Source organism: Bradyrhizobium sp., assembly GCF_049519115.1.
In the GTDB taxonomy this organism is placed as follows: domain Bacteria; phylum Pseudomonadota; class Alphaproteobacteria; order Rhizobiales; family Xanthobacteraceae; genus Bradyrhizobium.
Genome location: NZ_JBEKRB010000038.1, coordinates 56,096 through 106,011, shown reverse-complemented (window position 1 = coordinate 106,011; position 49,916 = coordinate 56,096). Strand labels below are relative to the sequence as shown.

The following is a 49,916-nucleotide window of genomic DNA, read 5'->3' as shown; positions in this document are numbered from 1 at the left end:
TGAACCCCTCAATCCTCAAGACGGAGCGACCGCCCGTCACCTGTGATCGTTCAAATAGTTACCGCAGAAGACTTGATCCCACGACCGCGCCGCCAGCCCATCCCGCGTGAGCGGGTTCGTTCCTTGAGGGCAGAACCGACATACCATTCAGGCTGAGCCACTTCTGTTTTTGACCCATTCCCGGACATGGGGGCACGGAGCCGAGAATCGCGCTGGAGCCTCTTGGTCCGGCCCTTTGGTTGACCCTCGATGTCCTAAATCCTCTGCGTGTATAAAATTGCACAGACAACCTCTGCAGGAGATGATAGGCCCGCTGCTATCACCGCCTGTACAAGGCAATAATACGGTGAGAGATAGTGTTGTTCTTCCGCCTTTGATCGGAGGGGTACACGATCCCCAGTCAAAGAAGCTGGTCACATCTATCCGGTAACTCGTCCCCGATGTCGTGGATTGGTGGAATCGGCACCAGCTTCCTGCTTTGGTCGCTTTTGGTCTGGCGGCAAATGCACGGAGCAAGTCGGTGCCGGACTCAGGCCGAGGAATGTCATCGTCCGCTCAGAAAAGGTAAGGGATGATTGGGATGACGCCAGAGAAAGACGCAGCCGCCAAAGCTGATCGAGCGTTGAAGCTGCACGAGCAAGGACTCACGCGCGCTCAATTAGCCGAACGCCTATGCGTGAAGCCGCAGAACATCACTGGCATGCTGCAGCGGGCCAAGCACCGGCGGGATAAGGCTGGCGAGGCGATGGAATGAACAAGGGCGACCTCGCGACCAGATCCAGCCATATTCCAAGGATCGAGTTTGGACCAACAACGTGGCCACTGCATCGGCCTGACGAGGTTCGGCGTCGTCGCACGGTCATCCGGCCCCTTCGCTTCGTCTGCGACGGGCCGGACACGCTTTCACTGAACACTGTAAACTTGCAAATAGCGGTCAAGTTCTTCCCGCAATTCAGCAGCGGCACGGCCTCTTCGAAATATATTCGATTGCGTGTATAAAAACGAACAGACAATCGCGTTGCCGAATGCTGTCGTTATTTCATCACCGCCGAATCACAGGCATTAGTACGGTGACTGAGAGCGTTGCGCTCTCGCCCTTAATCGGAAAGGGCAGTCATGCCCCTCCCTAAGCGGTTCGCTCTACCAACGACGCCATCGTCGCCTTCCCCAATGATCACAGTTGTTGCCGCATCACTGGTAGCATGGTCATTTCTGGTTTGGAGCATCTGGCGGGTCTTCATAGGCCACTGATGTCGGATTGACGAATTGAACCAAGAGCGCGGTGCGGGGCAGCCGCTACGCCCGCCGCTTCGAGGGTTGCCATGCAAAAAGTAGAGCCGACCCTATGGCCTCACAATCGTGATTCCCCCAAGCTGCTCGCCCAAACCGGGGCCGGCAGAACCACTACTGATTACGAGAGTAATCAGAATATTTTTGTGCAAGGTGAAGTCGCGGACTCCGTGTTCTTCATTCAACAAGGTCGAGTGAAGGTGACCGTCACCTCCGACCAAGGCAAGGATGCTGTCGTCGGCATTTTAGTTGAGGGCCAATTTTTCGGCGAAGGCTGTCTTCACGGTCAGCCCCTGCGAACGGCTACAACCAAAGCATTGTGCCCGTGCCGCATTACCTCAATCGCAAAAGTAGCCATGCTCGCCGCAATCAACGATCAACCGCAATTCTCCAAATTGTTCATGGACCATCTTTTGAGCCGGAACAGCCGGATCGAAGCGGATGTAATCGACCAGCTCTTTAATTCAAGTGAGAAGCGGCTCGCTCGCTTGCTGTTGCTTCTTGCAAACTATGGAAAAGAAGGCCACCCGCCCATCGTTTCGGTCACTCTCAATCAAGAGACGCTGGCGGAAATGATCGGCACGACGAGATCGCGTGTTAGTTTTTTCATGAACAAATTCCGCAAACTAGGTTTCATCGATTACAACGGAACAATCCAAGTTTATCAATCGCTACTCGACGCCGTTCTCCACGACAAGCCCGAGCTCAGGGAAGAAGAGTCCGCGTAAGTGACGTCGCCCGCCGACAATGAAATCGTGCGAAACCCTGATCGTTTTCGATGGGTTCCCCTAATTTCAAGAGTTGGTCAAATTTGAACAGCCGCATTCGTCCTGTCAGCCTAGTTTGATTTCGGGGCAATTCGGAGGATTTGGATATGAAACGCAAGGGCGTTGAATTCAGCCTCACCCAGGTCGAACCCGGCTTGTGGAAATGGCAATTCCAAATCGGGAACATCGTTACGACCGGGAAAACGCATTCGAATCTGATGGGTCTGGCAGCTCATAGAGTCCAACAGCGGATTGATTGCGAACTTAACAAACCGCGCGAGCCTTTGCAGTAAACGGACCGCGTTGGTCGAAAGTGCACAGAAGGAAACAGCGTCGGTGCGTGCTAGACCACCGGGACTGTTTCATGAAAGTTGCAGGCGGCTGCAACCTCCGTGGTAAATAAATCATATCTAGTTTCGCAACGCTGTTCGCGTTGATCGCGTATGGCCCCGATTTCACCTACATGTATCGTCGTGTCGGCGCTTACGTCGAGCAAATCCTCGCGGGTGTAAAGCCCGCTGACCTCCCCGTCGAGGAACCAACCAAGTTTCAGCTGGTCATCAATCTCAATACCGCAAAAGCACTCGGTCTCGCGATTCCACCGACATTACTTGCCCTCGCAAACGAGGTGGTCGAATAACCCGCTCATTTCCGCTTCTGGCGCACTTTTCCGAAGTGGTCACTATAACTGGCGATGTCGGTTCGTAGGGTGCCGGCTCAGCGGGTCGACGCAACACAGGCGTTAAATCTCTCTGCTGGAGTTTCAAATTGCAAGGTCTCACGTGGTCGTTCGTTTAGCTGACGAGCCACTTTGTTCAGATGGGCTTGTGAATGCACCGACAAGTCGGTGCCATGAGGAAAGTACTGTCTCAGCAGGCCATTGGTGTTCTCGTTCGATCCACGCTGCCTAAAGATCGCCAAACCAGAACATCTGTGCCTGGCTAGCAAATAGCTAGCAGCAACTTGAGCAATACTTTCCCCGCAATTTGCAATTGTGAAGGCGGCCGGAGTTTCCGTCTACTTCCTCGCTAACCATGTTTCTTTGCCATGGCAGCGACCGAACGATAGTCACTCGCAGATGACGCAAATGGGTTGGTTGATCTCTACCGCGTGCTGACAGTCTGGGCTTGCTACGGCGCCTTTGACGGAGCGGCGCCGTAATTTTTTTGCAGATAGGAGATGATCTGCCCGGCCTGGCCGGCATCGACTGGCGCGCCGATGGCAACCATGCGATGTACGATCGCCTCCCACTGCCCGCCGGGACGCGCGACGGCGACCACACGATCCACGCCGTGGCAGGTCCCGCAGGCGCCGGCGACAAGGTCCGCCCCGGCACCATCGCGCAATTTCACGGGAGCTGGTGTTACGCCGGGGACCGGCACGCCAGGTCCGAAGTTGGTGGCGAGATATTTGACAACGTCTTCTATTTCGTCTGGCCCGATCTGTGCGCCGCGCAAGACCATGTTGTAGACCTGCCGGCGCCAGCCGGCCTCGCCCATGCGCAATTGAGTGATCGGCCCCGCTCTGTGGCACTGGGTGCAGGCGACGGCGATGAGGTCACGGCTCTCTCCCGCCGGGAATGGGTTGCTCTGTTGGGCCTCTGAAGGAAAGCCCAGGAGGAGAACACTTGCGGCCGCCAGAATGAACCTTCGCATGATCAAGCCTTTTTCGTGCGTTTGGCGGCGATCGAATAGGGCGGGTACCATTCCGAGGCTGCGCCGACGCCTGCGCGGTCGACGAGAATATCGAGCAAATAGGGGCGGCCCTCAATGTTGGCGCGCTTGGCCCGGGCGAGGTGCTCCTGGATCCTGGCCGGGTCGCTTACCGTCTCGCCCTCGACGCCATAGGCGACGGCGGATTTGGCAAAATCCACATCGGGACTGCCATTGTAGCACGTCATATCCTTGCCGGAATTGAACTGCTGTGGGCCGGTAAAACTCCAGATGCGGTTGCGCTCATTGTTGTAGCTGCGGTTGTTGACGACAATGTTGGTGATCGGCGCCTTGTAGCGCGCCTGGCTCCATAGCGGTTGCGGGCCGCCGAACATCGCACTGCCGTCTCCCATGGCGGAGACCACCGGGCGATTGGGGCGGGCGAGTTGCGCGCCCGTGGCCGCCGCCTGCGCCCAGCCGAGAATATTGGCGCTGGTGGAGACGAAAGTTTTGTCGGCGCCGCCAAAATTCATCATGGAATCCATGATGCGGCCCGACTCGCAATCCGTCACGAATATGGTCTCCTTGTCGAGGCTGTTTTCGAGTTCGATACCCAGACGCTCCATGGTGATGGACGAGCCATTGTCGAGATCTCTGACGGTCTCGGCGCGCATCTTGGCGGTGCCGGCGATGTAGGCGCGGGTACGGACGGAGCGCGCGTCGGCGATCTGCTTCAGGCGGTCGGCGGTCGCCATGCTTTTGACGGCGGCGATGATGTCGGCAAGACCGAGCTTGATGTGCGCGACGATGGACATGTCGATCGGCCACGAACGCGCAAGTCCCGTCGGGTCGTTTCGCATGGAAATGGTGATTGCGTTTGGCATGCGCTGTTCGCCGAGTTGACTGCCGATGTTGAAGTGGACGTCGACAGGACTGGAGAAGGGCCCGCCAGGGACGAAGCTGCCCACGAATTGCGGGTCTCGGGTCGGATAGGGTTTGGACCAGTTGCCGAGCGAGCCGCCGATGGTGGTGACGGGAATGCCGAGCAGGTTGGCGAGTTCGACCACTTCCGCTTCCGCCTGGCACAGCGTGACTTCGTCGCCTGCAGTGATCAGCGGGTTGCGCGCCTCGATCAGCCGCTTGGCGATGGTTTCGGCATCATCGCGGTCGGGACGGATTTTCATCGCTACATTGAACAATCGGCCGTCGTAAATGTCGGCGGTGGCGGTCGCCCGCAGCAAGTCGTCTGGAAGCGAGAGAAAGACCGGTCCGACCGGCGGGGTGGTGCCGAATTTCAGGGTTCGCCGGGTCACGTCGGCGATGCCGGCCGTGTTCTCGGCCACCCAGAATGATTTGGTGATCGGCGTGACCATCGGCTCCTGGTGGTCGTAGTCCTGCGGCCAGTCGCGCCCGGTGGTTTCAGTGCCGAATGCCGCGACGGTGAGCAGCAAGGGGATGCGATCCTTCCAGCTGTTGACCAGCTGGGTCATGCCGCTGGGCAGGCCGACATTGGCGATCTGGGCCACACCGATCTTGCCGGAGAGCCGGGCATAGCCGTCGGCCATGGCGACAACGGCGCCTTCCTGGACGCCTTTGATGAGCTGGATTTCAGGCATGTCGACCAGCGCGTCATAGATCGGAGCGTCACCGGTCGACGGATTGAAAAAGATGAATTCCGTGCCGGCGGCTTTGAGCTGCTCGATATAGAGCTTGCCGCCGGTGCCGGTAACCTGGCGGATCGCTCCGCCGCCGGCCGGCTGCGCCATCGCGGGACTTGGAGATATCGACTCGACGATTGTTTTGGCAGCGGAAGCGGTCAGTCCGGCAGCGCCGAGGCCGCGCATGAGATCGCGCCGCGAAATGCCATTGTTGAGATATTGCCTGATGAGCTCCTTCATCGTCGTCCTCCCGCAATTCCGATCTGGTGTCGGCTTTTTTTGACGTGACGCTGGCGCGTGCTTCTAACTACGCTCGTTAGGCTAGGCCACCGTGATCTAATATCAAGCCCCTGCCAAGCGCCCAGGCGCTTGAACGGTGATTTTTGGCGCGCCGTCTCGGCCCCCAAAATTTTGCTCCCAGCAAGAATGTTGCAGCAACCTTCGCAGGTGCGAACCGGATTGCCGCTGGCCGGCGAGCATGATGCCGGCGCAGGGGATTGCGGAAGCGATGGTCGCCAACTAGTCTGTTTGAAATTCAATAAAAGATTTTCTTGGGGAGTACTGAGACGAGTGAGTGGCAGCATGCGCCAGGAAACGACGCAGGTTTTGGTCGTCGGCGGCGGACCCTGCGGCCTGATGCTGGCAAATGAACTCGGAAGACGTGGCATCAACGCGATTCTGATCGATCAGAAGGTTTCGACGGCGTTTAGCCCGCAGGCCAACGCCACGCAGGCGCGATCCATGGAGCATTTCCGGCGGCTGGGTTTTGCCGACGAAATCCGCGCCATGGGTATGCCGGAGGACTATCCTACCGACATTGCCTATTTTACGCGTTTTACCGCGCATGAATTGGGACGGGTCAGCCTGCCGTCCGCGCACGATGCGCAAAAACTGGTCAAGACGATGGGCGGTTCCTGGAGTGCCGCAGAACTGCCGCACCGGGTGGGCCAGAAATTCGTCGAAGCGGTGCTTTACCGGCATGCCAAGGTCTGTCCTTCGATCGAGCTGGCCTTTTCCTCGCGCGTGGTCGCTGTCGAACAGACGGCGGATGGCGTGATGGCGGAGATAGAGCCGGTTGACGGCGGGCCCAAGCGGCAGATTCATGCGCAATATCTAATCGGCGCCGATGGGCCGCGCAGTCTGGTGCGCCGTCACCTCGGTATCGAATATTCCGGCAATAGTGATGTCAGTCGCGACTTCATGGGCGGGCGCATGCTGGCGCTCTATCTGAGGTCGCCTATGTTTTACGAGGTCTGCCCGCATGCCAGTTCGTGGATGTATTGCAGCTTTAACGCCGAGCGGCGCGCCTTGCTGATAGCGGTCGATGGTAAAGGCGAGTTCGTCTTCCATACACAGCTGCGCCCCGACGAAGATCCAAACTCGGTGGATGATACCAAGGCCCTGGACATGTTCCGGCAGGCGGTTGGCGCGACCATACCGGTTGAGATCCTGTCGCGCGATTTCTGGATCGCGGGGCGTGCACTGGTGGCCAACAGATTCGGTTCCGGCCGTATGTTCCTCGGCGGCGACGCGGTCCATCTGTTCACGCCGACCGGCGGCATGGGTTACAACACGGCGATCGAAGATGCTGTCAATCTTGGCTGGAAACTTTCCGCCGTCCTGAAACGGCAGGCGCCAGAAGCGCTGCTGGACAGCTACGAGGCCGAACGCCGGCCCGTTGCACTTCGCAATACCGGGTTTGCCCAGGCCTTTGCCGATTCCATCGGTCTGTACCGGCCTTCGCCCGCGCTTGAGGCCAAGGGAAGGGCTGGCGAAACATCGCGCCGGCGCGCCGGCGAATATCTCGCCAACCATGCTCGAGCCGAATTCAATATTCCGGGTTTTACGTTCGGCGCGCGATATGACGGCTCATCCATTATTGCCAGCGATCCGGCGCCGTCGCCGCCCGATACACCCACCGCCTATGTGCCATCAGGCAAACCCGGTGGCCGTGCGCCGCATGTCTGGCTGCCGACTGGCGGCTCGCTGTTCGATCGCTTTGGTTTCGAATGGACGTTGCTTTGCCTTGGCGACGATCAGCGTCAGGCCAGTGCATTTTTGGCCGCGGCTGCGGAGATCGGATTGGATCTCAAGGTGGTCACCGTTGATGACGAGGAAGCGCGCGACCTCTACGAAAGCGATCTCGCGCTGATCCGTCCCGATCAGATCGTGGCCTGGCGGCACGTCGCGGGTTCCATCGTTGATCCGGCCAAGGTCATCGCGCACGCCCTCGGCGGCACGATGAATGGCAGGGCATACGACAAGACGACCAACGAGAAGGCCGCACTCCCTGGATGAGCGCGAGGTAGTGCGGCCAAAAATTCAATAATCGCCGCCCGTGCGGTGGTCGACGAGCCTCAGCCGTGAAGAGCGAGGCCTTGGGGGAGAAAAAATGGACAGCAAGCGATGGTCAATCGTCGCGGCCTCGTCGTTGGCGCTCGTTGCGAGCCAGGGGCCCATCAATGTTTTCGCAACTGGCGCATTTATCAAGCCAATCTCTCAGGAGCTTGGCTTCGGTCGCGGCGATATCGCCACCGCAATCGGCATATCCAGCGTCATGACGGCGGTCGCATCGCCGTTTTTTGGCCGCATGATCGATCGCTTTGGCGTACGGAGCCCACTCGCCATATCCATCGTCCTCTTCGCCCTTGCGACGGCGGCATTGTCGCTGCTGCCGGGCTCGGTGTTCGGGCTCTACGCGATGTTCGCGTTGACGGGTCTGGTGGCGATCGGTCAAACGCCGGGTTCTTATTCGAAGGTCGTTGCGGCCTGGTTCGACCGTCAGCGTGGTTTCGCTCTCGGCATCGTGCTGGCCGGGGTTGGAATGGGGACAGTCGTCATACCGATGATCTGCAACGCCCTGATCGGGACTTTCGGCTGGCGCGAAGCCTATCTCGGTCTGGCCGGTGTGATCATTCTGTTGGCCTTCCTGCCTGTGTTGGCTTTTGTCAGAGAGCCGACCAGAGCTGATGCTGGAACTCCCCTCGGCGATCTACCGCCAGGCGCTGTGCTTCCCGGTGTTTCTATGAAGGTGGCCGCGCGCGACCGGCGCTTTTGGTACATGCTGATTTCCTTCTTCCTTGCGGTGGTAGCAATCAATGGCAGTCTGGTGCATGTCGTTCCGATGCTGACAGACCGCGGAACGTCGTTGTCAGACGCCGTCAAGATCATCTCCTCGTCCGGTATCGCGCTCATTGTCGGCCGGCTGCTCGCGGGATGGATTATCGACCGGATATTCGCGCCTTACGTCGCGGTCTTTTTCCTCCTCTCGCCGTTGGTGGGGCTTCTCATTCTGGCACTCCAGCCGGATGCCGTGTCACCTCTTGTCGGCGTTTTGCTGCTCGGCCTCGGCATCGGCGGCGAAACTGACCTGCTGTCGTATATGGTTTCCCGTTATTTCGGATTGGCCAAATTCGGCACGATTTACGGCTGGATCTTCATCGCGGCATTGGCCGGCAATGCCGTGGGATCATCGATCCTTGGGTGGGCATTTCAGTTAACCCACAGCTATTCGGCCACGCTGGTCGCCTATAGCGTGTTGTTGGCCGTCGCCACCGGCTTTACCTTGCTTCTGGGCCCTTATCGCTATCCACCCGCCGGTCGTCGCGACGTGTCCAATGAGCTTGAACTGCGAACGATCGGTTGAACATACTCACGATTATCCGTACTCCACTCTAATCGAACCGCATCTTCATCAATCGCTCGGCGTTGCCGACCATGATCTTGCGCCGAACCGCGGGATCGAGATCGAGTTCATCGAGCGCCTGGATATGCGCCGGGATCGGCGCCAAGGGTGCATCGGTTGCAAATACGACCCGGTCTGCGCCGAAGAACTCAAGGCCACACGGCAAGCCGTAACGGCCTCCAAACATTGCGGTGTCGGCGTAGAACTCCTTGAAATACTCCAAATGCGGTCGCTTCAGCGAAGATAAAACTTTGGTGTGGTCCTCCTCGATCGTGCGGGCGCCCAGCACCTCCATGCCCGCGCCGATGCGACCGTCGAAGAACGGAATCATGCCGCCGCCGAGGTGGTGCGTGATGATCTTGAGCTTGGGATGGCGATCGTACAGGCCGTCGAACACGAGGCGTGCCATCGCCACCGTGGTTTCATAAGGCCAGCCGAAGCACCACCACATCTCGAAGCGGGATCGCGGCTCGGAGGCATAGTCAGGCATGCTCGACGTGCGCGCCGGATGCAGCCATATCGGCAAATCGTGGTCGGCCATCGCAGTAAAAAACGGGCGGAAGCGCGGCTCGTCCAGCGGATGGCCGGCAATGTTGGTGAAGGTCTGGACTCCGCGCGCGCCCATCTTGACGGCGCGGTCGACCTCGGCGATGGCGGCGTCGACATCGTGCATCGAGACCGCGGCCGCAAATCCCGGGAAGCGGTCAGGGTGCTTGGTGCAAAGCTCCGCCATGGCGTCATTCGCGACAATGGCCAGGTTGTTCGCCACCTCGCCTTCGGCGATGTCCTCGATCGGTGGATTGGGGAGAGAGATGATCTGCCGGTAGTCGCCGATCTCGTCCATGTCCCGAAAACGCAGATCGAGATCGAACAGCTTTTGCACGGTCCGCAGTCGCTTACCGATGCTGCCAAGTTTGGGGGAGCCGCGCTCCAACTCTTGGAAGAAGCGATGCGGCAAGATGTGGGTGTAAACGTCGACGATCACGGCCGGCCTCTCGTGCTCTTGCTGCTTTTAGATGGCTCAGGGTGGCTGCTTCAGATTAGCTGAACGTCGAGGAACAGGAAATGCTCAACAAAGCCACGAAGCGGCCGTCACAGCCGGACGCGTCGTGGCGTAAGAGCTGGCATCCCTCGCGTCTTGGGCCAACGCGTCTTGGGCCAAAGCGTTTTGGGGCCAAGTCAGCTTTTTTGACCCCAAGCAGACCTCTCGGCGAAGCGGTTATGGATTCTGGCTTCAGCGGGAAAAGCGGCCGTTTAAACCGCCGCCGCGACGACGGCCTGTCAGGCCAGCGGCTGGTCGAAACTTCGATCGCAATACCGATGGACATCGATGGCGGTGTTGAATACGCCGATCTTGTGAAACACGTCGGCGATATCCTGTGGCTCGCGATGGCACCGTCAGTGGTCGCTACCAGCCTGTGGTCCTGGCTTTCTCATCGCACGTGAGCGAGCGGAATGCTCACATCGGCGAGCAGGTCAAGATCGCTGTCGCGATCGATCTCGATGTAGCCACTGTTCCAATATACGAGGCTCGACGGTCGCGACGACAGATCGAAGTCGAGCAGGCTCCCGATAATGATCGCGTGCGAATGCCGTTCGATAATTTCCTCGACACGGCATTCAAGGGTGGCAAGGGATTCGCCGAGTATCGGGACGCCCGACGAGCCGGCGGACCAGTCGATGCCGTCGAAGCGTTGACGGCCCTTCAGTTTGCCATTGCTGAATCGTCTCGCGAGATCGAGTTGATCCGCGCCGAGAATGTTGACCCCGAACAAACCGTGGCGTTCGATCAATGCGAAGGAAGATGCCTGTCGATTGACGCTGACCAGGAGACGTGGCGGATCAACGCTCAGGGAGGTCACCGAAGTGACCGTCATCCCAGTAATGTCCTCACCGCGACCAGCAGTAATAATGCTGACGCCGCCGGCAAGACGGCGCATGATCAACCGAAACTGCAGTTCGACTTCATCGTTTTCTCTCGCGAGATGAATGTCAGATCTGGCCATTTGTTTCTTTCTTCGCCACGGGCGACGCTTTCATCAAAAGAAGCCCTTGGCCGGAAGCGGCGTGCCGTTGATCTCGTGTTGTCCGATCGACCGGGCCTTGAAGGTCGTCGGATTGTGCGAGGACAGCGTCCGTGCGTTGTGCCAGTGGCGGTCGAAATTGGTCGCTTTCTTGGTTGCCGAAGCGCTCCCGACGTCGAACAACAGGCTGCCGCCGCGGATCGAAAAATCATCGGTCACGATCTTGGCCTTGGCCGACAGCAGGGCCGCGTGATGGGCGAGTTCAGTTGCGTTGGCCGCGCCGGTGTCTATTGCGTCGGTCGCAAGGTCGAGAGCTTCCGCTGCCGCGAGCACGACGGCTTCGGCGGCGAAGGCGCCGCTGGCGATTTGGCCCACGGTCTGCTGCAGCACCGGATCGTCTGTCGGTATTTCGCTCGGCGCGTAATAAAAGGTTCGCTTCCTGGAGCGAACCAGCGCCGCGGCGTCGCGCACGGTCGCGCGCGCGATGCCAGCCACGACTGCGGTCAAAAAGAGCTGCGCAAATGTATTGGAGTAGGGGGCTCCATAGCCGGAGTCGGGCGCGTCGAATACGACCTCTTGCCGTTTCAGCCGGACATTACGGAAATGGGTTGTGCCGGTTGCGGTCAGCCGTTGCCCTAAGCCATCCCAATCGTCCACCAGTTCGATACCGTCTCGCCCCACCGGGATGATGGCCGCGCCAAGCTTGCCGGTTGCGTCAGCCGCACGCACGAAAACGTAGTCGGAATATAGCGTGCCCGTGCTGTAATATTTGGTTCCGTTCAACAGATAGTCGTCGCCATCCGGCGCGATTATCGTGTTCGGCGTGACGTTGCCGACCTGCGGGCTATCGAGTTCTGTCGTTGCAAGCCCGATGATGGCGCCGTCGGCGACGGCGCGTTGCCATTGCCGGCCCTGATCGCTCCGAGGCCGGCGAACGAGTAATTCGACCACACTAAAGTGGTTTCGGAGGATGTGAGCGACATTGGCGTCCGCTTCACCGAGGCGAATGACGATCTCGAATAATTCTCGGATGGAACAGCCGCGGCCGCCGGCGGAAGCGGGCAGCCGCAACGCGCCAAGCCTAGCTTTTCGTATGCGGTCGATTACGCCAAAGGGCAGAATGCGTTCTTTTTCGCGCTCGCTCTCGCCTTCGGCGATCTCAGCGAACAGCTGTTCGAGTTCGGAGGAATGGAGATCGATCCTCGGGAAGGGTACGAAGCTCGTCGTAGAGGCAGGCTTGTTCATTATCGAAGCCGTGAGTTGGGGCGCGTGACCGGTATCGTGCGAGCGCACTCCCTTGTTTGCCAAACTGTCCCACGGTTTGGTGCGGACAGAAATAGAGCAGTATTTCAATTGTTATCCGTTCCGGAGTTTTCCGATTTCGATATCAGTCACTCGGCGACAAAGATTGTCTTTTGATGCGCGGCCGACCAGAAGGTAACGCGCGCCTAGGTATAAAGCGGATCCGGCGTGATACGGCGGTTCAGTGCGAAATTACCGACTTCTCGCGCCTTATAAGCGATAGGGTCGTGCAAAGTGTGGGTTCGAACGTTGCGCCAGAAACGGTCGAAGCCGTAGCGATTCGACGTCGATCGTGCGCCCATCAGGTCGAAGATGCGCGAGGCGACGTCGAGAGCAACCTTCGAGCTATTGACCTTGGCGGCGTAAACCGTTGCGGCCGCTGACGTCCGTTGCTCCTGGCCGAGCGATGCGCCGCTCTCGATCGCAGCTTCAATCTCGACAGCGGCGGCTTCTGCCAACGCGGCGCTGGCACGAAGATCGGAAAGCAAGGAACCATAGAGCTCCAGGATATAGGGATCTTCGCTGGCTTGTGTGACGCCGGAGGTCTGCCAAGGCTTTGCCTGCGCCTGGATATAGCGCTTTGCTTCCTCCAACGCGCCTTCGGCGGTGCCGAGATAGAAATTCACGAACAGCAATTGATGAATGGGCACCACAAGGCTGGTCAAGGCCGGCAACGGATCACTCGGCTTGGGCGGAAACGGACCCAGAATATCGTCGCGCTCGACCCTCACATTGCTGAATTCGATGCTGCCGCTTTCCGTCAGTCGCTGACCGAACGCGTCCCAGTCATTGCCATGCGTGATTCCTTCCGACGTGCCGGGAAGAGCAATGAGGACGATATTGTCACCGAAGGCCGCCCTCAAGGTGATGCGGTCGGCGAGCGAAGCGTTCGAGGCGAAAGTCTTTCTTCCGTTGAGGCGGAAGCCACTGGCATCGGCGGTGAGCACCGCCTGCGCGTCGCGTGGGTTCGAGGCGCCGCCCCAGAACCATTTTTGATCGACGGAATGCCGAACGAGCCTTCGCCGCTGCTCGTCCGTCGCGCGCCAGAATGCGCTGTGCGACAGAAGGTAGTGATAGCTCAGGATTTGAGCAATCGACGTATCGGCCCGCGCAAGGCTACGGACCATGCGAAATTTTGTATTTCAGGGGTATTGGAGACAAATCTTCGGTGAATCGTTCGGGCAAAGGAAAGCTCTGCTTCATCGGGTACGAGCGCCAAGCGAGCGACGCGAGGCGATATTGCGATCAGAGATGAAATTGGGCGATTCACGTAGACTCGTGAAGGCTGAATTCTATTCCTTGGCTGTCCAGACCGGCTGACGAAAGCCGACCCGAGCGTTTTTCCCGTGATCGAATTAGAGAGAGCAGTCGCTATTGAAAACGTTATTCGCGTTTTATTTGTTCTGGAGCAATGAACGCACCTCGCCGACATCGAGTATTGAAAAATAAAGTTCGTGGTTGCGGATTTTCGCTGAAGGCAATGGTGGAATTTTTTTAAGTTAGCGCGTGGTCGTGCTTTGTGAGCGGAGAACTCTTCCATCGTCTTGCCTGCGTTGAGTGGATGCAATCGATCGACGATGCGCAAACTTCGAAAATCCATTTCATTTACATTCTTTTGATCGCTCCACATCATTGCCGCGTCGATTGAGACGGTGAAGCGCATCGTCTTGGCGACGAAGCGGTGTGCGGCTCGTTGCCGCGCCGGTGTTGGGGGTTTTACGTGAAGAAGATTTTCATCTCTGCGGCGGCCGTGCTGGCCTTCGCCACAACGGCTCACGCCGATGAACTATCGGATGTCCAGGCGCAAGCCAAGCAGCTGACGAAGCGTCTCGCCGATCTCGAAAAACGGCAGAAGGCGCTCGAAGCCGAGAGGCCGGTGCTCATCAATCCAGTAGATGCGATGGCAGCCGATCTGCCTTACAAGGCAGCGGTCAAGCCCAAGTCGTCCGAGAACGACGATATCTGCGTCAAGGGCATCTGCGTTTATGGCAACTTCGATATGGGTTTGCAGTATGAGCAGCACGGCGCGCCGTTTTCTCCCTTGGCGACTAACCCGAATCAGGACGGGCTTATCCAAAAGAATGGACTTGGCTCCTATTTCGGCGTCGCCGCCAACCAGATCAGCTCATCGTACATCGGCCTGCGCGGCAGTCAGGAGATCGCCGACAACCTGTATGCGGTCTTCAATTTGCAGACCCTCTTCAATCCGGCGGCTGGTACGAACGCCAATGGCCAAGGGTCGGTCGCGCAGAACAGTGGTACGACCACGAATCTTTCACTGCAAAACAGCTATTCGGATTCTTCGAAGTCGGGCCAGTTGTTCAACAACGCAGCCTATTTCGGCATCAGCTCGCCGACCTACGGCACCTTTACGGTGGGCCGTCAGAGCGCGCTGACTTCAGATCTTGCGGTCAACTTTGACCCGATCTCCGGTTCGAACGCTTGGTCCTTGCTCGCGGGTCAGGGCACGAACGGTGGCGGGGGCGATACCGAGAACCGTATCTACGACAATTCGTACGAATATCGGGTAAACATCGGCCCGGTGCGTTTGGCGGGTATCGCCCAACTTCGCAACGGCGGCAACAGCGGCACCGGCAACGCATTTGAAGGTGATATCGGTTTCGACTATCAGGGATTGTCCGCGGATTTTGTCGGCGGCAAGATCTATGACGCGGTTTCCGCCGCGCCCTTAAGTGCCACACAAGTCCAACAGGCCGCCGCCCTCGGGCTCGCCGTTGGCAACGGCCAAATCGCCGCTACGATTTCCGACAACACGGTCTTCGCAGCGGCTGTGAGGTACACGATCGGACCTTGGAAGTTGTTCGGTGGCTATGAATGGATTCAATTTGCGAACCCGAACAACCCGCTGAACGCCGGCGCCTTCGATTCGGGCGGTTTCATTATCACGGCTCCGAATAACACCAACTTCCCGAGCAACAAGATCCTTCAGACCGTCTGGGTCGGCGCGCGGTATTCGATAACACCAAATATCGACATCGCGGGTGCCTATTACCACGAGTGGCAGAATACCTTCGCGACCAGTGCCGCGACTCTCGCCCAGTGCGCGGTTGACGGGGTCTCGAATTCTTCGTGCGCCGGCACCGAAGATGCAATCTCTTTGGTCGCTGACTGGCGTTTTGCCAAACATGTCGATGTCTACGCCGGCGTGATGTGGACGCAGGTCAGGAACGGTCTCGCCAATGGCTTCCTTGCAGCTGCCACGAATAACGCAGGTGTGACCAACCCGACCGGCCCCAACAAGGCTTCGACCTTCGATCCGGGTATTGGCCTCCGCTATCAGTTCTGATCTCGGATCGGGGTCGGCATATCGTGGGTCCGCGTCCCCCAAAGCGTGGATCCGCGATATGTTCGGCTTGATGTGACAAAGGTAGTCCGGCGCAAGACGGCCTCACACTCAGGACTCACCGTGCTTAATGTCGTGTGGCACATTTGAAGTCGTTGCGAGCGTCCCATCCGCCCTGCTGCCGCCAGGAATTCCAGTCCCAATAATCGGTTTCCTTGTTATAGGGATTGCCTCGGGGGTGATTGACGCAAACATCGCGCTGGGCGGAGACTCTGACGGCCGGACTATCCTTTTGTTGCGCGAAGGCCGGCACTGTCAGCGCGGCACAAGCGGCGAAGGCGGCAACGCGAAAAAACGAGAGTTTGGTCATGGTTTTTTCCTCTTAATTGTCGTTCAGACCAATGCCGAAGCCGTGATCTGAAAAATGGACAGCCTTTTTAGGCGCGACCAGGAAAAGCCCCAGGCGCGGTGATCGTGCTCAAACGATCGACAAAACAAAGACTCAGCCCGTCGTCGCCTTATTCCCGATCTGACCGCGATGGATCGCAACGAGTGGCCGATGCAACGACTTTAAATCGGCTCGTCCAGGACCCAACTAAAGAAACATTTATTAATGTCTCGAGCGTCCTTAACGCGCGTTTTCCCCGTGCGATTCGTAGCGGCGTTAATAAACCGGCCCGGCAGGGCAGGAGGTAGAATGATCCGTTTTGCGTTTGTCGCGGTTTTACTGCTGGTCACGACAGCGGCCTCTGCCGCGGAAACCATTCTCCGCGTCGGAGATCAGAAGGGAAATGCGCAAGCCGTGATGGAAGCGGCGGGCGTTCTGAAGGACGTTCCTTACAAGATAGAATGGAAGGAGTTCGCCGCCGCTGCTCCGTTGCTTGAAGCGCTTGGCGCGGCCGCCATCGATGTCGGTCTGGTCGGTGATGCTCCGTTCACTTTTGCTGCCGCAGCCAACGTGCCTGCGAAGGCGATCGCGGCGATCCGTCAATCGCGGGACGGGCTGGCGATCCTCGTTCCCGAAAATTCGTCGATCAAAAGCCTTGATGACCTGCGCGGCAAAAAGATCGCGACCGGCCGCGGCTCAGTGGGTCATCAGCTTGTTCTCGCAGCACTCGCGGCGAAAGGATGGAACGCCGGCGATGTTCAACTCGTATTCCTGGCGCCTTCAGACGCCAAGATTGCCTATAGCCAAGGCTCGGTCGACGCCTGGTCAACTTGGGAGCCTTACGTCAGTCAGGAGGAGGTGCTGTTCAAGGCGCGTCGCGTCATTTCCGGCGAGGGATTGACGCCGGGCCTTTCCTTTGTGGTCGCGACGCCGGAAGCCATCCGCGACAAGCGCGCGGCATTGGAGGACTTCGTCAGGCGTCTCACCGCCGCGAGAGCCTGGTCGCAGGACCATGTCGAGGGTTATGCGGAAACCTGGGGCAAGCTGATGAATATTCCAGCCGCCGTTGCCGTGAACTGGCTCCAGCGCGCGCGGATCAGGATCGCGCCGATTGATAACGCCGTCGTGAGCGATGAGCAGAAGACCATCGACCTCTATTTTCACTCCGGCCTGATCAAGCGGAAGCTTGATGCATCCGACGTGGTGGACCGGTCATTCTCGGACGCGGCGAAAGGCTCGGACTTATAGCCTTTGACGGGCTTGTTGCCCCGGAAGGCAGCAGCAAAAAAATTACTGCCTGGCGTTTGTTTTTAGAACGAAACGCGCGTCATTGCGGCCAATAGCGAAGCGCACATCGCTATTTTTCCACGACACTCGACAGGACCAGTTTATCGCCCCATCGTTGTCGCGGTGCATCCGGTGCGAAGCGGCCCGGCAAATCGCCGCGAGCTTTCATGAGACGTCGGGAACTTCTTAAGCTGTCGATCGGGTTAGCCGCGTTTTCGCCGTCGCGTTCGTCGGCGATTGGCGGCGTTCGGGAAATCCGCATCGGCTATCAGAAAAACGGCGTGCTTTTGATCGCGCGACAGCGGGCGATGTTGGAAAACCATTTTCGGCCGCAAGGCACCGATGTGAACTGGTTGGAGTTTTCGTCAGGACCCCCGATGATGGAGGCGATGAACGCCGGAAGCGTCGACTACGGTGCGGTCGGCGATTCCCCGCCCATATTCGCGCAAGCCGCGGGTGCGGCGATTGTTTACGCCGCCGGTCAGCCAGCCACCAACGGCCTGGGCGTATTGGTAGCCCGGAATTCCGCGATCCACTCGATCGGCGATCTCAAAGGCAAGCGCATCGGTTTCGCGAAGGGCTCTAGCGCGCATAATTTGGTGGTGCAAACGCTGCTTGCCGCAGGTCTCGCCCATGGTGATGTGACGCAGGTTTATCTCGCCCCGCCGGATGCCGGACCGGCTTTCGCCAATGGCGGGATCGATGCGTGGGCGATTTGGGATCCATATCTGGCGATCGGCGAGGTCAAACAGGGTGGGCGAATCCTCGTCAATGCCCGTGAGATAACCAAAGCGAATTCTTTCTACATCGCTAATCGCGATTTCGCCAAAGGCCACAGTGCGATCTTGCAACAAATTATCGACGCGACCACGGCGGCTGCCGTTTGGGCGGGGACGCATCGGAGCGACGTCGCGAAATCCTTGAGCGATGTGACGGGAATTGCGCTCGACATAGAGACTATTGCCGCCGATCGGTCCGAGTTTCGGATCGGATCCATGTCCGACGACATCGTCGCCATCCAGCAGGGTGTCGCCGATCGGTTCTTCAGACTTGGCCTGATCCCGAAGCAGATTGCGGTCAAAGACGTCGTTTGGCGCAACCGAGAAACGTGAGCCGTGTCTGGCGTAGAGGGTACGAAATGAAACGGTTGTTGAAGTCCTGGATCGCAAAGGCGGTGCTCTCGATCGGTATCGTTTCCGCGATCGTCAGCGCCTCCTACGGACAAGATAAGGTTATCCGCATTGGGTTTCAGAAGTACGGCAAGCTGGTGCTGTTGAAGGGGCGCGGCACGCTTGAAGGCAAGCTCAAGCCGCTCGGCTATACGGTGTCGTGGACGGAATTTCCGTCCGGTCCTCCGCTTCTCGAGGCGCTGAACGTCGGCGCAATCGATTTCGGCGTCACCGGCGAGTCGCCGCCGATTTTCGCGCAGGCTGCCGGCGCGCCGCTGGTCTATCTCGCCAACGATCCGCCGGCGCCGCAGGGTGAGGCAATCCTGGTGCCGAAGGACAGCCCGCTCAAATCGGTCGCGGATCTCCGCGGCAAGAAGGTGGCGCTGAACAAGGGTGCCAATGTGCATTATCTGTTGGTGCGCGCCCTGGAGCAGGCCGGAATGAAATATACCGATATCCAGCCGGTTTTTCTGGCGCCGGCCGACGCGCTCGCCGCTTTCACGCGCGGCGCGGTCGATGCCTGGGTCATCTGGGATCCGTATGAGGCGGCCGCCGAAGCATCCACCGGCGCGCGGATTCTTGCCGACGGCACCGGGCTCGTTACCAACTATCAATTCTATTTTTCGTCGAAAAAGTTCCTAGCCGACAATCCGCAAGCCGTCGACCTCGTGCTTGAGGAGCTCAACGAAGTCGACGAGTGGACCAAAAAGAACATTCGCGCTGTGGCAGAGCAACTCAGTCCCTCCATCGGCCTTCCAGCGTCGGTGCTCGAAGTGTCGCTTAAGCGTGAAGCTTTTGGAACCCTGCCGATCAACAGTGAGGTGATCGCAAGCCAGCAACGCATCGCCGACACATTCTTCGCGCTTGGCTTGATTCCGAAAGCCGTGAACGTTTCCGAGCTTCAACGCAAACCCGGCTCCTGAGCATGACGCAGCCCAACTCCAAAGCCAACATCCTCTGGTTCTTGCCGACCCATGGCGACGGTCGCTACCTCGGTACGTCGACCGGCGGACGTGAGGTCAATTTCAACTATCTGCGCCAGATCGCCCAGGCTGCAGATCAAATGGGCTATTACGGCGTTCTGTTGCCGACCGGTCGAAGCTGCGAGGATTCCTGGGTTGTGGCCTCGGCGGTCGCGCCTTTCACCGAACGCCTGCGTTACCTCGTTGCGGTCCGGCCCGGCTTGCAATCGCCAACCGTTGCCGCGCGCATGACGGCCACATTGGATCGTGTGACCAACGGACGTCTTCTGATCAACGTCGTTACCGGCGGCGACCCCGTCGAGAACAAAGGCGATGGCATCTTCCTCGACCATGACGCGCGTTATGAAGTGACGCGGGAATTTCTCGGCGTCTATAACGATCTTCTGGCCGGCAAGACCGTCAACTTCGAGGGTAAGCATATCCGCATCGAGGACGGACGACTTTTGTTCAAGCCGATTCAGTCGCCGCGCCCGCCGCTGTATTTCGGTGGGTCGTCGGATGCCGGCATCGATGTCGCCGTCGATAGCGTTGACAAATATCTGACCTGGGGAGAACCGCCGGCGCAGGTTGCCGAGAAGGTCAACCGCGTGAAGGCCGCCGCCGGCAAGCGCGGCCGGAATCTGTCTTTTGGCATCCGTCTTCATGTGATCGTTCGCGAGACCTCTGAGGAAGCCTGGCGCGCGGCGGATGACCTGATCAAGCACGTCACCGACGAGACGGTCAACTCGGCACAAAAAATCTTTTCGCGGATGGACTCGATCGGGCAGCGGCGGATGATGCAGCTGCATGGCGGCCGGCGTGACAAGCTTGAGATCGCCCCAAATCTGTGGGCTGGCGTCGGTCTGGTACGCGGCGGTGCGGGAACGGCGCTGGTCGGTGATCCCGAAACCGTCGCCACACGGATCAGGGAATATCAGGATATCGGCATCGGTACGTTCATCATGTCGGGCTATCCGCACCTTGAAGAAGCCTATCGCTTCGCCGAGCTCGTGTTTCCGCGCCTCGAGATCGAGCGGCATGGCAGCAGCGTCCAATCCCGGGTCAATACCGGTCCGTTCGGGGAAACCATCGGCAACGATTTCCGGCCGCAGAAGCAGGCATCCGAGTCATGAGCGTCATCGAAAGTTTTTCCCGGATCCGGGCGACCAGGCTGCCAAGCGCCGAGGGCTTGATTCCCTGGCTCGTTCCGCTCGCGATCGTCCTCCTCTGGCAGCTCGCTTCCGTTACCGGCTTTGTGCCTGCGCGTGTGCTGCCGGCGCCGAGCGACGTGGTGCTAGCGGGCTGGAAGCTCCTGCTGTCCGGAGAACTGGTTCGCAATATGTGGGTCAGTTTCTGGCGCGCCGGCGTCGGCTTTCTGATCGGCGGCGGCATCGGCTTTGCATTTGGTCTTGCGAACGGGCTATCGCAACTCTCGTCCAAGCTGACCGACACCACCTTGCAGATGGTCCGCAACATTCCGCATCTGGCATTGATCCCGCTGGTCATCCTTTGGTTCGGCCTCGATGAGGCGGCCAAGCTTTTCCTGGTGGCGCTCGGCGTTTTCTTTCCAATCTACCTCAACACGCTTCATGGCATCCGCACCGTCGATCCGCAGCTGATCGAGATGGGACGTGTCTATGGCATGAGCGACGCCGAATTGTTCCGCCGTGTGATTTTTCCGGGCGCATTGCCCTCGATCTTTGTCGGCGTCCGGTTTGCGCTCGGCATCATGTGGCTGACGCTGATCGTCGCGGAAACCATCGCGGCCTCCTCGGGGCTTGGATATATGGCCATGCAGGCGAGAGAGTTTCTCCAGATCGACATCGTCGTCCTCTCGATCCTGATCTATGCGCTACTGGGCAAGCTCGCCGACAGCTCTGCGCGTGCGCTGGAAAGACTCACCTTGTCCTGGCACCCCGCGTTTCGAAAGTCCTGAGATGACGATGCAAGAAGTATTTCGACTCCAACAAGCGACGGCGGCGGAATCCTTGACGCAGTCCAGTATCGTCGAGCAGGCGCGCTCGCTGCGGCAACGGACGGACTCAACCCATCGTGGGTTGGCGCTGACCGTCCGCGGCTTGCGCAAGTCGTTCGGCGAGCACGAAGTGTTGCGCGGCATCGATGTGCATATTCCTGCCGGCCAGTTCGTCGCCGTCGTCGGCCGAAGCGGCTGTGGCAAGAGCACGCTGCTGCGATTGATCGCGGGGCTGGACCGGGCCGATGCAGGCACCATCTCGTTCGGCGGCGAGACGCTTGCGGAAGACATCCGTGTCATGTTCCAGGAGCCGCGGTTGTTGCCCTGGGCGCGCGTCCTTTCCAACGTCGAAGTCGGGCTCGGCCGTGAACGTAGCTCAGCGGATGCACAGGTGCGCGCCGATAGGGCGCTGGTTGAAGTGGGTCTCGACAGCAAACGCGGCCAATGGCCGGCGGCGCTTTCCGGTGGACAAAAGCAGCGCGTGGCGCTGGCGCGGGCGCTTGTGAGCCAGCCGCGCGTGCTGGCCTTCGACGAGCCGCTTGGCTCGCTCGATGCGCTGACGCGAATATCGATGCAAAATCTCCTGGAGCGGGTGTGGGTCGATCAGGGCTTTACGGCAATCCTCGTGACGCACGACGTTTCCGAGGCGGTTGCGCTGGCTGACCGCGTGCTGATCATCGAGGACGGTCGTATCGCACAGGATATCGACATCGACCTGAAGCGCCCCCGGGAACGGGGCTCGGCCGATGTGGCGGCTCTTGAGGGAGCCATTCTGCGCGAGTTGCTTCGCACGGAAGCCGAATAAGCGCGCCGTTTTCTAACCGCGCCGTTTTCGGCGCGGCCGGTTTCCGCCGGCTCCGCCGCGGCGGGTTCACCCGTCGTTGTCATGCCCTATTGCTCCGGCTATGCTTCGGACCAAACGAGGGGCAAGAAAATCATGATGGAAAAGCTTTTCACCCGGCAGGCTGCCGTTGCGGCTTTGGCCGGATGTTCGGTGCTTGTGGCTCTCGGAGCCTCACTGCCCGCCGCGTTTGCCGCCGAGGTGAAGGTCATGAGCACGGTCGCGCTCACGCCCGCATTCGGCGAACTCACACAGAAGTATCAGAGCGGCGGCAATCAGCTGAATATCGTCTTCGGCACCATCGCCAGCCTCAAGAAGCGTATCGACGCCGGCGAAACCGCTGATGTGATGATCCTCTCGCGTCCGGTGCTTGACGATCTGCAAACCCAGGGCAAGGTTGTCCAGGGCAGCGTCGCCAACATCGGTAAGTCCTATGTCGCCATCGGCATACGTGCCGGTGCGCCGCTGCCAGACATTGGCACGGTGGAAAAGCTGAAGGCAGTCCTTCTCGCCACCAAGTCGATCTCCTACGCCGATCCGGCGAAGGGCGGTGCCAGCGGCATCTATTTCGCCAAGGTGCTCGACCGTCTCGGCCTCGCCGATCAGATGAAATCAAAAACCGTGCTGGTGCCGGGGGCGGAAGCGGGCGAAATGGTCGCCAAGGGCGAAGCCGAAATGGGCGTGGCCCAGGCCTCGGAATTGGCTGCTGTTCCCGGCACGCAGGTCGTCGGCTCCCTGCCGGGTGATCTCAACAGCGAGATTGTCTTTGCCGTCGGCATTGGATCCACGAGCACAGATCCCGCGGCGGCCAAATCGCTGATCGAGCTTCTGACCGGTCCTGTGGGCGCCGCCGTCCTCAAGTCGAAAGGCATGGATCCGGCGTAACACGGCTTTTCCAGGTTAATTGCCGAGCTTGATGCCCGCATCCCTGATCAGTTTCGCCCACTCGGGCGTTTCCTTTCTGATGACAGCGGCAAACTCTTCCGGCGTATTGCCGACCGGCTCGAGGCCGAGTTCGTCGAATCTCTTGCGCAGCTGCGGCATCGCCAGTGCCTTGACGGTTTCCGTGTGCAATTTATCCAGAACATCTTGCGGCGTGCCCGTCGGCGCGAGAAGGCCAAACCACGGCACCGCTTCGAAACCGGGGAATCCGGATTCCGCCATGGTCGGCAGGTCGGGCGCCAGACTCGATCGCTTGATCGAGGTAATGGCCAGGGCGCGCAATTTGCCTTCGCGCGCGAGCGGCACCACGTTCACGATATTGGCAAACGACATGTTCACGCGATTGGCGAGCAGGTCCGGCATCAATGCCGTCGTGCCGCGATAGGCTACCGCTGCAATGTCGACATGCGCCTTGTATTTGAACAATTCGCCGCCCAGATGCTGCGACGTACCGACGCCGGCATGTCCATAGGAAAGCTTGCCGGGCTGCGCTTTGGCGAGCGCCACCAGTTCCGCCACGGTCTTGGCCGGTACCTCAGGCGGAACGGTGAGCACGTTCGCCGCGATGAACACCTGCGAGATTGGCGCGAAATCCTTCAGCGGGTCGAACGGCAACGTTTCGTACAGGCTCGGATTGATGACCAGCGAGGAGTTGCCGCCCATCAGCAGCGTGTAACCGTCGGCAGTTGCCTTGGCGACGCGCTCGGTGGCGATGTTGCTGCCGGCCCCGGGAATATTCTCGACCACGAACGGAGTGCCCCAGACTTCCGCAAACCGGTCCGCCAGCATGCGCGCCACCAGGTCGGGCGCTGTGCCGGGTGTGAAGCCGACCAGGATTTTCACCGGCCGATCAGGATAGCGGGATTGCGCCGATGCCGTCTCGGCCGCGAACAGCGCGAGCAGGGCGGCGAACAGCTTCGTACCGAGCTTCATCGTTTCCCCTCACACCCGAAATGCCCGATTGGTCGATCTCGAGCTTGACGGAAAGTGTGGCACCCGCAAACAGCGCCTGCAAGGCGCTACGCATTCAGTATTGCTTGACCGCAGTTCCCAGCGCGATCCAGAGCGCTGCGGCGGCGAGCCCAAGGCCGCCGAGCACGAGGAAGGTCGACGAAAAGCCAATATAGTTGGCGATGAAGCCGCCGAGCGCGGGGCTCAGTGCAGCGCCTGCGCCCTGGATGGTGATGACAGCGCCCTGCGCGAGATTGACGCGTCCGGTCGAATAGAGCGAGCGGGCGATCATGCCCGGCACGGCGACGCTTTGCAGGCCAATTCCTACCCCGTCCAGGATCTCGACCGGAACGACGCCCCACCATCCCGTGAGAAAGAAAGCGAACAGGCCACGCAACGGCAGCATCAAAAACGAGACGAGCATGAGCAGCCAGTAATTGCGCTTTTCGGCAACGCGCATCCCGACGATCGCGGCGATCACCATGGTGCCTTGTGCGATGACGACGATCGCGGCCACGAAGCTCGGGCCATTGGTCTGACTATCGGTGACCGCCGAAATGCCATATAGCGGAACGATGGCGGCGTTGCCGAGATGAAAGACGGCAAGCGCGAGCCCCAACACCAGAAGCGTCTTGTGCTTCAACAGCACCGCGAGCGCCTTGTGCTGACTGTCTGGCTCTTCCTTCTTGCTACCGCGCGCGGCGTCATGGTCGATTGAGCCGGGTGGAATCATCAAGACGCTCGCGATCGTGATGGCTCCGAACGTTGCGGCCAGCAGAAACACCGAGACATAGCCGAAGTGCCAGCCCAAAAAGCCGGAAGCTGCGGCGCCCACCATATTGCCGGCGTGATTGAAAGCCTGGTTGCGCCCGTTTTGCCGGTTGAACCCCTTCTGGCCAACGATGCCGAGTGTAATTCCGGTTACCGCAGGAACGATCGCGGCGCCGGCAATCGCCGTTGCGACTTGCGAAGCCAGGACCGCCCAGAAATTTTGCCACAGCAGAATGATCGAGGAACCGGCGACCACGGCCACGCCGGGGACGATGACCCAGGCACGCTTGTGACTGGACGTATCGATCAAGCCGCCGACCGGTGTCGTGATCAACATTCCGGCAATATTGCCGATCGTTAGCGCGGTGCCGATCAGGCCGCTGTCCCAGCCTCGCTGCGCCAGGAATACCCCGACGAAGGGCCCGATGCCGGACTGCATATCCGCCATAAAGAAATTGACGGCCAGAAGAGGCCAGAGCCAGGTTACGCGGCTTTGACGTTTCTCGGGCCGCTTGGTGGCCATATCGATCGAATGCTCAATTTTGTCGGCGCCGCCGCGAGGAACGAATAACGACGGTAGCTAACCGCCCGGCCGGACAGTCGTTCCCGATTTGCGGCGCAACGTTTCGGCTTTGCAGCAAACCCGTCGCCGGCCTGCGCGTTATCTCCGCGTGAAAACCCGGATCAAGCATGGAAAAAATCCACACGGCCTTGCAGGAGATTTTCGGGCTTCTGCCGGATTGGTTGGTCGGCCTCGGACTGGTCAGCTTTGCGATATTCTGCGCGCTGTCCGCGCATCGATTTTTCGCCTCAATGGCGAAACGCGCGATCGGACCGAAACGATCGATCGCGATTCAGATTCTGGAGACGACATCCGGGTCGAGCAAGCTTGCGGTTTGCCTCGTGGCCGTCGCCATCGTGCTGCCATTGGCGCCGTTGAACGACGACATGCGTAACGCGCTGACGCATCTGTTTGCGGTCGTCTCTATTGCTTTGGTCGGATGGATATCGATCCGGGCGGTCGACCTCGTTGCCGCGCGTTATTTGCAACGGTACCGTCTCGAGATCGAGGAAAACTTCCTCGCGCGAAAGCACGTGACTCAGGTGCGCGTTTTCAAGCGCGTGATCGATACGGTCATCGTCATCGTCGCGGTCTCGACGGCGCTCATGACATTCGAGTCAGTGAAGCAATATGGCGAGTCAGTGAAGCAATATGGCGTCAGCCTGTTTGCTTCCGCGGGCGCCGCCGGTCTCGTTGTCGGTCTCGCTGCCCGGCCGCCGCTGAGCAATCTCATTGCCGGCGTGCAAATCGCGGTGACCCAGCCGATCCGGATCGAGGATGCGGTCATCATCGAAGACGAGTGGGGCTGGGTCGAGGATATTGCCTCCACCTATGTCGTGATCCGATTGTGGGATTGGCGGCGGATGGTCGTGCCGCTTGCTTATTTCATCGAGCGGCCATTCCAGAACTGGACCAGAGACGCAGCTTCCCTGATCGGATCGATCATCCTTCACGTCGACTATGCCGCGGACGTGCCGAAAATCCGGGAGCGGCTTGAAGGGGTGGTGCGCGAATCCAAACTCTGGGACGGCGCCGTCGTCAATCTGCAGGTAGTGGATACCAACGCGCGAACCATGGAGTTGCGCGCACTCGTCAGCGCCAGAAACGCGCCGCAGGCCTGGGACCTTCGCTGCGAGATGCGGGAGAAGCTGGTCGCCTTCCTGCAGGCAGAGATGCCCGAAGCATCGCCGCGGGATCGCGCCGACGTGGCGCTACCGTCGGTCGACCACCGGATTCAGCCAATCCATGCGAGAACCTGAGCGCGTCACTACACGATCAATTGATCGTCGGGAGCCGCCGCGCTCGCGTCAAGGGCCTACTTCAGGGAGGTGTTGATCGCGGTGAATTTGGTGTTGAGCTTCGAACCGAGCCCGTTCACGGCCGCGATGATGGCAAGCGAAACGCCGGCAGCGATCAGGCCGTATTCGATGGCGGTAGCGGCGGTTTCGTCCTTTAGAAATCGGGAAATGACTTGCACGGTTGTTTCCTTGCGATCTTGTCTGGAGAAATTCGTTTTGAAAGACGACGCGCGATTTTTTCGCTATCGATTACTATAGAGCCATCCTCCTATGGAAACGCTAATTGCCTCGTAGAAATGCGGAACGACCTGGAACCCGTGCTTCTGTTTAAAAGTGAACAGAGATTTTCTTCCGTGGCATCGCCCCTGTCGCACATGCTGCATCAATTGCAGGATGGAGTTTTCACCACGTCGGAATCCTTCGAAAGGATTCAGGAACCTTGGTTATCGGCAGAGGTTGGATGGGGAGCGCGATACCGGCGATACACGAGGCTGCCTTGCAAAATGAACCGACCCTGCGCCCGGCGCAAACCGCTAGACACCCCATCCATCCGATGCTGATCCCGATTCCGATCGTCTGCTTTGTCGGAGCCTTGGTGACGGATATCGTTTATGCCGTCACCGCCGAGATGATGTGGGCGGACTTCTCGTCCTGGCTGCTCGCGGTCGGCATCATCGGCGGCGTGCTGGCCGCGATCGCCGGCCTGATCGATTTCCTCGGCAATCGGCTGATCCGTCAAGAAGCCCCGGCATGGCCGCACCTGATCGGAAATCTGGTGGCGCTGGTACTGGCCTTTATCAACAATCTCTTTCACACGCGCGATGCTTACACGTCGGTCGTGCCGGCCGGGCTCATTCTTTCGATCCTCACCGTGCTGGTGTTGCCCGTCACCGTCTGGTTCGGGCGGGAAATGGTTTATCGCTACGGTGCAGGAGTCGTTCGATGACAAAGCCGCGTGCTCGTTTACTTCGTTCCGCCCTGCTGTACAGCTCGCTGCTTTGTCTCGCCGGATGCAACGACGGCAGCGGCGATCCAAAGGCCCAGTTGGGAGCCAATCCGACCTTGCCGGAGCAGCATCAATATTGGCTGCCGCCGATGCACATAGCGCGTGTGGTCGGCTGGAGGAAGGACGAAACCCCGACCGCCGCGCACGGACTCAAGATCAATGCTTTGGCTACCGGCCTGCAGCACCCGCGCTCGCTGTATGTGCTTCCGAACGGCGATATCCTGGTCGTCGAATCCAAGGCGCCGCCAGCCGCGACCGTGAAGCGGCCCAAGGAATTCGTGATGAAGTGGATCGAGTCATGGGCCACGTCCGGCGGCGATACCGGACCGAGCAATCGCATCACGCTGCTTCGCGATACCAAGGGTACCGGGGTGCCGGACATGCAGAGCGTATTCCTCGACCATCTCAACTCGCCGTTCGGCGTCGCTCTCGTCGGCAACGATCTTTACGTCGCCAACACCGATGCGATCGTCCGGTATCCCTACCACGAAGGCGACACCAAGATCACCGAACCCGGCACGACGCTGACGCCGCTGCCGGGCGGCCCGATTGATCATCACTGGACCAAGAGCCTGGTCGCAAGTCCCGACGGTGCGCTGCTGTATGTCGGTGTCGGCTCCAACAGCAACATCACCGAGAACGGCATGGAAGCAGAGCACAATCGCGCCGCGATCCTGGAAGTCGATCGCGCCAGCGGCCGCTTTCGCATTTTTGCAAGCGGCCTGCGCAATCCGAACGGACTCTCGTTTGAGCCTCAGAGCCACGCGTTGTGGGCTGTGATCAACGAGCGAGACGAATTGGGTCCTGACCTCGTGCCCGACTATATGACTTCGGTGAAGGACGGCGCGTTCTACGGCTGGCCCTACAGCTATTACGGCCAGCACGTTGATCCGCGCGTCCAGCCGCAGCGCCCGGATCTGGTCGCCAAGGCCGTCGCCCCGGATTATGCGCTGAGTTCGCACGTCGCGCCGCTGGGGCTCACGTTCAATACCGGTACAGGCCTGCCGAATTCTTATGCCGGCGGCGCGTTCGTCGGCGAGCATGGCAGCTGGAACCGGCAAGTACTGAACGGCTACAAGGTGGTGTTCGTGCCTTTCAGCGACGGCAAACCGAGCGGCATGGCGCAGGATGTCGTGACGGGATTTCTCAACAACGATAATCAGGCGCGCGGACGCCCGGTGGGCCTGGCGATCGACAAGTCAGGGGCATTGTTAGTGGCGGATGACGTCGGCAATACAGTGTGGCGGGTGACCTCGGGCAATCAGCAGGTGACGCAAAGCCAATAAGGCCTAGGCGTCCCGATTTTTGCGCAGGCCTTTCAAAAGTCCCTTCAAGAGATCAAAGGCCAGCATCAGGCCGTTGAGCTGCTTCGGCTGTTCTGGGGCCGCACCCGACAGGCTCAGACCGAGGTTGCGCGCGAATTCCGCCGTCAGCCGTTTGGCGAGATCGCGCACCAGTCCCTCGCGCGCGATCTGGGCGAGAAAGCCCCGCAGGCTGTAGCCGATCGAAAGTTCGACGCGGGTTGAGGCCCCGTCGTCGCGCGGTAACAGACGATAGCGGATGTCGCCTTGCGTGGACGAGCGGCTGCGCTGGTCGTTTCCGATTCCGATGATCCGGCCGGAGAGCGTCGCGGCATCACGCTCGATTCTCACGGCACCGCGAAAACTCGCCGAGATCGGGCCAAGCTTGACGCCGATTTGCCCTTCGGCGCGGTCGGGAGAGGGCGTCGCCGTCAGGGTCGCACCGGGGAGACAGGCCGCGACCCGCTTCACATCGCCGAACATGTCGAAGACCTTGCCGGGTGGAAAGGCGACGGTGAAATGTTCGTCGAAGTTTTTGTCGGGCACGAAATCCGGAACGGGCATCGCGGCGTGGTCGCCCGGCGGCTCGTCAGTGACAGCGGTCTTCGGCCCAACAGTGCTGGTTGATTTCTGCAGCGCGCCATTGCCGGATCCGACGGGTCCAAGTTTCTGGCGTCCGGCACCCGGGACCGGCGCAATCCCTCGGCTCCGTCGCGCATCGATCACCGAGCGGATCGCGCGCACAATTCCGACATAGCCGGTGCAGCGGCACAGATTGCCGCTCATGCCGATGCGAATGGTGCGTTCATCAGAGGTCTCGAGACGCAACACGAGATCCCGCGCCGATATCAGCATGCCCGGCGTGCAATAGCCGCACTGCAGGGCGTGCTCGCGGCTGAACGCGAGGCGCAGCTCGGTTGCGACCTCGTCGTTGTCGAGGCCTTCGATCGTGGTGACGTGTGCGCCGTCGCAAGCCGCCGCAAAAGTGATGCAGGAGCGTGCCGGCATATCGTCGAGCAACAGCGTGCACGCCCCACATACGCCGTGTTCGCAACCGAGATGCGTCCCGGTCAGGTCGAGCTGGTCGCGCAGGAAATCCGCCAGATGGGTGCGCGGATCAACGGGCTTGTTGACCGCGCGTCCGTTGACGGTGAGGCCGATCGTTGTCATGCCGCGGCCTCATCGATCGCACGGCGCAGGATCGCGATATGGATATGCCGGTCGACGGCGTTCGCGATGCCGGCTTTGATCAGGAGGGCATCGGCCGCACTCGCCACGAACTCGCGTTTGAAGTTGCCGGTGATCTTCCCGCCGAACAGCGGCGATGCGTCGGTCAGAACAATCGGTGGTGCTTCAATCGCCCCGATCACCACGCGCCCCGTTGTCGCTTCCGGATCGATCAGCACGGCGGCAATGGCGTGGGCGAATTCGCCGGGTTTGCGGCAGGCTTTCACATAACCCCACCGCGCCGAGGCGCGCATGACGGGAACACGCACGGCTTCGACCAGTTCGTTTTCTTGAAGGGCGGATTCCAGCGCGCCGGTCATGAAATCCTCGATCGCAAGGTCTCGATGCCCGGCAGAACTTCGCAGCCGAATTTTGGCGCCGAGTGCCGGCAAGACCGAAACCCAATCCGCTGCGGGGTCGGCGTGGGAAAGCGAACCACCGATCGTGCCACGGTTACGGACGGCGCGGTAGGCGATGCCGCCTGCGACCCGCCGCATCGCATTGTGGGTAACATCGGGAATCCGCCCGTCCTCGATATCGCCATGCGTCACGCAGGCGCCGATCACGAGTTCGTCGCCGCTTCGTTCGGCATGCTTGAGTTCGCCGAGCCCGGTAATATCGATAATCAGATCGGGCTGGACCAGGCGAAGGTTGAGCATCGGACCGAGCGATTGTCCGCCGGCCATGATCTTGGCGACTCCCTTGGCTTCGGCCATCAGGGCAATGGCCGCATCCAGGCTTGCCGGCCGCTCATAGGCGAAGGGCGCGGCTTTCATGCGGGCCGGCTTTCCGATCCGCGCGCTTCCAGCACGGCCTCGACGATCCGGCGTGGCGAGATCGGCGAATGTCTGAGTTTGACGCCAAACGGCCGCAGCGCGTCGTTCACCGCATTGGTGATCGCCGCCGGCGGTGCGATGGCGCCGCCCTCGCCGATCCCCTTGACGCCGAACATGGTGTAGGGCGACGGCGTCTCCATGTGGTCGACGCGCGGTTCGGGGACTTCCGTCGGTCCCGGCAACAAATAATCCGCAAGCGTCGTAGCGAGCGGCTGGCCTGCGCTATCGAACGGCATCTCTTCAAAAAGCGCCGTTCCGATGCCTTGGGCGAGGCCGCCGAAAATCTGGCCATCCACCACCATGGGATTAAGCAGCACGCCGCCGTCTTCGACGATCATGTAATCCAATATCTCGACGTCGCCGAGGTCGGGATCGACAGCGACCGTCACCGCATGCACCGCGTAGCTAAAGGTGCCGCTGTCGCGCTGCGGCTTGTAGCCGCCGATTGCTTCCAGCCCGGCAGGGTCGACATCGGGCGGCAAATCCTGCGGCCGCCGGTACCAGGTGTGGGCAATCTCGGACAGGCCGATGTCGCTGTTCGGTCCGCAGACGCGTCCGTCCCGCAAGATGACGGATGCCGGATCGAGTTGCAGCAGTTTGGCGCCGATGCGTTTGGCGCGCTCCGCAATGATCTCGCAGGCGGTACCGACCGCGCCGCCGGCCATCACCGCCGAGCGCGAGCCCCAGGTTCCGGTCGAATAGGGCGTCATCGCGGTATCGCCGTGGATGACGCGGATTTTCGCGGTGTCGATGCCCAGAATCTGGTTGGCGACCTGGGCCAGCGTCGTCTCCATGCTTTGGCCGTGCGACTGCACACCGACCCGTAGTTCCAGCCCGCCATCGGGCGTCATGCGTGCGGTCGCCTGCTCGTGTCCGGGCACCATCGGAATGCCCCAGCCGGAGTAAACCGACGTACCGTGCGCCGCCTGCTCGCAATAGACGGACATTCCAAAGCCGATCAACCGTCCGTCCGGTTCTTTGTCGCGTTGTCGCTTGCGGATCGCCGCGACGTCGACCGCCCCTAACATACGCCGCATGGCTTCCGGATAGTTGCCGCTGTCGAAATGCTTTTTGGTGATGTTCTCGAACGGCATTTCCTCCGGAGCAACCAGATTGCGTATCCGGACCTCGTGAGGCTCCAGCCCCGCTTCGACGGCAACGGCGTCCAGCATGAGCTCGAGCGCAAAGCAGACGCCGGTTCGCGCTACGCCGCGGTACGGCAAAATCGGGCACTTGTTGGTGGCCGCCGAATAAGTCCGGCAGCGATAGGCCGGCATTCGATAGGGGCCCGGCAAAATGCTGACGACCTGAGCGGCTTCGAGGCAGGCCGAAAAGGGATAGGACGAGTAAGCGCCGGAATCGACGGTTGCCTCGCAATCGATGCCGCGCAGTGTGCCGTCGCGGTCGGCATAGACGGTGATCTTGTAGTGATGCTCACGGCAATTCGCGCTGGCGCTCAAATGCTCGCGCCGATCCTCGATCCAGCGGACCGTCAGTCCTTTATAGAGAGCGAGCCAGGAAAGGCAGACTTCTTCCGGCAGCAAGATTCCCTTGTGCCCGAAGCCGCCGCCGATATCGGGCGACACGACGCGAATGCGTCCCTGCTCGATATCAAGCGTGTCGGATAGCCCGTTGCGCACGATATGCGGCATCTGCGCGCCGGTGTAGAGCGTGAGCTGGTCGAGCCTGTGATCGAAGGTGGCGACGACCCCGCGACCTTCCATGGGCGACATGCATTGACGCGCGGTCGAGATTTCATGGGAGACCTTGATCGGCGCATCGAACGCTTGCGTGATGTCGAGCTCGAAGAAACTTTCGAGGAAGACATTGTCGCCCCAGTGCTCGTGAACCAGCGCGCTACCGGGCTCGCGCGCTTTTAGCATGTCGTAGACGGCGGGAAGCGGCTCGAGGTCGAGCGTGACTGCGGCCGCGATATCTTCGGCTTCAGCTCGAGTCTCCGCCACGCACATCGCCACCATCTCACCGACATGGCGGACCTTGCCGGTCGCAAGCACAGACTGCTCGGAGACCTTGAAGCCGGGCAGCGCCGTCACCGCGCGGATCGGCTTCACATTGGTCAGGTCATCCGCCGTGAAGACAACGTCACGATAGCGGTCCGGAATGTGGATGGCTTTGATGCGGGCATGCGCCAGCGGGCTGCGGACGAAGGCGACATCCTGTAGGCCCGGAACTCTGATATCGGCGACGAACTGGCCACGACCGCGCAGGAAGCGGTCATCCTCCTTGCGGAGCATCCGGGCGCCGACGCCCTGTCCGGCTTCCGCGGCCGTTGATGCAGTTTCAGATTCGAGTTTGCCGGCTGCCATCCCCTGTGCCGTTCCGTTAGCCGCTAGCAGTTCATCAGCGGAGAGCTAAGCGGCCACCGCGCGCGGCAGGATCGGGGCAATGGCATCATAACGGACGCCCGCCCGCAAGCAGAACGCAGGTTGCAACAGGCGGTCGGCGACCACTTCCGTCTTCTCGTTGTCGCGCAGGACGTAGCGGCCGCGCTTCTCGTCCAGCACCGTGACGTCGGCATCGACGCCGGAGCGCAACGTGCCGATCGCATCGGAAAGCCCGAGCATCTCCGCCGGATGCGAGGTCACCATCGGCACCACCTGCTCGAGCGTCAGGCCCAGCGCCATCATCGAACTCATGGCCTGCACCAGGCTGAACTTGGCCTGTCCCGCGAACGGATGATTCTCGTCATCGGCCGCTTCGTCAGGTGTCCCGGCAGGCGCCGGGATATGGGTGTTATAGCCGTGAATGTCGGCGCCAAGCGTGGTCGGCATGATGCCGGCGGCAATCGCCTTGCGGGCGAGACGATAAGAGAAGTGACTGCCGTGCCCGACGTCGACCTTCAGTCCCTTGTCGAGGGCGGCCTGGATAACAGGATGCACCTCGCCTTCGCGATTGACGAAGCCGCCCGGATGACGCGTGAACGGATGGGCAAGAACATCGCCGGCGCGCAGCAACGGAATCACGCGCTCGAGGATGGTATCGACATCCTCCCCGTTGGTGCCGCTCGCCGGCAGTCCCCAGAGCTGACCGAAATGAACATAAACCGGCAAATCGGCGCGACGCCCGATCTCGGCCGCCATTTCGATGACACGAATGCCCCAGCGGGCAAAACCGCCGATTTCAGCATGGGCCTTGATGCCGCGAACGAGGTCACGGTTGGCGGTCGCCGACTTCACCGTGGCGTCGATGTCAACGCATTCGGGGCTATAGAGGTTGGGGTAATAATGTCCTTCCAGGCCTCCGACCAGATAGGCGGACAGAAAGGCCAGCGTGCGCGACTTGGCCTGCTCGACAATAAAGTGCCGAAAGCCGGGCAACGTCATGCAGGACGGTCCGCCCTGATCGACCAAGGTCGTGACCCCTGACTGGACGCCCACCATATCGGCATTCACCCCGAAGCGGCCTGTGACATATTGATAGACATGGGCGTGCGTATCGATTAGCCCCGGCAAGACGATCTTGTCGCTGACATCGATGACTTCCCTGGCGCTGGTCGGCAAGATGTCGGATTGAACCGCGGCGATTTTGCCGTTGCGGATCGCCACGTCCTTCAGGCCGTCGATCCCTGCGGCCGGATCGATCACGCGGCCCCCGCGCAGGAGCAGGTCGAAGCTGGTGTTCACGGACATGGCTGATATCCTCTTCCGGAGCTGGTTTTGTTGTCAATTATAGAGCCGGCCGAATGCGAAGTACACTTCGTATTTTGCATGCAGGGTGTTTTGAATACGGCAGCATTCGTACCATAGGCTGCATCAAAAGGGTGCAGCAAGAGCGAGGCCATGACGAGCAGAAACGGGAAAACAGCACAGCGGCGCGGCGGCGCCTGGCCGCTGGAAAAACGGCCGGGATTTTTGATCCGGCGGCTGCACCAGATCCACGTCGCGTTGTTTCAAAGAAAATGCGCCGCGTTCGATCTGACGCCGCTGCAATACAGTCTTCTGACCGCGTTGGCGCGCTGTGGAACCGCTGATCAGACCACTTTGGCGGCGGAAGTCATGCTCGACCGCACCACCACCACCGGCGCACTTAAGCGTTTGCAAACCCGCAAATTTATCGAACGAACCGTGCATAGCCGGGATCGGCGGGCGCAAATGTGCCGGCTGACCAAATCCGGTGTGCGCCTGTTACGGCAGATCGAGGCGTCGGCGCGTGCGGCGCATCATGAGACGCTGGAAGGTCTCAGCAAGGCCGAGCAAAAGCGGTTCATCACGATGATGCAGAAGGTCGTGGCCGCGCGCACCACGGAGGCGGAGACCGCGGCCGTGCCGGACTGATAGCTCCTGCCCGAGCGGCCGGGCGACTATAATCTGTGCAGTCTGCCTGAAAAGCCATCGCTCAGGTCTGTGCGCTTCAGGAGCGGCCGGCGGCCAGAGTGCAATTGCGAAGCATACTTCGTATTTTGTGCTCTGACAGAGATACTCTGTCGGCGATTCCTCGCCGGACAGAGGCACTTGGCGCCAGAAGCGCGATTTGAGCGTGGCTGGCGCCTGAGGGCGCCGAACTGCCCGCCAGTTTGGCATGTCCCTTGCTCCTTATTTCGTCATTGAGTTGGTGGCTAGGGTTCCGCATCGCGCTTTCGCGGTGGCTGGTCCGAGAGCTGCCGCCTGAGCGGGAGAAATCCGCGCAGATCACGGCGGGATAAAATCCCGGGAGACCTCAGTAGCCTTTAGATTGGCGCTGCGCAGGTCGGTGCCAATTTCCAGGATTTTGTAGTGATGTGGAGTTGGTGATGAACTGCCTCATGTCTCGACCGATGGTGCCGAAGCTTCTCGCCGGCAAATTCATCTACGGCACCAAGCAACATTCTCAGCTTACGGGGCTGCGCTGATGGCGGGGATGGCGGACATGTTGGCTCGCCGCTTTGGCGACGGCGGTGCCTCGCCGGAAGGCACTGAGGACAATGAGCTGATGCGCCGCGTTCTCACCCGCAAGACGGTGCGGCGCTACAGCGAGAAGTTGCCCAGCGAAGAGCTGCTGGATCTTCTGACCGCGTGCGCCTTGAGTGCATCGGCAAAATCAGACTTTCAGCAGGCGTCTATCCTGCGGCTGCGCGATCCGCAAAAGCGCGCCGCGGTCGGCGCTCTGTTTCCGAGCATGCCATGGATCGGAAATGCGCCGGTCTTCTTTGTGTTTCTTGGCGATGCCAGGCGGCTGAATCGTATTGGCGAACTGCGCGGCAAGCCGGTCGACAATTCGACGCTGGAAGGCTTCTTCAACGCGAGCATCGACGCGGCGCTGGCGATGCAGACCCTGATCCTCTGCGCGGAATCCAGCGGGCTCGGCGTCTGCCCGATCAGCGTCATCCGCAATGAGATCGACAAGGTCGCCGAAATTCTGGCGTTGCCCGACCTGGTATTTCCGGTCGCGGGGCTTTGTCTCGGTTATCCTTCGGCTGAAGGTTTTGTCAGCCTGCGCCTGCCGCGTGCGGTGACGATACACATCGATCGTTACGATGACAGGGCGCTTTCGGCCTCGATCGACGACTACGACCGCCGTCGCGATGCGATTCATGCGATCCCAAAGGATCAGCAGCGGTCCAATGCCGAGTTCGGCGAGGCCGCTTTTTACGGCTGGTCCGAAGACAAGGCCCGCCAGGCAGCGAAAGCCGAAGGCGCGGCGTTCCCGCCTTATCTGCGATCCCACGGTTTTACGTTCGATTGATTGACCAACAAAAGGGGAGACCTCGATGATGATCGTTTCTAATATCTGCAATCCAGTGTCCAGACGACTGACTTTGGGGCTGGCTGCCGCTCTGCTCGCTGTGCCGGCCTTGTTCGGCAGTGCGCAGGCCGCAAGCATGGACGAAATCAAGAAGCGCGGCCTGATCGTTGCGACCGAGGATGATTTCCGTCCCTTCGAATTCGTCAAGGACGGCAAGGCGACTGGCTTCGACAACGAGATGATCGAAGATCTGCGCAAATACGCGCCGTTCGAGATCAAGCAGCAGATCCTGCCATGGACCGGCATTCTCGCCGGCGTCAGCACCGGCAAATACGATGCCGCCATCACGGCCGTTATCATCACCAAGGAAAGACTGGCATCGCTCGACTTCACCAGCCCGATCGCGGATGCGACCCACTATTACGTCAAGCGCAAGGACGACAAGAGCATTTCGTCGATCAAGGATCTGAACGGTAAGACGGTCGGCGTGCAGGCCGGCAGCGCATTGCTGGCGCGGTTGCCCGAACTCGGCGCCATGCTGGAGAAGGAAGGCGGAAAGCTCGGCAAGGTCGTCGAGTATACCTCTTATCCCGAAGCCTATCAGGATCTCGCGCTCGGCCGCGTCGATTATGTCGTCAACACCGTCGTCAACCTGCAGACGATGGTAGCTGAAAAGCCCGGCGTATTTGAATTGGGGCAGGCCGTCTCCGGCAAGTCGTACCCGGCGTGGGCCGTTGCCAAGGGCAATACCGAGCTTCTCAGTTTCCTGAACGGCTTCATTGCCAAGGAAAAGGAAACCGGCCGTTTCGCGGAATTGCAGAAGAAATGGTTCGGGGAATCGTTCCCGAGTCTGCCGGCGAAGTGGGATCCCGAATTCTAATTCAGGGATTGGCTGATCGGTCATGAGCTGGGGCGATCTGCTGGCCATTCTTCAGGGTGCCGTCGTGACAGTGACACTGTCATTCGCCGGCATCCTGATCGGCTCGCCGATCGGCCTCGCCTTGGCGGTGTTGCGGTGGGCCGATGTGCCGGTCGCGGCGAGCGCCGTCGCCGTCTATGTCAGCATCCTGCGCGCGACGCCGCTTGTGACCTTGTTGCTCTTGCTGTTCTTTGCGCTGCCCAATATCGGGATCGCGGTTGACCCGATCTCGGCGGCCATTCTTGCCTTGGTCATGAGTACAGCCGCGTTCAATTGCGAAGTCTGGCGCGCGTCGCTGATGAATTTTCCGAAAGATCAATACGAGGCGGCCCAGTCGGTGGGGATGAACGCTACCCTCAGATTTCGCCGTATCTTGCTGCCGCAAATCGCGCGCGCCAGCCTTCCCGGCCTCGTCAACGAGATGTCGTTGTTGATCAAGGTGACGCCGGCGCTCGCTGTGGTCGGGGTCGTCGATATCACACGAGCGGCGGTGCGGATCGGTGCCGAGACCTACGAGCCGCTGCCGCCTTTCCTGGTCGCGCTCGCGCTCTACGTGCCGATCGTATTTATATTGGTTTCGCTGCAACGCTGGATCGAGCGGCGTCAAATCAGGGCCGAAGCCGCATGATTCATGATTTCGGCATCGTCTGGGGTGAGCGCAGCCTGCTCTTGAGCGGGCTTGCCAATACGGCCATTCTCTCGGTGTTATCGGCGGTCGCGGCGCTGCTGGTCGGCTTTATCCTGACGCCGGCGCTGATGTCGAAGCGGCCCTGGCTTGCCTGGACGGCACACAGCCTTGTCGACGGCATGCGGTGCGTGCCGTTCCTGCTGCTTGCCTATATCGTCTATTATGGCTTGCCGTCGCTGGGCCTCCGGCTGGACAACTGGACCGCCGGGCTTGCGGCGCTGACAATCTACAATGCGGCCTATATGGCGGAAATCCTGCGCGGGGCCTGGGCGGCGCAGCCGCGCGAGCCGATCGAGGCGGGTGTGGCCTTCGGCTTTTCAAGCCTTTCGCTGTTTCGTCGTATTATCCTGCCGCCCCTTCTGCTGGCGGCGGGGCCGGTGATCGGCAATCAGATCATCCAGATCGTCAAGGACAGCGCCTTTCTCACCATCATCGCGTTGCCCGAACTCACCCATGCCGCCGCCTCTATCCAATCGCGGCACTACGTTCCGTTTGCAGCTTTCATCACCGCGGTGTTTCTCTATTGGGGCCTGTGTCTTATCATTGAGGCCGGGGTGAATACCGTCGACCGCATGGCGGCGACGAGGCGTTAGGATGCGAATGTCTGAATCGGACCACCAGGAGCTGCGATGAGAGACATCACAAAAGTTCTCGACGTGGTCGGAATATCCAAGCATTTCGGCGATCTCGAAGTGCTGCGCGATATCAGTTTCCAGGTGCAGAAGGGTGAGACCGTCTGCGTGCTGGGCCCCTCGGGCTCCGGCAAGTCGACGCTGCTCCGCTGTATCAACTGGCTCGAACGCCCGGATGCCGGCCAGATCTATCTCAACGGCAAGGAGGTCGGCATTTCCGGCGGCGGCGTCGTGATGGGCGACCGTGAACTGTCGGAAATCCGGACCCATATCGGCATGGTGTTCCAGCATTTCGCGCTCTGGCCGCATCTGACGGTGCTGCAAAACCTGATGGAAGCGCCGATCCAGGTGCAACGGCGGCCCAAGGCCGAGGTGCGAGAGGAAGCGCTGGCGTTGTTGGCCAAGGTCGGGCTCAGCGACAAGCGCGACGTGTTCCCGGCCAGGCTCTCCGGCGGTCAGAAGCAGCGCGTCGGTATTGCCCGCGCGCTGGCGATGCGGCCGGATCTGTTGCTGTTCGACGAGCCAACCAGTGCGCTCGATCCGGAATTGGTCGGCGAGGTGCTGGTCGTGATGCGGGAACTCGCGCGCGAAGGCATGACCATGGTGATCGTGACCCACGAGATGGGTTTTGCGCGCGAAGCCGCCACGCGGGTGCTGTTTCTGGATCACGGGCGCGTGGTCGAGACCGGATCGCCGGAGCAGTTCTTCTCCAATCCCGAAACCGACCGCGCGCGCCAGTTCATTCAACGATACTCGGGTGAGACCGCCACCGGCAGGCGTTAAAGACAAGCCGGCAGGGAGTTCGCCATGGATCCGATTTTTCACTTTCTGCCGGATGCGCCAAAACCGGTCGCGCCCTATAGCCACGCGGTCGAAGCCGGCCCCTTTGTTTTCGTGACCGGCCAGCTGGCGACCGATCCCGACGACGACACGACGCCAATACCGCACGGCATCGAGGCGCAGACCCGTAAGGTGATGGACAATCTGGCGCGCGTGCTCAGGGGATGCGGCATGTCCTTTGCCAACGCGGTCTTTGTCCGGATCTATCTCACCGATTTCAAACGGGACTATGCGGCCATGAACGCCATCTTCTCGAGCCATTTCACCGACGGCCGGCGTCCGGGCCGAACCACCGTAGGCGTCACCGATCTCGCCCGCGGCGGCATTGTCGAGATCGACCTGATCGCCTTCAGACCGTGAGTTAAATCGATGGACAACCTCATTCAAATTCCGGCGCGGCGCGGCAAGGCCGCTCTCGTCTCGGCGGGGCAAACCGTGACCGTCATCAATACCCATGGCGAACAGGTCGTCGATACCTGGGCCTTCAACCGGACGGATCTCGGTGAGTTCATGTCGAACGAGCACACCCGCGCCCATAGCCTGCATCTGGTGCCGAAACCCGGCGACGTGCTGCGCACCAACAAGCGACGGCCGATCCTGACCTTCATGGAAGACACTTCGGGCGGTGTTCACGACACGCTGATCGCCGCCTGCGATCGTTATCGCTATGCGTTCCTCGGTGTCGAAGGCCATCACGACAATTGCACGGATAATCTTTTTGCCGGCATGGCCGAACTCGGCCTAGTGCCGGGCGAGGTGCCGAGCCCGCTCAACCTGTTCATGAACATTCCCTGGGACGAGGAGGGGACGCTCGGTTTCGCCGCGCCACCGCGGCCGGTACCGGGCGGTTACGTTCGCCTGCGCGCGGAGATGGATCTCGTCATCGCGTTCTCGGCCTGCCCGCAAGACATCCTGCCGATCAACGGCAAGGCGGGAACGCCGGTCGAGGCTCATTTCACGGTTACCGGATAACATTTCGGAGCAGATCAACGATGGCCCAGACCTCAGAGCAAATTGCCGAAAACCGACGCCGCTACGAAGAGCTTCGCGCCGCGGGGCAGGAGTTGACGCCCAAGGGATTGCCGGAGCCGACGGCGCTCAACGGTGCACCGATTGCGTCTGACGCGATAATCCACCGCGAGGCCGTGCCGTTCAGCTGGTACACGACTTTGCTGCTGCGCCGGGGCCAGGCGCTGCGGATCATCGATGATACCGGTCACGCCAGCGTGTCGCTGCTGGCGTGGCGTGAGGAGGATATGTCCGAGCGGATCAATTGCGCGGACACTATCAAGGTACAGTGGAGTGCGGCGATCTCGAAGGGCCGTGTGATTCTGTCCGATATGGGGCGCGTGGTTTTTTCGCTGATCGAAGATACGTCTGGCGCACACGATCTTCTGGTCGGAGGCTCGACGCCTGCCTCCGTGCTTGCTTCATCCGGTGCTCCCGGGCGCAACACGCAGGAGAATTTCCTGGCGGCGGTTTCCAAGATCGGACTTGGCGTGCGCGACATTTCGCCCTGCATTACGTTTTTCGCGCCGGTCGCGCTCGACGATGCCGGGCGCTTTCTCTGGAAAGAGGGCCGCAAGCGGGCGGGAGACTTCGTCGACCTGCGCGCAGAAATGAATCTGATCGTCGCCGCTTCCAATTGTGCGCATCCGCTCAATCCCTCGCAGTCAGGCGGCGGCGCCGTCACGCTGATCAAACATCGTGTGCCGGAAGCCAACAAGGACGACCTGTGCCGAACCGCTTCGCCGGAGGGCATGCGCGCTTTCGCCTTTACGGACCGGCTGTACGCTTGAAGGAGAATTGTCGCATGACCGATTCCGTCACCCCGGATTTGACTTACGCTTTCGATATCCCTTCCGAGCGACCGTGGTCGCGCGTGCTGAAGAAGGGGCAGACGTTGCGGATCATCGACAGCGAGGGCCAGCAGGCGGTCGATGCCTTGCTTTATTGCGCCGACGACCTGGCCGAACGCTACAGTTCGCAGGATACGCTGCGGGTTCAGGGCTCGGCCTATATCGAACTTGGAACGCGGCTGATTTCCAACAAGGGCCGGGTGATGGCGAGTATCACCGCCGATTCCTGTGGCCAACACGACACGTCGGCGGGCTGTTGCTCCTGCGAAAGCAACGCGGTCCGCTTTGGCGAGCCGACAAAATATCAGCACGCCTGCCGCGAGAATTTCATTATCGAACTGTCAAAACACGGCCTCACCAAGCGTGACATCGTTTCCAACCTGAATTTCTTCATGAATGTGCCGATCGACGTTAACGGCAATTTCACGGTGGTCGATGGCATCTCGGCGCCGGGCAATTATGTCGATATCACTGCCGAAATCGACGTGCTATTCGTGATTTCAAACTGCCCGCAGGTGAACAATCCCTGCAACGGCTTCAATCCGACCTCGATCCGGGTCGAGATCCGCGACGCGCCGGGACTGTAATTCGACGAGGTTTATGCGGGCGGGATCGTAATCTGCTCTTAACCTTGCCGTTTAGCATTTCCGTAAAACCTTATGCGCTATTCATCGCGCCAGCGCTGCGAGAGAACCCCGCACGTTATCTATCCAGAACGGTTTGCTTGGACAGAATAACGAGATGGGACGCCAGCTGTGAATATTATCTCCAGATTTTTGAAAGACGAAACTGCGGCCACGGCCATCGAGTATGGCCTGATTGCGGCCGGTATTTCCCTTGCCATCATTGCGGCAGTGAATGGATTAGGCTCGAAGCTCAATACAAAATTCACCTCGATCAACAGCTCATTGAAATAAATTTCTGGCGCGCCGTTCTCAGCGGCGTGCGCAGAATACAGACCCCTGCCTGCTCCCGCAGGCTTCCCCCACTTGCGCTGCGCAGGCGGGGGTCTGTCAATCCTTGGGGCGCGTCGAAGAATGCGAGAGGCGCCGCTGCGTTGAGCGCGCGTACCATAGTTAACGACGCTGTAACATCGTGCGGCAAGTTGCTTCGAACGACGAAACGGCGTTGCAAGTTCATACCGCTATGATGTGGCTGATAACGGTGGGCCAAACGCTTCATCGATCACCAAACACAAATAGACCGGGGAAAACCATGCGCGGGCTGTTTCTGACTTCATCTGTTGTCTTGATGCTTTCGTTCGCCGCGAGCTTTGCAGGCGCGGGCCCGCGGGTCATCCAGGTCGAACCGCCCGCCGAAGTGCCGTCGGGCTTCGAGAGCTATCGCGGCTATATCTACGACCTGTCCGAAAATGTCGACCGAAAGGACAAGGCGGCGATCGTCGACCTTCTGCAGAAGCAGCTCGACGTCGTCGAGAGCGTCGGGCTCAGCCCGAAGGTGCTGCAGTTCTTCCATACGGTTCCGATCGTCGCCAGCGAAATGGCGTGCACCGACTTCGGCCCGCCGATCGCCTGCTACACTTCGGTCCCTCCGGAAACGTCGACGGCGCGGACCCGCTCCTTCACGGTGTGGGATTCCAAGACCATGAGCTGGAGCAACCCGAATTTCGTCGATCTGGCGGCGGATGCCGGCACCGGCGTGATCAAGCTGCGACCCAACATGCTGAAATACACCGAGGACCCGGTTATCCTTCACGAGCTGCTCCACGCCTATCAAAACAAGCTGATGGGCGGTGGATTGGAAAATCTCGGCGTCAAGGCCATGTACGCCCAAGCCGTAAGCAAGAACGCCTTCGGCAAGGAAGAATACGCGATGACGAACCCGCAGGAATTCTTTGCGGTGACCGCGAGCGTTTTCCTGGCTGGCAAAGGAACCATCTCCGAGCCGCATACCCGCGCGCAATTGAAGGAAAAGCTGCCGAAGTATTACAAGTTCCTGGTTGAGCTGTTCGGTTTCGATCCCGACCCGTCGAGCACGCCGGTAGCGGAGAGCACCACGCCGTCACCGTCTGCCGCAACCGCGTCCGCCGCGCCCTCGCCCGGCGGTACCTGATCTGGCGATACCTGAATTTATCGACCCGTCGGCGCCGGATCATCCGGCGCCGATTTTGTTTATTCGATCTTGATACCGGCGGACTTGACGACCTTTTCCCACTTCTCGGTCTCGGCCTTGATCATCGCGCCGAAATCGTCGGGCGTGGCGATCAGCGGTTCGCCGCCGAGCTCGATCAGGCGCTTCCTCACTTCGGGTTCGGCCAGCACCGCATTGATCTCCTTATTCAGCCTGGCGACGATCTCCGGTGGCGTCTTGGCGGGCGCGCCCATGCCGAACAGTGCGCTGGCTTCATAGCCATGAACCGTTTCTCCCACCGTCGGCACGTCGGGCAGCTCCGGCGAACGTTTCTCCGTGGTCACGGCCAGCGCCCGCAGCGCACCGCCGCGGATGTGCCCGATGATCGAGGGCATATTGTCGAACATCACCTGGACGCGGTTGCTGATCAGATCGGTGGTCGCAGGCGCAGCACCTTTATACGCCACGTGCAGCATCGTCGCGCCCGTCATGGCCATGAAAAGCTCGCCCGACAGATGTACAGATGTGCCGTTGCCCGATGATGCAAGGTTCACCTTGCCGGGATTGGCTTTCACATACGCGATGAATTCAGTAACGGTCTTAACAGGGAGGTCCTTGGGCACCGTCATCACGTTGGGCACGCGAATAAAGGTCGCGACCGGCGCGATGTCGCGGATGAAGTTGAAATTGAGATTGGGGTAGAGCGAGGCGTTGATGAAATTGGCCGGGTTGACCAGCAGCACCGTGTAGCCATCCGGATCGGCGCGGGTCACGGTTTCGGTGCCGATATTGTTTCCGGCGCCCGGCTTGTTTTCGACCACGAATTGCTGGCCGAGCCGCTCCGACAGCCGCTGCCCGATCAGGCGGGCGAGGATATCCGTGGAACCGCCGGCCGGATATCCGACGACAAAGCGGATCGGGTGCGTGGGGTAATCAGCCGCTGAAGCCCCACTGACGGGAAGGGCGAACGCGCACAGGCTGGATAAAAGCCAGGCCATCGCGGTGCGGCGGAGCATCATGTTTTTCTCCCTGAGCGTCGAATTTCTTCGGATTTTCGATCTTGTTGGACAAGAAATTATCCGCTTTGTAACAAACAAAGTCAGGGGCGGCCAGCGCTGCGCGACTACGACGAAAGGACTGTTTTATGCCGGTGAAAGTCAACGCACTCGATCATATCGTGATCAACGTCGCCGACGTGGCGCGCAGCGTCGACTGGTACCGGAAGGTGCTGGGAATGGAAGTCAAGGTGTTCGATCCCGGCCACGGCAAGCCGGTGCGGACCTCGCTGATGTTCGGTGGCCAGAAGATCAATGTGCGGCCGCGCGGCGCCGACAAGGTCGAGTGGTTCACCGCCGATCACGAAATGCCGGGCAGCGACGACCTGTGCTTCCTCACCGAGAGCACGCCGGGAGAGGTGGTGGCGCACCTGAAGACGTGTGGCGTGGCGATCGAGGAGGGCCCGGTGACGAAGCAGGGCGCCCGCGGCGCGCTGCGGTCAGTTTATTGCCGCGACCCCGACGGCAGCCTGATCGAGATTTCGTCGTATGAAGGCGGGGTGGCCTGAAGCAGCTTGGTCGCTTTCGCTCCTCGCAATGCCGACAAGCTTGAATCGGGATCAATACGCGCCCAGCGTCACCGGCCGGAACGCGTGCAGGAGATGCAGGTCGAGCTTGCCCTCCATCTTCTCCATGATCGAGAAGGCCTTGGCGTGGGTAAAGGGGATCCGGTAGGGACGCGATTCCACCAGCGCCGCGTAGATATCGACGATCGTCGTCAGCCGCACGATGTCGCTGATTTCCTCGGCACGCAGGCCGTCGGGATAACCGGTGCCGTCGAGGAATTCGTGGTGGTGCAGCACGACGTCCAGCATCTCCGGCGGATAGCCGCCCTGGGCCGCCAGCGCGTCGTAACCGAGACGCGGGTGCTTGCGCATCTCGTTCTTTTCCTCGTCGTTGAGCAGGCCCGGTTTGTCCAGGACGGCCGTCGGAATGAACGCCTTGCCGACGTCATGCAGCAGCGCGGCCCGCACCAGGCGGCGCTGGTCGTCTTCACGCATGCCCAGATGCTGTGCGAAGGCAACGGCAAAGCCGGTCACGAACAGGCAGTGACGAAAGCTGTCGGCGTGATGGCAGCCGACCGCGGTCAGCCATTCCCGCAATGAGGAATGCTTGAGCGCCTTGAGAATCCTGTTCTCGGCCTGCACGACATCGCTGAATTTCAGCGGCTCGCCGGCCGGAAGCTTTTGGAAAATCTTGACCATCACCTCGTGGGCGGCGGCGACACCGCGGTTCAGGGTCTTGCCGCGTTCGCTCGCATCGTAACTGTCGCTGTCCGGGAATGCGGCGCGGATGCGCCGCAGAATTCCGGCGGCATCGAAGGGACGCGCAATCGTGTCGGTCGCGCCCAGCGCCCACGCCTGCATCGAGCCGTGATGCAACGCGTCGGCCAGCACGAACAGGCGCGGCATGGTGCGGTAGGATTCATGTTGCAGCTTGTTGCGAACCCGCTGCACGCTCTCGGCGGAGCGCAGATTGATATCGACCACGACGCCGGAGATCTGATCGGTCGGTGCGTCGGGTAAATCCGACGTCGACACGGTATGCACCTCACTGACCGATTGAAGGATACGCTCCAACTCGCGGCTTTTGTCGTGGTTGTCGGACGCGAGCAGCAGGCGGCGCTTGGTCGAATTTGCTGGGGCTGACATGGACCCTCTTGATCGGTGCGGACGGCTGGTCGCAACCTAGCCTAGAAGACATTCCCCGAGGCTTAAGAGAGATCGTGAACGCGAGGCTTTCCAGGAAGGTAAAATTTGAAATGAACGGGCGCCCGGCAAGAAAAAAGCCGCCGGAGGAAACCCTCCGGCGGCTGCTATTTGTCGTTAGTTTGAAGGCCCTTATGCCTTCAAAAGCGTTTATGCCTTCATCGCCGCCTTGACCGCATCCGGGGTGATCGGCAGCGAGCGCACGCGCGCGCCAGAGGCATTGAAGATCGCGTTCGCCAGCGCCGGCGCGATCACGGTGACCGCCGGTTCTCCGACGCCGGTGGCATGCTCGCCATTGGCGATCACGTGGACGGCGACTTCCGGCGTCTGGCTCATCCGCAACGGCGTGTAGGTATCGAAATTGGTTTGTTCGATACCGCCATCCTTCAGCGTCGCCTTTTCGTACAGTGCCAGCGACAGTCCCCACAACGCTGCGCCCTCGACCTGGGCGCGGATATTGTCGGGATGCACCTGCGTGCCGACGTCGGTGGCCACCGTCAGTTTCTTGACCTTGACCTCGCCGTTCGGTGCAACCGCAACATGGGCCGCGCAGGCGGTGAAGCTTGCCGTTGCTCTTTCCTGCGACGATACGCAGGCGATGCCGATGCCTTCGCCTTTCGGCAGCTCCTTGGTGCCGTAGCCGGCCAAGCCCATCGCGGCGAGCAGCGTGTTACGCAGCCGCTGCGCGCCGCCATTGTTGGCGCCCTTGCCGTCGAGCATGTCGATCCGGAATTGAGCCGGATCCTTGCCCGCCGCATGCGCCAATTCGTCGACCATGCTTTCGACCGCCCAGAAGGTCCAGCCGGGTGCCACCGACCGCAGCTGACCGGACGGTGTCGCCGTCTGGGCCATCTCGTTGAGGATGGCGCGGACGTTGTGATTGGGAACGGAATAGAAGAAGTCCGCTCCATTCACCGTGAACGCGTCGAGCGCGCCCTTCTTGTCGACCGAGGGCGACAGGAAGGCAGGAATGCCCCATCGCTTGGTCGGCCATGCCGCCACCACATCGTGGTTCATCGCGACGAGCTTGCCGTCCCCGTCGAGGCCAGCCTTGACCTTCTGGAACGTCAACGGGCGCGAGAAGTCCATCGTCATGTCGTTTTCGCGCGTGTAGATGACCTTGACCGGCTTGCCGACGGCTTTCGACGCCTGCACTGCCGGTACCAGCATGTCGCCCTCGAGACGCCGGCCGAAGCCGCCGCCGAGCCATTGCTGATGCATCACGACGAACTTGGGATCGACGCCGGCAGCGCCCGCTGCGATCGCGCCGGAGCGTGTCGCAAACTGGTTGCCGGTGTAGACGTGCCAGATGTCGCCCTTCTGCTCGGCCGTGGCCGTCATCGGTTCCATCGGCGCATGGATATTGATGCTGGTGGTGTATTCGGCCTCCAACACCTTCGCCGCCGTGCCAAAGGCTGCCGCGGTGTCGCCGTCCTTGACGAAGAACAGCCCGGAATCGTCGAGCCCCTGAAGCCGCTTGGCCTCGGTCAACAAGGATGCGCTCGACAGTTTGGCGTTGGGACCGCCGTCATAGCTGACCTTGAGTGCCTCGGCCGCCTTGGTCGCACCGGCAAACGTGTTCGCCACCGCGACCACCCAGCCGGTCGTCGACCCGGTCTTGTCGTCAAGGGTTACCGCCTTGATGAAGCCCGGTACTTTCTTGGCGTCGCTGTCGTCGACCGACTTCACCGTGGCGCCGTAGCGCACCGGCGGGGTCACGACCTTGCCGTAGACCATGCCCGGCAGCATGACGTCGATGCCGTATTTGGTGGTGCCGTTGGTCTTGCCGGGGATGTCGAGCTGCGGAACCGAGACGCCGATCATGGTGTATTGGTCTGGCGTTTTCAGCTTGATCGCCTTCAGATCGTCGGCGGAGAAGGTCTTGGTGATCTTGCCGCTCTTGACGACGTCGGCAAACGTCATCGATTTCTTCGACTTCGGATCCGTGATCGTTGAATCCCTCACGATCAACTGGCCGGCGGGTATGCCGCCCATCGTTGCCGCAGCCGCTTCCGTCAACGCGATACGTCCCGCAGCGCCTGCGCGGCTCATCGCGTCGAAGTTCATCATGGTGCTCCAGCTGCCGCCGGTAACCTGCGCGCCGAGCATCGGATCGTTGAACTTCGGATCGTTGGAAGCGAGCTGAACACGTACGTCCTTCCAGTTGACGCCGAGTTCTTCGCTGATGATCTGCGCCATGGTCGAGGCGATGTGCTGGCCCATATCGGCCTTGCCGCTGGTGACCGTGACGATGCCGTCGGGCGCGATCGAGTACCACACGCTCGGATCGAAATTGCCGGCCGCGGCAAAAGCGCCGTTGACGCCGGGAAGCGCGGCATAGCCAAGCGCGAGACCCGTGGCCGCGGAGCCAACCAGGAATGAGCGGCGGCTCAGATCGGCCGGCTCGTGACGGGTGATTTTGATATGCGAATTCATGTGGCCCTCCGCTCGTTGCCGGCGTTGGAGGCCGTGCGCATTTCGGTGGCGGCGCGCATGATCGCCTTCTGGATCCGTGAATAGGTCATGCAACGGCAGAGATTGCCGTCCATATGCGCTACCACTTCTTCCTTGGTCGGGTTGGAGTTCTTTGCCAGCAGCGAGGCTGCCTGCATGATCTGGCCGGACTGGCAGTAGCCGCATTGCGGGACCTGCTCGGCGATCCATGCCTTCTGCAGCGGATGATCGCCCTTGGCGGCCAGGCCTTCGATGGTGGTGATTTTCTTGCCGACGGCCTCGCTGACCTGCGTCTGGCAGGACCGTACGGCTTCGCCGTTGATGTGAACGGTGCATGCACCACACAATCCGGCGCCGCAGCCGAACTTCGTACCTGTCATTTGGAGTTGTTCGCGGATGACCCAGAGCAGCGGCGTATCGTTGGCCGCCTCGACGGACAGAGTCCGCCCGTTGATATTGAGATTAGGCATTGTTTCTTTCCCTGCCGGTGATGAAAACCGCTTACGGCGGAACTCATTTTTTTCTTGTTGGACGGCACCCACCGGGATGGTGCCGACACAGAGAATGATCGCGATCCGTTTTAGAGGCAATATAAATCCGTCGCCGGTAAAGTTGTGCGTTGCGGCAGCCATGCTGTCATATCGTGGCGGGATTTATCGGAGGTGCATTTTCCGTTTGGCGGATAAAATGGCGCGATGGCCGACCATCCGGACGGCTGTGGCATCCAAAATCACGAATTCTTGTCGCCATAGCGATCGCTTTTTGGCTCGGTGTGCGACACATCGTCTC

48 protein-coding genes, 1 pseudogene and 1 riboswitch are annotated in these 49,916 nt (G+C 60.4%); of the genes and pseudogenes, 30 read left to right on the top strand and 19 right to left on the bottom strand.

Annotated elements, in window-relative coordinates; translation table 11 throughout:
- The first annotated feature begins 580 nt into the window (after positions 1-580).
- The 3 genes from ABSE61_RS25400 (at position 581) to ABSE61_RS25390 (ending at position 2,697) form a co-directional block, all read left to right on the top strand.
- Positions 581-754 (top strand): hypothetical protein, encoded by a 174-nt coding sequence (locus ABSE61_RS25400; RefSeq protein ID WP_423873887.1) that lies wholly within the window; start codon positions 581-583, stop codon positions 752-754.
- A 568-nt stretch (positions 755-1,322) separates the two neighbouring features.
- Entirely contained in the window at positions 1,323-2,018 is a 696-nt protein-coding gene (locus ABSE61_RS25395; protein WP_423873886.1) for a Crp/Fnr family transcriptional regulator, read from the top strand.
- A gap of 472 nt (positions 2,019-2,490) precedes the next feature.
- Positions 2,491-2,697, top strand: a complete 207-nt coding sequence (locus ABSE61_RS25390; protein ID WP_423873885.1) for an ABC transporter substrate binding protein — start codon at positions 2,491-2,493, stop codon at positions 2,695-2,697.
- Positions 2,698-2,774: 77 nt separating this feature from the next.
- Here ABSE61_RS25390 and ABSE61_RS25385 read toward each other — a convergent pair.
- The 3 genes and pseudogenes from ABSE61_RS25385 to ABSE61_RS25375 form a co-directional block, all read right to left on the bottom strand.
- Positions 2,775-2,963: pseudogene (locus ABSE61_RS25385) on the bottom strand (transposase); the annotation flags it as partial.
- Between the two features lie 224 nt (positions 2,964-3,187).
- Positions 3,188-3,712, bottom strand: coding sequence for a hypothetical protein (locus tag ABSE61_RS25380; protein ID WP_423873884.1), 525 nt, complete (start codon positions 3,710-3,712; stop codon positions 3,188-3,190).
- A 2-nt stretch (positions 3,713-3,714) separates the two neighbouring features.
- A complete protein-coding gene (locus ABSE61_RS25375; protein WP_423873883.1) occupies positions 3,715-5,607 on the bottom strand; it encodes a thiamine pyrophosphate-binding protein in 1,893 nt (630 codons plus the stop codon).
- A 342-nt stretch (positions 5,608-5,949) separates the two neighbouring features.
- Between ABSE61_RS25375 and ABSE61_RS25370 the strand changes: the two genes are divergently transcribed.
- The gene (locus ABSE61_RS25370) at positions 5,950-7,665 is read left to right on the top strand and encodes an FAD-dependent oxidoreductase (protein ID WP_423873895.1); all 1,716 of its coding nucleotides are present in this window, start codon (positions 5,950-5,952) and stop codon (positions 7,663-7,665) included.
- A 94-nt stretch (positions 7,666-7,759) separates the two neighbouring features.
- Entirely contained in the window at positions 7,760-9,013 is a 1,254-nt protein-coding gene (locus ABSE61_RS25365) for an MFS transporter (protein WP_423873882.1), read from the top strand.
- A gap of 28 nt (positions 9,014-9,041) precedes the next feature.
- Here the strand turns inward: ABSE61_RS25365 and ABSE61_RS25360 are convergent, their stop codons facing one another.
- Entirely contained in the window at positions 9,042-10,037 is a 996-nt protein-coding gene (locus tag ABSE61_RS25360) for an amidohydrolase family protein (protein ID WP_423873881.1), read from the bottom strand.
- Between the two features lie 80 nt (positions 10,038-10,117).
- Here ABSE61_RS25360 and ABSE61_RS25355 point away from each other — a divergent pair, with 80 nt between their 5' ends.
- Complete coding sequence (locus ABSE61_RS25355) at positions 10,118-10,498, top strand: hypothetical protein (protein ID WP_423873880.1); 381 nt, start codon at positions 10,118-10,120, stop codon at positions 10,496-10,498.
- Here ABSE61_RS25355 and ABSE61_RS25350 read toward each other — a convergent pair.
- From ABSE61_RS25350 to ABSE61_RS25340, 3 genes are all read right to left on the bottom strand, one after another.
- Positions 10,486-11,058 (bottom strand): flavin reductase family protein, encoded by a 573-nt coding sequence (locus ABSE61_RS25350; protein ID WP_423873879.1) that lies wholly within the window; start codon positions 11,056-11,058, stop codon positions 10,486-10,488. The genes ABSE61_RS25355 and ABSE61_RS25350 overlap by 13 nt on opposite strands.
- Positions 11,059-11,091: 33 nt before the next feature.
- A complete protein-coding gene (locus tag ABSE61_RS25345) occupies positions 11,092-12,321 on the bottom strand; it encodes an acyl-CoA dehydrogenase family protein (RefSeq protein ID WP_423873878.1) in 1,230 nt (409 codons plus the stop codon).
- 203 nt (positions 12,322-12,524) lie between these two features.
- Positions 12,525-13,505: an acyl-CoA dehydrogenase family protein gene (locus ABSE61_RS25340; RefSeq protein WP_423873877.1), complete on the bottom strand. Its 981-nt coding sequence runs from the start codon at positions 13,503-13,505 to the stop codon at positions 12,525-12,527.
- A gap of 773 nt (positions 13,506-14,278) precedes the next feature.
- Between ABSE61_RS25340 and ABSE61_RS25335 the strand changes: the two genes are divergently transcribed.
- A complete protein-coding gene (locus ABSE61_RS25335) occupies positions 14,279-15,685 on the top strand; it encodes a porin (protein ID WP_423873876.1) in 1,407 nt (468 codons plus the stop codon).
- Between the two features lie 124 nt (positions 15,686-15,809).
- Here ABSE61_RS25335 and ABSE61_RS25330 read toward each other — a convergent pair whose 3' ends face one another.
- A complete protein-coding gene (locus ABSE61_RS25330) occupies positions 15,810-16,052 on the bottom strand; it encodes a hypothetical protein (RefSeq protein ID WP_423873875.1) in 243 nt (80 codons plus the stop codon).
- Between the two features lie 327 nt (positions 16,053-16,379).
- Here ABSE61_RS25330 and ABSE61_RS25325 point away from each other — a divergent pair, with 327 nt between their 5' ends.
- The 7 genes from ABSE61_RS25325 (at position 16,380) to ABSE61_RS25295 (ending at position 23,189) form a co-directional block, all read left to right on the top strand.
- Positions 16,380-17,318: an ABC transporter substrate-binding protein gene (locus tag ABSE61_RS25325; RefSeq protein WP_423873874.1), complete on the top strand. Its 939-nt coding sequence runs from the start codon at positions 16,380-16,382 to the stop codon at positions 17,316-17,318.
- Between the two features lie 206 nt (positions 17,319-17,524).
- A complete protein-coding gene (locus ABSE61_RS25320) occupies positions 17,525-18,469 on the top strand; it encodes an aliphatic sulfonate ABC transporter substrate-binding protein (protein ID WP_423873873.1) in 945 nt (314 codons plus the stop codon).
- 26 nt (positions 18,470-18,495) lie between these two features.
- Complete coding sequence (locus ABSE61_RS25315; protein ID WP_423873872.1) at positions 18,496-19,449, top strand: sulfonate ABC transporter substrate-binding protein; 954 nt, start codon at positions 18,496-18,498, stop codon at positions 19,447-19,449.
- A gap of 2 nt (positions 19,450-19,451) precedes the next feature.
- Positions 19,452-20,621, top strand: a complete 1,170-nt coding sequence (ssuD, locus tag ABSE61_RS25310; RefSeq protein WP_423873871.1) for an FMNH2-dependent alkanesulfonate monooxygenase — start codon at positions 19,452-19,454, stop codon at positions 20,619-20,621.
- On the top strand, positions 20,618-21,424 hold the full coding sequence (ssuC, locus tag ABSE61_RS25305) for an aliphatic sulfonate ABC transporter permease SsuC (RefSeq protein ID WP_423873870.1): 807 nt from the start codon (positions 20,618-20,620) through the stop codon (positions 21,422-21,424). Before ssuD ends, ssuC begins: the two co-directional genes overlap by 4 nt.
- A gap of 7 nt (positions 21,425-21,431) precedes the next feature.
- A complete protein-coding gene (locus ABSE61_RS25300) occupies positions 21,432-22,268 on the top strand; it encodes an ATP-binding cassette domain-containing protein (protein WP_423873869.1) in 837 nt (278 codons plus the stop codon).
- 132 nt (positions 22,269-22,400) lie between these two features.
- Positions 22,401-23,189, top strand: coding sequence for a molybdate ABC transporter substrate-binding protein (locus tag ABSE61_RS25295; protein WP_423873868.1), 789 nt, complete (start codon positions 22,401-22,403; stop codon positions 23,187-23,189).
- 15 nt (positions 23,190-23,204) lie between these two features.
- Here ABSE61_RS25295 and ABSE61_RS25290 read toward each other — a convergent pair whose 3' ends face one another.
- Both ABSE61_RS25290 and ABSE61_RS25285 read right to left on the bottom strand, forming a co-directional pair.
- Complete coding sequence (locus ABSE61_RS25290; RefSeq protein WP_423873867.1) at positions 23,205-24,179, bottom strand: Bug family tripartite tricarboxylate transporter substrate binding protein; 975 nt, start codon at positions 24,177-24,179, stop codon at positions 23,205-23,207.
- A gap of 94 nt (positions 24,180-24,273) precedes the next feature.
- On the bottom strand, positions 24,274-25,491 hold the full coding sequence (locus tag ABSE61_RS25285) for an MFS transporter (RefSeq protein WP_423873866.1): 1,218 nt from the start codon (positions 25,489-25,491) through the stop codon (positions 24,274-24,276).
- A 176-nt stretch (positions 25,492-25,667) separates the two neighbouring features.
- Here ABSE61_RS25285 and ABSE61_RS25280 point away from each other — a divergent pair, with 176 nt between their 5' ends.
- Complete coding sequence (locus tag ABSE61_RS25280) at positions 25,668-26,789, top strand: mechanosensitive ion channel family protein (RefSeq protein ID WP_423873894.1); 1,122 nt, start codon at positions 25,668-25,670, stop codon at positions 26,787-26,789.
- A 56-nt stretch (positions 26,790-26,845) separates the two neighbouring features.
- Here ABSE61_RS25280 and ABSE61_RS25275 read toward each other — a convergent pair whose 3' ends face one another.
- The gene (locus ABSE61_RS25275; protein ID WP_423873865.1) at positions 26,846-27,007 is read right to left on the bottom strand and encodes a Flp family type IVb pilin; all 162 of its coding nucleotides are present in this window, start codon (positions 27,005-27,007) and stop codon (positions 26,846-26,848) included.
- Positions 27,008-27,381: 374 nt separating this feature from the next.
- Here ABSE61_RS25275 and ABSE61_RS25270 point away from each other — a divergent pair, with 374 nt between their 5' ends.
- Together ABSE61_RS25270 and ABSE61_RS25265 are read left to right on the top strand one after the other, a co-directional pair.
- Entirely contained in the window at positions 27,382-27,774 is a 393-nt protein-coding gene (locus ABSE61_RS25270) for a DUF2231 domain-containing protein (RefSeq protein WP_423873893.1), read from the top strand.
- Entirely contained in the window at positions 27,771-29,120 is a 1,350-nt protein-coding gene (locus tag ABSE61_RS25265) for a PQQ-dependent sugar dehydrogenase (protein WP_423873864.1), read from the top strand. The genes ABSE61_RS25270 and ABSE61_RS25265 overlap by 4 nt, the downstream gene beginning before the upstream one ends.
- A 3-nt stretch (positions 29,121-29,123) precedes the next feature.
- On the opposite strand, the gene ABSE61_RS25260 is transcribed toward ABSE61_RS25265, so the two are convergent.
- From ABSE61_RS25260 to ABSE61_RS25245, 4 genes are read right to left on the bottom strand one after another with little or no spacing between them, the layout of a single operon-like run.
- Positions 29,124-30,305 carry a xanthine dehydrogenase family Fe-S subunit gene (locus ABSE61_RS25260; protein ID WP_423873863.1) on the bottom strand — a complete coding sequence of 394 codons (1,182 nt, stop codon included), beginning with the start codon at positions 30,303-30,305 and terminating at the stop codon, positions 29,124-29,126.
- Positions 30,302-31,138 (bottom strand): FAD binding domain-containing protein, encoded by an 837-nt coding sequence (locus ABSE61_RS25255; RefSeq protein WP_423873862.1) that lies wholly within the window; start codon positions 31,136-31,138, stop codon positions 30,302-30,304. Before ABSE61_RS25255 ends, ABSE61_RS25260 begins: the two co-directional genes overlap by 4 nt.
- The gene (locus tag ABSE61_RS25250; RefSeq protein ID WP_423873861.1) at positions 31,135-33,525 is read right to left on the bottom strand and encodes a xanthine dehydrogenase family protein molybdopterin-binding subunit; all 2,391 of its coding nucleotides are present in this window, start codon (positions 33,523-33,525) and stop codon (positions 31,135-31,137) included. Before ABSE61_RS25250 ends, ABSE61_RS25255 begins: the two co-directional genes overlap by 4 nt.
- Positions 33,526-33,570: 45 nt before the next feature.
- A complete protein-coding gene (locus ABSE61_RS25245) occupies positions 33,571-34,848 on the bottom strand; it encodes an amidohydrolase/deacetylase family metallohydrolase (protein WP_423873860.1) in 1,278 nt (425 codons plus the stop codon).
- Between the two features lie 150 nt (positions 34,849-34,998).
- On the opposite strand from ABSE61_RS25245, the gene ABSE61_RS25240 reads away from it, so the two are divergent.
- The 12 genes from ABSE61_RS25240 (at position 34,999) to ABSE61_RS25185 (ending at position 43,891) form a co-directional block, all read left to right on the top strand.
- Complete coding sequence (locus tag ABSE61_RS25240; protein ID WP_423873859.1) at positions 34,999-35,493, top strand: MarR family winged helix-turn-helix transcriptional regulator; 495 nt, start codon at positions 34,999-35,001, stop codon at positions 35,491-35,493.
- Between the two features lie 270 nt (positions 35,494-35,763).
- Positions 35,764-35,874: riboswitch (guanidine-I (ykkC/yxkD leader) on the top strand.
- Between the two features lie 190 nt (positions 35,875-36,064).
- A complete protein-coding gene (locus tag ABSE61_RS25235; protein WP_423873858.1) occupies positions 36,065-36,880 on the top strand; it encodes a nitroreductase family protein in 816 nt (271 codons plus the stop codon).
- 25 nt (positions 36,881-36,905) lie between these two features.
- Entirely contained in the window at positions 36,906-37,760 is an 855-nt protein-coding gene (locus ABSE61_RS25230; protein WP_423873857.1) for a transporter substrate-binding domain-containing protein, read from the top strand.
- Between the two features lie 22 nt (positions 37,761-37,782).
- Positions 37,783-38,427 (top strand): amino acid ABC transporter permease, encoded by a 645-nt coding sequence (locus ABSE61_RS25225; protein WP_423873856.1) that lies wholly within the window; start codon positions 37,783-37,785, stop codon positions 38,425-38,427.
- Positions 38,424-39,080 carry an amino acid ABC transporter permease gene (locus ABSE61_RS25220; protein WP_423873855.1) on the top strand — a complete coding sequence of 219 codons (657 nt, stop codon included), beginning with the start codon at positions 38,424-38,426 and terminating at the stop codon, positions 39,078-39,080. The genes ABSE61_RS25225 and ABSE61_RS25220 overlap by 4 nt, the downstream gene beginning before the upstream one ends.
- Before the next feature lie 36 nt (positions 39,081-39,116).
- Positions 39,117-39,902 (top strand): amino acid ABC transporter ATP-binding protein, encoded by a 786-nt coding sequence (locus ABSE61_RS25215; protein ID WP_423873854.1) that lies wholly within the window; start codon positions 39,117-39,119, stop codon positions 39,900-39,902.
- Between the two features lie 24 nt (positions 39,903-39,926).
- Positions 39,927-40,319 (top strand): RidA family protein, encoded by a 393-nt coding sequence (locus ABSE61_RS25210; RefSeq protein WP_423873853.1) that lies wholly within the window; start codon positions 39,927-39,929, stop codon positions 40,317-40,319.
- 9 nt (positions 40,320-40,328) lie between these two features.
- Complete coding sequence (locus ABSE61_RS25205; RefSeq protein ID WP_423873852.1) at positions 40,329-40,931, top strand: DUF1989 domain-containing protein; 603 nt, start codon at positions 40,329-40,331, stop codon at positions 40,929-40,931.
- A 20-nt stretch (positions 40,932-40,951) separates the two neighbouring features.
- Positions 40,952-41,758, top strand: coding sequence for an urea amidolyase associated protein UAAP1 (locus ABSE61_RS25200; protein ID WP_423873851.1), 807 nt, complete (start codon positions 40,952-40,954; stop codon positions 41,756-41,758).
- 14 nt (positions 41,759-41,772) lie between these two features.
- The gene (locus ABSE61_RS25195; RefSeq protein ID WP_423873850.1) at positions 41,773-42,405 is read left to right on the top strand and encodes an urea amidolyase associated protein UAAP2; all 633 of its coding nucleotides are present in this window, start codon (positions 41,773-41,775) and stop codon (positions 42,403-42,405) included.
- Positions 42,406-42,573: 168 nt separating this feature from the next.
- The gene (locus ABSE61_RS25190; protein WP_423873849.1) at positions 42,574-42,735 is read left to right on the top strand and encodes a Flp family type IVb pilin; all 162 of its coding nucleotides are present in this window, start codon (positions 42,574-42,576) and stop codon (positions 42,733-42,735) included.
- Positions 42,736-43,033: 298 nt separating this feature from the next.
- Entirely contained in the window at positions 43,034-43,891 is an 858-nt protein-coding gene (locus ABSE61_RS25185) for a hypothetical protein (RefSeq protein WP_423873848.1), read from the top strand.
- A gap of 59 nt (positions 43,892-43,950) precedes the next feature.
- Here the strand turns inward: ABSE61_RS25185 and ABSE61_RS25180 are convergent, their stop codons facing one another.
- The gene (locus ABSE61_RS25180) at positions 43,951-44,928 is read right to left on the bottom strand and encodes a Bug family tripartite tricarboxylate transporter substrate binding protein (protein ID WP_423873847.1); all 978 of its coding nucleotides are present in this window, start codon (positions 44,926-44,928) and stop codon (positions 43,951-43,953) included.
- 125 nt (positions 44,929-45,053) lie between these two features.
- On the opposite strand from ABSE61_RS25180, the gene ABSE61_RS25175 reads away from it, so the two are divergent.
- A complete protein-coding gene (locus tag ABSE61_RS25175) occupies positions 45,054-45,473 on the top strand; it encodes a VOC family protein (RefSeq protein WP_423873846.1) in 420 nt (139 codons plus the stop codon).
- 51 nt (positions 45,474-45,524) lie between these two features.
- On the opposite strand, the gene ABSE61_RS25170 is transcribed toward ABSE61_RS25175, so the two are convergent.
- The 3 genes from ABSE61_RS25170 to ABSE61_RS25160 all read right to left on the bottom strand — a co-directional run bounded on the left by ABSE61_RS25170 (position 45,525) and on the right by ABSE61_RS25160 (position 49,597).
- Positions 45,525-46,616 carry an HD domain-containing phosphohydrolase gene (locus ABSE61_RS25170; RefSeq protein ID WP_423873845.1) on the bottom strand — a complete coding sequence of 364 codons (1,092 nt, stop codon included), beginning with the start codon at positions 46,614-46,616 and terminating at the stop codon, positions 45,525-45,527.
- A gap of 207 nt (positions 46,617-46,823) precedes the next feature.
- A complete protein-coding gene (locus tag ABSE61_RS25165) occupies positions 46,824-49,109 on the bottom strand; it encodes a xanthine dehydrogenase family protein molybdopterin-binding subunit (RefSeq protein WP_423873844.1) in 2,286 nt (761 codons plus the stop codon).
- Positions 49,106-49,597 carry a (2Fe-2S)-binding protein gene (locus ABSE61_RS25160; RefSeq protein ID WP_423873892.1) on the bottom strand — a complete coding sequence of 164 codons (492 nt, stop codon included), beginning with the start codon at positions 49,595-49,597 and terminating at the stop codon, positions 49,106-49,108. The genes ABSE61_RS25165 and ABSE61_RS25160 overlap by 4 nt, the downstream gene beginning before the upstream one ends.
- Between the last annotated feature and the right edge of the window lie 319 nt (positions 49,598-49,916).

What these genes read in the sequence shown, in the direction of transcription:
- ABSE61_RS25205 (WP_423873852.1), top strand. Translation starts at nt 40,329, where the DNA reads ATGGACAACCTCATTCAAATTCCGGCGCGGCGCGGCAAGGCCGCTCTC.
- ABSE61_RS25355 (WP_423873880.1), top strand. Translation starts at nt 10,118, where the DNA reads ATGCTCAACAAAGCCACGAAGCGGCCGTCACAGCCGGACGCGTCGTGG.
- ABSE61_RS25365 (WP_423873882.1), top strand. Translation starts at nt 7,760, where the DNA reads ATGGACAGCAAGCGATGGTCAATCGTCGCGGCCTCGTCGTTGGCGCTC.
- ABSE61_RS25350 (WP_423873879.1), bottom strand. Translation starts at nt 11,058, where the DNA reads ATGGCCAGATCTGACATTCATCTCGCGAGAGAAAACGATGAAGTCGAA.
- ABSE61_RS25220 (WP_423873855.1), top strand. Translation starts at nt 38,424, where the DNA reads ATGATTCATGATTTCGGCATCGTCTGGGGTGAGCGCAGCCTGCTCTTG.
- ABSE61_RS25210 (WP_423873853.1), top strand. Translation starts at nt 39,927, where the DNA reads ATGGATCCGATTTTTCACTTTCTGCCGGATGCGCCAAAACCGGTCGCG.
- ABSE61_RS25340 (WP_423873877.1), bottom strand. Translation starts at nt 13,505, where the DNA reads ATGGTCCGTAGCCTTGCGCGGGCCGATACGTCGATTGCTCAAATCCTG.
- ABSE61_RS25300 (WP_423873869.1), top strand. Translation starts at nt 21,432, where the DNA reads ATGCAAGAAGTATTTCGACTCCAACAAGCGACGGCGGCGGAATCCTTG.
- ABSE61_RS25295 (WP_423873868.1), top strand. Translation starts at nt 22,401, where the DNA reads ATGATGGAAAAGCTTTTCACCCGGCAGGCTGCCGTTGCGGCTTTGGCC.
- ABSE61_RS25240 (WP_423873859.1), top strand. Translation starts at nt 34,999, where the DNA reads ATGACGAGCAGAAACGGGAAAACAGCACAGCGGCGCGGCGGCGCCTGG.
- ABSE61_RS25335 (WP_423873876.1), top strand. Translation starts at nt 14,279, where the DNA reads ATGGCAGCCGATCTGCCTTACAAGGCAGCGGTCAAGCCCAAGTCGTCC.
- ABSE61_RS25215 (WP_423873854.1), top strand. Translation starts at nt 39,117, where the DNA reads ATGAGAGACATCACAAAAGTTCTCGACGTGGTCGGAATATCCAAGCAT.
- ABSE61_RS25285 (WP_423873866.1), bottom strand. Translation starts at nt 25,491, where the DNA reads ATGGCCACCAAGCGGCCCGAGAAACGTCAAAGCCGCGTAACCTGGCTC.
- ABSE61_RS25260 (WP_423873863.1), bottom strand. Translation starts at nt 30,305, where the DNA reads ATGACAACGATCGGCCTCACCGTCAACGGACGCGCGGTCAACAAGCCC.
- ABSE61_RS25325 (WP_423873874.1), top strand. Translation starts at nt 16,380, where the DNA reads ATGATCCGTTTTGCGTTTGTCGCGGTTTTACTGCTGGTCACGACAGCG.
- ABSE61_RS25195 (WP_423873850.1), top strand. Translation starts at nt 41,773, where the DNA reads ATGACCGATTCCGTCACCCCGGATTTGACTTACGCTTTCGATATCCCT.
- ABSE61_RS25225 (WP_423873856.1), top strand. Translation starts at nt 37,783, where the DNA reads ATGAGCTGGGGCGATCTGCTGGCCATTCTTCAGGGTGCCGTCGTGACA.
- ABSE61_RS25290 (WP_423873867.1), bottom strand. Translation starts at nt 24,179, where the DNA reads ATGAAGCTCGGTACGAAGCTGTTCGCCGCCCTGCTCGCGCTGTTCGCG.
- ABSE61_RS25320 (WP_423873873.1), top strand. Translation starts at nt 17,525, where the DNA reads ATGAGACGTCGGGAACTTCTTAAGCTGTCGATCGGGTTAGCCGCGTTT.
- ssuD (WP_423873871.1), top strand. Translation starts at nt 19,452, where the DNA reads ATGACGCAGCCCAACTCCAAAGCCAACATCCTCTGGTTCTTGCCGACC.
- ABSE61_RS25370 (WP_423873895.1), top strand. Translation starts at nt 5,950, where the DNA reads ATGCGCCAGGAAACGACGCAGGTTTTGGTCGTCGGCGGCGGACCCTGC.
- ABSE61_RS25330 (WP_423873875.1), bottom strand. Translation starts at nt 16,052, where the DNA reads ATGACCAAACTCTCGTTTTTTCGCGTTGCCGCCTTCGCCGCTTGTGCC.
- ABSE61_RS25250 (WP_423873861.1), bottom strand. Translation starts at nt 33,525, where the DNA reads ATGGCAGCCGGCAAACTCGAATCTGAAACTGCATCAACGGCCGCGGAA.
- ABSE61_RS25270 (WP_423873893.1), top strand. Translation starts at nt 27,382, where the DNA reads ATGCTGATCCCGATTCCGATCGTCTGCTTTGTCGGAGCCTTGGTGACG.
- ABSE61_RS25400 (WP_423873887.1), top strand. Translation starts at nt 581, where the DNA reads ATGACGCCAGAGAAAGACGCAGCCGCCAAAGCTGATCGAGCGTTGAAG.
- ABSE61_RS25395 (WP_423873886.1), top strand. Translation starts at nt 1,323, where the DNA reads ATGCAAAAAGTAGAGCCGACCCTATGGCCTCACAATCGTGATTCCCCC.
- ABSE61_RS25160 (WP_423873892.1), bottom strand. Translation starts at nt 49,597, where the DNA reads ATGCCTAATCTCAATATCAACGGGCGGACTCTGTCCGTCGAGGCGGCC.
- ssuC (WP_423873870.1), top strand. Translation starts at nt 20,618, where the DNA reads ATGAGCGTCATCGAAAGTTTTTCCCGGATCCGGGCGACCAGGCTGCCA.
- ABSE61_RS25345 (WP_423873878.1), bottom strand. Translation starts at nt 12,321, where the DNA reads ATGAACAAGCCTGCCTCTACGACGAGCTTCGTACCCTTCCCGAGGATC.
- ABSE61_RS25235 (WP_423873858.1), top strand. Translation starts at nt 36,065, where the DNA reads ATGTTGGCTCGCCGCTTTGGCGACGGCGGTGCCTCGCCGGAAGGCACT.
- ABSE61_RS25185 (WP_423873848.1), top strand. Translation starts at nt 43,034, where the DNA reads ATGCGCGGGCTGTTTCTGACTTCATCTGTTGTCTTGATGCTTTCGTTC.
- ABSE61_RS25375 (WP_423873883.1), bottom strand. Translation starts at nt 5,607, where the DNA reads ATGAAGGAGCTCATCAGGCAATATCTCAACAATGGCATTTCGCGGCGC.
- ABSE61_RS25175 (WP_423873846.1), top strand. Translation starts at nt 45,054, where the DNA reads ATGCCGGTGAAAGTCAACGCACTCGATCATATCGTGATCAACGTCGCC.
- ABSE61_RS25245 (WP_423873860.1), bottom strand. Translation starts at nt 34,848, where the DNA reads ATGTCCGTGAACACCAGCTTCGACCTGCTCCTGCGCGGGGGCCGCGTG.
- ABSE61_RS25315 (WP_423873872.1), top strand. Translation starts at nt 18,496, where the DNA reads ATGAAACGGTTGTTGAAGTCCTGGATCGCAAAGGCGGTGCTCTCGATC.
- ABSE61_RS25230 (WP_423873857.1), top strand. Translation starts at nt 36,906, where the DNA reads ATGATGATCGTTTCTAATATCTGCAATCCAGTGTCCAGACGACTGACT.
- ABSE61_RS25170 (WP_423873845.1), bottom strand. Translation starts at nt 46,616, where the DNA reads ATGTCAGCCCCAGCAAATTCGACCAAGCGCCGCCTGCTGCTCGCGTCC.
- ABSE61_RS25200 (WP_423873851.1), top strand. Translation starts at nt 40,952, where the DNA reads ATGGCCCAGACCTCAGAGCAAATTGCCGAAAACCGACGCCGCTACGAA.
- ABSE61_RS25255 (WP_423873862.1), bottom strand. Translation starts at nt 31,138, where the DNA reads ATGAAAGCCGCGCCCTTCGCCTATGAGCGGCCGGCAAGCCTGGATGCG.
- ABSE61_RS25380 (WP_423873884.1), bottom strand. Translation starts at nt 3,712, where the DNA reads ATGCGAAGGTTCATTCTGGCGGCCGCAAGTGTTCTCCTCCTGGGCTTT.
- ABSE61_RS25165 (WP_423873844.1), bottom strand. Translation starts at nt 49,109, where the DNA reads ATGAATTCGCATATCAAAATCACCCGTCACGAGCCGGCCGATCTGAGC.
- ABSE61_RS25265 (WP_423873864.1), top strand. Translation starts at nt 27,771, where the DNA reads ATGACAAAGCCGCGTGCTCGTTTACTTCGTTCCGCCCTGCTGTACAGC.
- ABSE61_RS25180 (WP_423873847.1), bottom strand. Translation starts at nt 44,928, where the DNA reads ATGATGCTCCGCCGCACCGCGATGGCCTGGCTTTTATCCAGCCTGTGC.